The following is a 41,457-nucleotide window of genomic DNA, read 5'->3' as shown; positions in this document are numbered from 1 at the left end:
TCCGGGGCTCCGGCTTGGTCGTTGAAGGTGTGGCAACCACAGCCTCCAACCTCAGCCCCGGAGGGACAACCTCCATAGCAGCGACATCTAGGTCACCGTCTCGGCGCCGAGCACTTCGTCCACCGTCCCGTCGGCGAGGATCCGTCCGCCTTCCAGCCGGATCGCCCGCGTGCACCACTTCCGCACGATGGTCATGTCGTGCGTGGCGATGATCAGGATCTCGGCGTCGGTCACGAGCTTGGACAGGCGCGTCTCGGCCTTCTTCATGAAGTCGGAATCGCCGGCGAGGAACCATTCGTCCATCAGCAGGATGGCCGGCGTCATCGCCGTCGCCATGGCGAAGGACAGGCGCACGCTCATCCCCGCCGAATAGCCGCGGATCGGGACCTCGAAGAATTCGCCAAGGCCCGCGAAGCCGGCCACCTCATCCGCCAGCGCCCGGCCGTCCGCCTCGGTCAGGCCGCGATACAGTGCCCGCAGCACGACGTTCTCTCGCCCCGTCAGCAGGGGGTCCATCCCGGCCGCGGGGTCGATCAGGGACCCGATCTCGCCCTCGACCCGCAGCGTGCCCGCGACGGGCTCATAGACGCCGGCAATGGTGCGCAGCAGGGTGGTCTTGCCGGCCCCGTTCGGGCCCACGAGGGCGACGCGTTCCCCATTGCCGATCCGGAAGGTGAGGTCGCGCAAGGCGGCCACGACGATCCGGTTGTCCTCGTCCTTCTTCAGCCGCAAGGGCGAGGAGGCGAGGATCCGCTGCTTCAGCGACCGCGCATTGTGGTGATAGAGCGGGAACTCGATGGCGAGGTCCGCGACGTCGACGAGCGCCATGGCGTCAGACCCAGAACGCGATGCGGCCGCGGAAGCGGGCGAAGAACGTCCAGGCCAGCAGGGTCAGCAGGCCCGTCCACAGGATCGCCGTCAGCCAGACGACGATGCCGCCGGTCGTCCCCATCAGGGGCCCGCGCACCGTCTCCATCAGGGCGAAGAAGGGATTGATCGGCAGATACGGCTCCCAGTGCCCGACCATCTCCGGCTTCCAGATCACCGGGGAGACGAAGAAGGCGATCTGCATGATCGATCCGACGATCGGCGGGATGTCCCGGAACCGGGCGCAGATCATGCCAAGGAAGATGGACGCGGCGAAGCCCGCGATCCCCAGCAGGAGCAACCCCGGGATCGCCAGCACCACCGTCCAGGATGGCGTGACGCCGAACACCGCGAAGACCACGAAGATCAGCGGCAGGTTGTGCGCGGCGACCACGGCGTTGCGGAACACCACGCGCAGCGCATGGACCGTGTAGGGCAGCGGCATCTGGCGGATCACGCCCTCCGCCCCCGTCAGACTCGTCGTGGCGTCGGTGACCACCTGCGAGATCACCGCCCAGACGATCAGGCTGACGGACAGCCACGGCAGGTAGCTCGCGACATCCATCTTGAAGAGCTTGGCGTAGAGGACGCCGAGCGCGGTCAGCATCACGCCGGTCGAGATGGTCAGCCAGAAGGGACCGAGGACCGAACCGCGATAGCGATGGGTGATGTCCCCGCGCGCCAGCGCCCAGGCCAGGCGCCAGCGGGCGAAGCCGCCCTCGAGGTCCTCGCGGGCGCGTTCGCGCCGGCGCGGCGCGGCGGCGTCGAACTCGCGAACCGGATTTGCGGCGTGATGCATGGGGGCCGGCTTCTACACCCCCCTCGCCCGGGCCGAAAGGGTGGCGGCCGTTACTTGCCGCCGCGGGCGTCGACGGGCCCGCCATAGCCGCCGCCGCCATAGGCCCCCGAATAGCCGCCATACCCGGCCGGAGCCTGCCCGCCGGCGCGCGACAGGCGGATGCGGTCGGTCTGGGTGATGACCACGCGGTCGCCGACGTTCAGGCCGAGTTCGTTGGTCTGCACCACCGCCCGCGTCGAACCGTCATCGTCGCGGATGATGAATTCCATGGCATTGCCCCGGGTGACGCCCTCCTCGACGGCGGCGCCGGCGATGCCGCCGGCCAGCGCGCCGACCACGCCCGCCACGGTGCGCGCGCGCCAGTCGCCGCCGATTGTGCTGCCCACCAGGCCGCCCGCGACCGCGCCCGTCCCGGCGCCCAGCCCCGTCCGGGATCCCTGCACCGACACCGGCCGCATGCCGACGATCGTTCCATAGGAGACGTAGCCCGAGGCGCCGAGCGCCGAGCGGTCCACCGTGGAATTCGTTGCGGGGGCGCAGGCCACAAGTCCGCCGCCGAGGGCGAGGAGGACACAAATCGGCGCGAGCCGGCGCGGGTCGAGCATGTGACTGATCTCCAGAATCGGGGCCATGCGCAATCGGGAGAGCATATTCAACCGCCCCGGAATGGCCGCAATATGGTGCGTGACTTCCACCCCTGGCACCGGGGGCGGCAGCCCACCCACCACATGATGCGGTGCGGCGGAATGCTTGACCCGACCTCGGGGCCTGGCCTACGCAAGACTTCAGAGCACTGTGTATCGCCCGCTGGCGGGCCAGCCCGGAGGGGCCGGAAGGGGATCCGGCCCGTCCCGCGATGGGGCTGGCATCATGCCGGGGCCGAATGGGGACCAGGGGGAATGACCGGAACTCTCAGGGGCGGTGCCAGGGCCGTCGTGGCTGTCGCCTTGATGGCACTGCTGTCGGCCTGCGCCCAGACCGGCTCGCGCAGCGCGTCGAACGGGCCCTACTACAACCGGCCGGACAGCACGTCCCCGCCCGGACCGCCGAGCGACCCCTGGGGGCCGTGGATTCGCGACGCCTCCCGTCGTTTCGACGTGCCCGAGCTCTGGATCCGCGAGGTCATGCGCCAGGAAAGCGGCGGCCGTGCCAACGCGGTGTCGCCGGCCGGCGCGATGGGCCTGATGCAGGTGATGCCGGGGACCTACCGGGAACTGCAGGCGCGCTACAACCTCGGCCCGGACCCCTACCACCCCTACGACAGCATCCAGGCCGGCGCCGCCTATCTGCGCGAGATGTACGAGCTGTATGGGAATCCGGCCTTCCTCGCCGCCTACAACGCCGGCCCGCGCCGGCTCGAGGAATACCTCTGGGGCGGACGCGGCCTGCCGAACGAGACCCGTAACTACGTCTCCCGCATCGGCCCGCGAATCGCCAGCGCCGCCCCGAACCGCCGCGCGGCGCCCGAGGTCTATGCCGCCGCCGAGATGGGCTTCTACGTCCCGGCCGGTCCGCGCCCGGTGGGCAGCGGCACGGCCCTGGCGCTGCGCGACCAGCGCGACGCGCCGGCCCCGGTCCAGGTGGCCGCCGCGCCGCCGCCGCCGCCCGCAGCCCCGCCCGTGCAGGTCGCGAGCCTCGCCCCCGTCGCCCCGCCGGCGCCGTCGGTGGTCGGTCAGGCCCAGGCGGCGCTCACGCCCGCCTACATGCAGGGCATCGAGAACCCGACGCTGACGCCGAGCGCGCGCCTCGCGATCGCAGAGGCCGCGCGCCAGTCCGAGATCGAGCGCGCGCAGCAGCAGGCCGAGGAAGCCGCGACGGCCCGCGCCGCCGAGCGCCGCGCCCCGGCCGCCACCCCGTTCCGCGGCTTCGGCCTGGTCGGCACGGCACATGCCGGGACGCTGCCCAGCGCGCCGGTGCCGGTGCGCCAGGCCGCCCTGCCGCCGCCCGCCGCCGCGCCGACGCCCGTCGCCGCCAGCAGCGGCGGCAGCCAGTGGGGCGTTCAGGTCGGCGCCTTCGCGTCCGAGAACCTCGCGCGCACGTCGGCCAACCAGGCCCGTGACACCGTCGCCCTGATGGGTGCCCGGACCACCGTGACTCCGGTCCGGCAGGGCAGCTCGACGCTGTACCGCGCGCGGGTCACGGGGCTGAGCCGCCAGGGGGCCGAACAGGCGTGTTCCCGCCTGCGCGCCCGCGGTGCCTGCACGGTCGTCGCGCCGGGCGCCTGACAGCCACAGCACGTCGAACAGGGGCCGCGGCCGCAAGGTCGCGGCCCTTTTTCATGCGCGCCTGATTCCGCGTCCGCGCAGGGCTGGCCCCCTTGCCGCCCCGGCGCATGGCAGCCACCCTGCGCGCCGCACATCACCGGAGGAACGACCATGCCCGCCGAAGGCGGCCATCCGCGACCAACGCCGCCCGCCTCGGGCTTCGCCGCTCTCGATGCCATGGTGCGCCCGCGTTCCGTCGCCATCATCGGCGCCTCGGACGACGCGACGCGCATCGGCGGCCGGCCGATCGCCTACATGCAGCGCCAGGGCTTCGCGGGAACCATCCTGCCCGTGAACCCCAATCGCGCGACGGTGCAGGGGCTGCCCGCCTTCGCCGCGGTCACCGCGCTGCCGCAGACCCCCGACGTCGCCATCGTGGCCGTGCCGGGCGAAGCCGCGGTGCAGGCGGTGGACGATCTCGGCGCCAAGGGCTGCCGCGCGGCCATCGTCTTCACCGCCGGCTTCGCCGAGGTGGACGAGGCCGGGCAGGCCATGCAGGACCGCCTGGTGGCCGCGGCGCGCAAGCACCGGATGCGTCTGCTCGGCCCGAACTGCCTCGGCCTGTTCAACGCGGCGGTGAACTTCTACCCGATGTTCTCCCTGTCCTTCGAACAGGGCTGGCCGCTGCCGGGGAACATCGGGATCGCCTCCCAGTCCGGCGCCTACGGCACGCATGTCTTCGCGGTCTCGCGCCAGCGCGGCATCGGCACGCCGGTCTGCGTCACCACGGGCAACGAGAGCGACGTCTCGCTCGGCGAGGTCATCGGCTGGATGGCGCAGGCGCCCGAGGTCGAGGTGATCTGCGCCTATGCGGAAGGCATCCGCGAAAGCGCCCGCTTCACCGCGGCGCTGGATCTCGCGCGGCGCAACCGCAAGCCGGTCGTGCTGATGAAGGTCGGGCGGTCCGAACTGGGCGGCCATGCGGCGAAGTCGCACACCGCTTCGATCGCCGGCGACGACACCATCACCCAGGCCGTGCTCGACGAATTCGGTGTCGTGCGCGCCAACACCACGGAGCAGATGCTCGACATCGCCTATGCGGCGACGAAGCGCATCTATCCGGTGCGCAACACCATGGGCGTCATCACCGTCTCGGGCGGCGCGGGCGTGCTGATCTCGGATGCCGCGGAAGCGATGGGCGTGCCCATGCCGCCCCTGCCCGAGGCGTCGCAGGCGCATCTCAAGTCGCTGATCTCCTTCTGCGCGCCGCGCAACCCGGTGGACTGCACCGCCCAGGCGGTGAACCAGACGGAGCTGTTCCCGCAGTTCCTCGAGACCACCGCGGAAGCCGGCGGCTATGGCTCGATGCTGGTCTTCCTGACGCAGACCGGCGGGTCGACCACCATGGCGCCGAAGCTGCGGCCCTATCTGAAGCAGGCGCGGGAGACGTTCGCCGACCGGCTCTGGGTGCTCTCGGCCATCGCCTCGGCCGACAAGGTGAAGGCCTATGAGGAGGACGGGTATCTCGTCTTCGAGGACCCGACGCGCGCGGTCGCGGCGATCGAGGCGATGGGCCGCTTCGGCGCCGCCTTCGCCGCCCCGCCGGCCGAGGAGATCGTCGTCCCCGACGTGACCCTGCCGGCGACCACGCCGACCGAGGCCGAGGGCAAGCGCATCCTGGCCAAGGCCGGCGTGCCGGCGGTGCCCGAGAAGGCCTGCGTGTCGGCCGACGAAGCCGTCGCCGCGGCGGAGTCCTTCGGCTTCCCGGTGGTCGCGAAGATCCTGTCGCCCGACATCCTGCACAAGAGCGAGATCGGCGGCGTCATCCTCGACCTCGCCGACGCGGCGTCGGTGCGCGCGGCGCATGCGACGCTGCTGCAGCGTGCCGCGGAGCGCGCCCCCGGCGCGCGCATCGAGGGCGTGCTGATCGCGAAGCAGATCAAGGGCGCGGTCGAGATGGCGCTCGGCGTCGCACGCGATCCGGTCTTCGGGCCGGTGGCGATGGTCGGCCTCGGCGGCGTCTTCATCGAGATCCTGAAGGACGTCTCGTTCCGCCGCTGTCCCTTCGACGAGGCGGAGGCGGAGCGGATGATCCGCTCGCTCAAGGGCTTCCCGCTGCTCGACGGCGCGCGCGGGCGGCCGAAGGCGGATGTGAAGGCGCTCGCCGGTGCGCTCGCCGCGCTGTCCCGCTTCGCCGCCGGCGCGGGCGAGAGGCTGCTCTCGGTCGACGTGAACCCGCTGCTGGTGCTGCCCGAAGGCCAGGGCGCCTTCGCCGCGGATGCGGTGATCGAGGTGGAGGAAGGCCAGTGACGATCAACCACGACCACCTGCTCAACTACCCGATCCCGGAGATCCGCCAGACCATCCGCTGGCAGGACACGGCGCTCTACAACTTCTCCATCGGCCTCGGGCAGGACCCGATGGATGAGAAGCAGCTCGACTTCCTCTACGAGCCGCGGCTGAAGGCGATGCCGTCCATGGCCGTGGTGCTGGGCTATCCCGGCTTCTGGATTCGCAACCCGGATACGGGCGTGGACTGGACGCAGGTGCTGCATGGCGAACAGTCGGTGATCCTGCACAGGCCGCTGCCGGCCGAAGGCGAGATCATCGGCAAGTCGCGGATCAGCAGCATCGTCGACCGCGGCCCCGGCAAGGGCGCGCTGCTCTACAACGAGCGCATCGTGCTGGACGCGAAGACGGGCGAGAAGCTCGCGACGCTGGAAGGCACCACCTTCGCGCGCGGCGACGGCGGCTTCGGCGGCCCGTCCGGCCCGGTGAAGAAGCCGCATCCGGAGCCTGAGCGTGCGCCGGACATCACGGTGGACCTGGCGACGCGGCCGGAGCAGGCGATCGTCTATCGCCTCAACGGCGACCACAATCCGCTGCACATCGATCCCGCGGTCGCGGCCAAGGCCGGCTTCAAGCAGCCGATCCTGCACGGGTTGTGCACCTTCGGCGTGGTGTGCCATGCGCTGACGAAGGCGCTGTGCGGCTACGATCCCGCGCGCTTCGGGCGAATGGACCTGCGCTTCTCCTCCCCCGTCTATCCGGGCGAGACCATCCGCACCGAGATCTGGCACGAGGATGGCGGAGCGGCGTTCCGCGCGCGCGTCGTCGAGCGCGACAAGGTTGTGGTCAGCAACGGCCTGTTCCGGCACCCGGGGGCGGCATGAGCCCGGCCGAGCGCGCAGTCCGCTTCGCCGCGCTGCACGAGGGCGGTTGCTTCGCGCTGCCGAACGCCTGGGATGCGGGCAGCGCGCGCATCCTCGCCCATGCCGGCGCGGTGGCGATCGCGACGACCTCGGCGGGCATCGCCTGGCAGCTCGGGCGGCGCGACTACGCCGTCAGCCTGGCGGAATCGCTCGAGAATGCACGGGTGTTGATTGCCGCCACGACGCTGCCGGTCTCGGCGGATCTCGAGGACGGGTTCGGCCCCGCGCCCGAGGATTGCGCCGCGACGATCCGCGCCGCGGCGGATGCCGGCCTCGCCGGCTGCACCATCGAGGACACGACACGCAATCCCGCCGCGCCGATCCATGACTTCGACCACGCCGTTGCGCGCATCCGCGCCGCCGTGCAGGCCGCCCGCGGCCTGGGGCGGCCCTTCGTGCTGACCGCGCGCGCGGAGAACTTCCTCAACGGCCGGCCGGACCTCGACGACACCGTCCGCCGCCTGGTCGCTTTCGCGGAAGCCGGGGCGGATTGCCTCTATGCGCCGGCGCTGCCGGACATGGAGGCGATCCGCAAGGTGGTCGCAGCCGTCGCGCCGAAGCCGGTGAACGTCCTGATCGCCCCCCGCAGCGGGCCGGTGCCGCTCGCGACGCTGGCCGAAGCCGGCGTGCGGCGGGTGAGCGCGGGGGGCCTGCTGGCGCGCGCCGCCTATGCCCATACGCTGGACCTGGCGCGGGCGATGCTGGCGGGCGACCTGGCCCGCCTCAACGCCGGCCCTGCGGGGACTGAAGTGAGTGCCGCCATGCGCGGCCAGGGAGACTGAAGCCGGTGATCAACAAGATCGTTCAATCCATGGCGGACGCCATGGCAGGCATCAAGGATGGCTCGACCGTGCTGATCGGCGGCTTCGGCGCCGTGGGTCAGCCCGACCAGCTGATCGAGGCGTTGATCGAGCAGGGGGCGAAGGACCTCGTCTGCGTTGCGAACAACGCCGGCAACGGCCGCGTCGGCCTTGCGAAGCTGATGGAACTCGGCCGCGTGAGGAAGATCATCTGCTCCTTCCCCCGTTCCGCCGGTTCCGTGGTGTTCGAGGAGCTGTACCGCGCCGGCAAGATCGAGCTGGAGATCGTGCCGCAGGGCACGATGGCCGAGCGCATGCGCGCCGCGGGTGCGGGCGTGCCGGCCTTCTTCACCGCGACGTCGGTCGGCACGATCCTCGCGCACGGCAAGGAGGAGCGCGAGTTCAACGGCCGACGCTACGTCATGGAACACGCGCTCAAGGGCGATGTCGCGCTGGTCGAGGCCTGGGAAGGCGATCGCTGGGGCAACCTGACCTACCGGTCCTCCGGGCGGAACTTCAATCCGGTGATGGCGATGGCCGCCGACCTCACCATCGCGCAGGTCTCGCACATCCGCGAGCTGGGCGAGCTGGTGCCGGAGAACGTGCATACCCCGGGAATCTTCGTGAACCGCGTGATCCATGTGGATCGCGGCCCGGCCTGGGCTTAACCGTTAGGCGCGAGAGGAGGCGGGCATCCGGTCGCCGGAGAGGCGCAGGGCCATCGGCCCGAGCACCCGGAGGCGTGAATCGGATGTCCCAACACAGGAGAGAGCAATGCAGGGCTTCGACCGCAAGGGCATGGCCGCGCGCCTGGCGCAGGACATCCCGGAAGGCTGGATCGTCAACCTCGGCATCGGCATCCCGACCATGGTCGGCGACTACGTGCCGCTCGAACGCGAGGTGATCTTCCATTCCGAGAACGGCATCCTCGGCATGGGTCCCGCCCCTGCCGCGGACAAGGTGGACCCCTGGCTGGTGAATGCCGGCAAGCAACCGGTCACGCTGCGCCCCGGCGGGTCCTACTGCCACCATGCCGACAGCTTCGCGATGATCCGCGGCGGGCATATCGACCTCTGCGTCCTCGGCGCCTTCGAGGTCGCGGCCAATGGCGATATCGCCAACTGGGCGACCAGCGAGAACGACACGGCCCCGGCCGTGGGCGGCGCGATGGACCTCGGCGCCGGCGCGAAGCGGCTCTGGGTCATCATGGAGCACACCACCAAGGACGGCCGTCCGAAGCTGGTGGAACAGTGCGGCTATCCGCTGACGACGCCGGCCGCGGTGAAGCGCGTCTACACCAATCTCGGCGTCTTCGATGTCGTGCCCGGCAAGGGCTTCGTGGTGGTGGACCTCGCCCCCGGCCTCACGCTGGAGCAGGTGCAGTCGGTCACCGGCGCCCCGCTCCACACGCAGTGAGATCGTGCCCCGCCGGCGGCGGGGCACCCAGACAGAAAAAGGGAGGGGGCGCGGGGGAGGTTCACCTCCCCCGGTTCCTTGGAATGATGAGCCAGGCACTCGACGACAGAACCGAATCCATCCGCATGATCCGCGACAGCGCGGGTGCGGTCGCGCCGCGCGGCGGCGACACCAAGCGCGTGCGCGCGCTGCGCTTCCAGTCCCCCGGCTTCGACCGCGCCGTGTTCGCCGAGATGGGCGCGCTCGGCTGGATCGGCCTTGCCGTGGGGGAAGACGCCGGCGGCGCCGGCCTCGGCATGTCCGAGGCGGTCGCGCTGGCCGAGGAGATCGGCGCCGGCCTCGCGCCCGAGCCGCTGATCCCGGCGATGCTCTCGGCGCGGCTGCTCGCGGCCTCGGAGGACAAGGCGCTGCTCGGCCCGCTACTCGAAGGCGGGAAGGTCGTGCTGACCGCATGGCAGGAGAAGGCGGATACGCTGGCCGTACCCGGCACGCCCGACGCCCCGCGCGTCTTCGTGCCCATGGCCGCCGGCGCCGACGCGTTCCTGCTGCCGGTGCGCGAGGGCAACCGCATCGCGCTGCATGTGCTGGAAGCCGCCGGCGCCGACCTGGCGCTCGAGAAGACCATGGATGGCGGCAACCTCGGCACGCTGCGCGCCGACCTCGGCCGCGCGACGCGCGTCGCCGACGACATCGGCGCGGTCATCGAGCAGGCGCTGGACGAGGCCGCGCTGGTCACCGCCGGGCACATGCTGGGGCTCGCGGAGAAGGCCTTCGAACTGACGCTCGCCTATCTCCGCACGCGCCAGCAATTCGGCCGCATCATCGGCACCTTCCAGGCGCTGCAGCACCGCGCGGCGGACCTGAAGATCCACATCGCGCTGATCCGCGCGGCGGTCGAAAGCGCCGCGGCGACGCTCGATGCCGGGGCGACGGGCGCGGTGCGGCACGCCGCGGTATCCAAGGCCAAGCATCGCGCGATCGAAAGCGGGATGCTGGTGCTGCGCCAGTGCATCCAGCTGCATGGCGGCATCGGCTACACGGACGAATACGATGTCGGGCTCTACCTGCGGCGCGGCATGGTCATCATGAACCAGTACGGCTCGGCGAACCTGCATCGGCGCCGCTTCATGGCGCTCGCGCCGGAGGATGTGGAATGAGCGAGGCCCGCGTCCGCGAGGAGAAGGTCGGCAACGTCCTCGTCCTCACCATCGACTACCCGCAGCGCAAGAACGCCATCGCGCCCGCGGTGCGCGCGGCACTCGAGGACGCGCTGGAACGCGCCCAGGCCGATCGCGAGGTCCGCGCCATCGTCGTGACCGGCGCAGCGGGCACCTTCTGCGCCGGCGGCGACATCTCGGCGATGGATGTCGGCGATGCGCTGGCGGGACGCGAGCGCATGCGCCGCACCCACCGCCTGGTCCGCCTGATGGCGCGTGGCGGCAAGCCGCTGATCGCCGCGGTGGAGGGTTGGGCGGCCGGCGCCGGCATGGCGGTGGCCTGCGCCTGCGACACCATCGTCGCGGCCGAGGATGCCCGCTTTGTCGCCGGCTTCCACAAGATCGGGCTGATGTCCGACATGGGCCTGCCCTATTTCCTGCCGCGCCGCGTCGGCGTCGGGCGGGCGCGGCGCATCCTCTTCTATCATGAAGTGGTGAACGCGCCGGAGGGCGAGCGCATCGGCCTGGTCGACTTCGTCGCCCCGCCGGGCAAGGCGCTCGAGGTCGCGATGGAGAAGGCGCACTTCCTCGCCGCCGAGGCCTCGGGCCCGATCGAGCTCACGAAGAAGATCCTGTCGGAAGGCCTCGACGAGGCACTCGCCGACGAGCAGACCTTCCAGGGCCTGCTGTTCACCACTGCCGACTTCCAGGAAGGCCGCGCCGCCTTCCTCGAGAAGCGCAAGCCCAAGTTCGGAGGCTGAACCATGGCCGTCAGCATCGCACCGAAGGAAACGACCGACCTCAACGCCATGGAGGACGAGGCCTTCCGCCTGCACGTCCGGTCCTGGATCGAGGCGAACTATCCGGCCGAACTTCGCAATCCGCCCAAGCGCCTGCATTGGGAGGAGAACAAGCCCTGGTACTTCATGCTGGCCGAGAAGGGCTGGCTCTGCCCCGGCTGGCCGCGCCAGTTCGGCGGTCTCGGCCTGTCCCCGGCCAAGCAGATCATCTTCACCGAGGAGATCGAGCGCCACGGCTGCGCGCGCACCAACGACCACGGCATCGTCATGGTCGGCCCGCTGCTGATCAACCACGGCACGGATGAGCAGCAGGAGTACTTCCTGCCGAAGATCCTGAACGGCGAGCACATCTGGTGCCAGGGCTATTCAGAGCCGAATGCGGGGTCCGACCTCGCTGCGCTGCGCACGGAAGCGGTGCTCGACGGCGACCACTACGTCGTCAACGGCCAGAAGATCTGGACCACGCTGGCGATGGACGCCAACTGGTGCTTCCTGCTGGTCCGCACCGACAAGAACGCGAAGAAGCAGGAAGGCATCTCCTTCCTGCTGGTCGACATGGCGACGCCGGGCATCACGGTGAAGCCGATCATCAACCTCGAGTACCATGACGAGTTCTGCGAGGTGTTCTTCGACAATGTCCGCGTGCCGGCGAAGAACCTGGTGGGCACGCCGAACCGCGGCTGGGACATGGCCAAGGCGCTGCTGTCCTTCGAACGCATCTACCTCGGCTCCCCGCGGCTGTCCGCCTATGCCTTCACGCGGCTGCGCCAGCTCGCCGAACGCATGGGCGCCTGGGAGGACCCGGCCTTCCAGGAGACCTACGGCCGGCTGCGCCTCGACCTCGAGGACCTGAAGTCGCTCTACGGCGCCTTCGTGGACAAGCTGCGCCGCGGCGAAACGCTCGGCCCGGACGTGTCGATGCTGAAGGTGTTCCAGACGGAGCTGTTTCAGCGCATCACCGATACGATGCTCGACATCGCGGGCGAGAACGCCGGGCTGCTCGAGCCGATGGAAGGCAACCGCAATCTCAATCCGACGGGCCTGTACATCCAGGCGCGTCCCGCCACGATCTACGGCGGGTCGAACGAGATCCAGCGGAACATCCTGTCGAAGAATGTGCTGGGCCTGCCGGGCTAGCCGCACCGCGATCGGTGGTGCCGCCCCGCCGGGTGGCACCATCGCCTGACGCGTGCTCCGCGCGCTTCCATGGCCCGCTGGCCGGGCCTAGTACGACGCGCAAGACAACGAGGTCGAGAACGTCCATGCAGCATCCGACGACGCGCCGCCTGATCCTGGCCGGCGCCGGCAGCCTGCTCGCCGCCCCCGCCATCGCCCAGGGGTGGGAGCCGAACCGGCCGCTGCGCATCGTGGTCACCTATCCGCCCGGGGGCGTGAACGACATCGTCGCACGCATCGTGGCCGAACCGCTGTCACGTGAACTCGAACAGCCGGTGGTCGTCGAGAACCGGGCCGGCGCGGGCGGGAACATCGGCACACAGCACGTGATCCAGTCGCCCCCGGACGGCTACACGATCCTGCTCGGCACCACCGCGCTGTTCGGCGTGAACCCGATCGTCTACGCGAGTTCCGGCATCGACGCGGTGCGCGACACCACGAGCCTCGGCCTGCTCGGCCAGGTGGCGAACATCCTGTCGGTGATCCCGGGCAAGGTGGAGGCGACCGACCTGCGCAGCTTCATCGCCGAGGCGAAGCGCCGGCCGATGGTGTACGGCTCCGTGGGCAACGGCTCTTCCTCGCATCTGTCCGCAACCGTGTTCATGCAGATGGCCGGGATCGAGGCGACGCACGTGCCCTATCGCGGCTCCTCGCCGCTGGTCGCGGCAATGCTGGCGAAGGATGTCGATTTCGGCTTCGACACGTCGGCGACCTCGACGGCGCATATCCGGTCCGGCGCGTTCCGACCGCTTGCGGTGACGACGACGGTGCGCGCGAGCGCACTGCCCGAGGTGCCGACGATGCAGGAAGCGGGTTTGCCCGGCTACGACCTCGGCATATGGTTCAACCTGGCGGTGGCGAAGCGCACGCCGGCGCCGGCCGTGGCGCGGCTGCGCGAGGCGCTCGGCAAGGCGATGTCGCAGAACACGGTGGAACGGCTCAAGGCCGCCTTCGTGGATCCGATCGCCGTGCCGGTGACCGAGAACGACGCCTGGATCGCGGCGAGTGCCGGGCGCTGGCAGCAGATCACGCGGGACGCGCGCATCGCGGCGGACTGAGCGCGGGAACATCGGCGCACGACCTGGCAGTGCGGGGCGGCGCACCGAGCCGGGGCGCGGGGCGCTTACCGCCGCACCACCTGCCGATGGGGGTTTGGATGCTCTCGCCCGGCCCCGCGGTCACGGTGCCGGACGGCCCGGACACCGACAATCGCTCCTCGAGAGTGATCATCACATCGTCGACCGCATTCGCCGGCGGCGTTGTCACGCTTCCACGTCACCAAGCTCGGCGCCCTCCTGGAGCGGGTGCACGAGCGCCTGGCCGGCATGGTCATCGAGCGCTTTCCGTCTGCCGAGCCGCTCCAGGGCTGATCTCGCGGCCCTCCCAGAAGCCGCGCAATCGACCCTCAGCATCCCTCGATGCCGAGCGCAGCGGCGGCGGAACAGCGCATCGCCACCGCCCGGTCACTCAGCGTGAATATGCGGAACGTCTCTCCATTGCTGCAGGTGCCCCGGATGGACCCGTCCGGCGCCCGGTTCGCGCGATTCATGCGCGGGCAAACGTCGCTGGAGAAGTTCTCTCGGATCACTCGGAGCGCCACGACCGCCGGATCACCGGCAGGGGCAGCGGAGATCGTCGATGCGGGCTGCGCGAGCGCACCGACCGCCAGAACTGCGAGTGCGATGGCGATGGCGAGAATGAAGATCGGCATGGCGTTCTCCCCGGCTGTTCTGCGAATGGCAGTACAGCGGATCGCGCGAGCAGGGGCGACCGAAGATGCGCCGCCGAAATGTGGTTGTGACGACCCGGAAGTCGCCAGATCTCAATGGGGTCCGGTCGGCGATCGACGCGCGATGTCGCCTCATCGATGAGGAACTGGGGGCAAGGAGGCATGTGATCGATGATCGTGTCCCGGCCCTCAGGCGCTCCATCCGCTCGGTGGATCACGGTGCGCCAGCCACCACCCCGGATGTCCGACACCTCCTGGAACCGGCGGCGATACCAGAGGCTGTGGTCGGGCATCAGTTGCAGCGCATTCGTCTCAGGCCTGCGGAGGGTCCCCGGCCGCCTGGGCCGGCCGGGGCCGAGAGACATACGACTGGCGCATCTTCCCTCGCGGACCAGGGAGCCCCCTCTCTCCCAGTAGGGAAGACCCAGGCTTGGTCCACCTGCGTTCATATATGAGTCGGATCAATCGCGTAAGCGTGATGCGATGATGCATTGAACAGTTTGCTGCGCCAGGACGGAGTGCTTGCGGGGCTCGCGTGGCGTTCAGCGAGGTGTCTCGAGAATGCCATCGGTGGCCGAGATTCGCAGTGGATCAGCGATGGCGCTTGAATGCCAGTTTGCGCCCGCGTGCCCCACATCGTGTGGCGTGCTCCACGCGCCTTCGCCATGCGGCGCGGCTCGCCTGCACTGCGATATCAGGCCGGGAGGCTACTCGCGCGCCGGATCCTGAAGTTTCCGGCGCCTGGATGCGATTGGCGGTGCATGGCGGCGGAAGCAGTCATTGGCGAACCCGTCTCGGGCCGGAATTCCCTGCTAACAGGGAAAATACTGGGAAAACTCGGGCCGAGGGCCCGTTTTTGGCATCAGCATGAGCCTCAAACCCAGGGAAAATGGGCGCTACGGCCTCAAATTCCCTAGTTCGCGAACAGGGAATTTTTCGCCCTGGAACAGGGAACAACGGACCACCTATCAGGCAATCGATAGCGCCGAGGTGGGAACACCTCGCGCGCCGTGGAATTCCGGCTCGCAAGGCCGGTGGGCGCCGACGGGGTGGTGTTCATCGATGACTTCCGGCCGGGCGGCCCAACGGCTCCGGGCCACTGCACGAGCGGGCTTCCGGTCGGATACGGCGGGGGCCGATGCTGGCTACAGCCCCACAGCGAGTGCATCCAGCTTCTGCGCCGCCTCGTGAACAAGACGGCGTGCCGCAATGATCTCGGCGATGGGCATCGCAGATGTGCGGTCCGCTGCCGTCAGCACCGCAGCCAGGATCTGATCCGAGTGTGCCATCAAGGCAATGAGATGGTCCGCCCGTGGCTGGCTGTCGCCCCGAAGCCATGCCTTTACCGCACCCTCGCTGGCGCCGCTCCACCGCATCAGCCGCTTCACGGCGCCTCGTTCCCGGCGAGCCTCCCGACGCAGCGCCTCGGTCAGCAATGACGCGTGCCGAGGCCGTGCGTCCACGTCATTCTGCGAATGGTGCAGTTTTCCGCCCAATTCGGGCAGAGTTCCGCCCTTCTCCGTCCCCATGTGGCTGAAGTCCCTGCGCTAAGGTCGGCGCAGGGTGCGACATCACCGCGGCTTCGCTGGTTCCTTGCACCACGGCTGGAAGGGTGACCGCCGGCCTGCCGGCGCTCGCGACGGGGAGCCTGCGTGTGAGGTCGTCCACGGAAAGCACAGGCGATTCAGAAGGCGTCCGGCGGCGTGCGGCCGAATACGTCCGGATGTCGACCGACCACCAGCGCTACTCCACCGAGAACCAGTCGACAGCAATCCGGAAATATGCGGCGGAACGCGGCATCGAGATCGTCCGCACCTATGCCGACCACGGCAAGAGCGGCTTGAGCCTCGCTGGCCGATCCGGCCTCAAGAGCCTGATCGACGATGTTCGAGCCGGGCGGGCGGATTTCAACCTGATCCTGGTCTACGACGTCAGCCGTTGGGGACGCTTCCAGGATGCCGACGAAAGCGCCTTCTACGAGTACCAGTGCCGCAAGGCAGGGATCCAGGTCGAGTACTGCATCGATGGCTTCGAGAATGACGGCAGCCCGGTCGCCACGATCGTCAAGGGCGTCAAGCGAGCCCTCGCCGGCGAGGGCAGCCGCCTGCTGTCAGTCCGGGTCTTTGCCGGGCAGGGCCGGCTGATCGAGCTTGGGTTCCGCCAGGGCGGTCCGGCCGGGTTCGGATTGCGCCGCCATCTGCTGGATGGTGCCGGGAACCGCAAGGCACCGCTGGCCCGCGGCGAGCACAAGAGCCTTCAAACGGACCGCGTGATCCTCGTGCCGGGGCCTCCCGAGGAGGTGGATGCGGTCCGCTGGATCTATCGCAGCTTCGTCGAGGAGGGGCGCAGCGAGAACGAGATCGCCGCGTTGCTGAACGCCCAGGGCATCAGCACGGATCTGGGGCGGCCCTGGACGCGCGGCACCGTCCACCAGATCCTCATCAACGAGAAGTATGTCGGCGACAATGTCTGGAACCGCGTCTCGTGCAAGCTGCAGGGCGCGCGGGTGCGAAATCGCCCGGACATGTGGATACGGCGGGACGGCGCCTTCGAGCCTCTCGTCGACCATATGCTGTTCGAGGCAGCGCAGATCATCATTCGAGAACGATCAAGACGCCTCACGGATGAGGAGATGCTTGAGGTTCTGCGGACTATCCTCGCAAATCGCGGCTACCTGTCGGGCCTCGTCATCGACGAAGTGGACGGAGCCCCCTCCAGTTCGGCCTACCGGTCCCGCTTCGGAAGCCTCCTGCGGGCATACCAGCTCGTCGGCTTCTCGCCGGACCGCGACTACCGGTATGTCGAGGTCAACCGTGCGTTGCGCAGGCTCCATCCGGAGATCGTCGCTCAGGCAATGGCGGGGATCCGGGATGTCGGAGGAGCCGTCGAGCAGGATCCGGCCACAGACCTTCTGACCGTAAATGGCGAGTTCACGGTATCCATCGTTCTCGCGCGCTGCCAGGAGACGCCTTCGGGGACGGTGCGCTGGCACATCCGCCTCGATACGGGCCTCGCACCGGACATCACCGTCGCGGTCCGCATGGCACCCGGCAATGCGAGTATCCGCGACTACTACCTCCTGCCTCGCCGCGATGCGACGCTGGGTCGGCTGCGCATCGGAGAGACGAACGACCTTCTGCTCGAGGCCTTCCGCTTCGATACATTGGAAGCGCTCGCCGATCTGGCGCGGCGCGTGAGCATCATGGAGGCTGCCTGATGCCTGCCCCCGCCGCCGCGAAGGTGCAATCTATCCCGATCGCAAAGATCGATGTGATCAATCCGCGAGCCCGAAACCGGAAGGTATTTCGGGAGGTGCTCGAGAGCATCGCGGCTGTCGGTCTGAAGCGCCCGATCACCGTCGCCTTGCGGCAAGGTCCGCAGGGCCTCCGGTACGATCTCATCTGTGGCCAGGGTCGCCTCGAAGCCTTCCGGGAACTTGGCCAGACGGAGATCCCGGCCGTGGTGGTGGACGCCGAGACCGAAGATTGCCTCGTGATGAGCCTGGTCGAGAATGTGGCCCGGCGTCAGCATCAGGCCATCGACCTGCTGCACGATATCGACGGCATGCGGCGGCGCGGCCATTCGGATCCCGAGATCGCCCGTAAGACTGGGCTCTCGCTGGAGTACGTCCGTGGCGTTCTTCGGCTCCTCACGGGCGGCGAGACGCGCCTCCTGAGGGCGGTGGAAGCCGGACAGATGCCGGTCAGCGTCGCCGTTGAGATCGCGGAGGCAGAGGACGCGAATGTCCAGCGCGTGCTGCACGAAGCCTATGAGAAGAAGCTGCTGCGCGGCCACAACCTGATGTCCGCGAAACGTCTGATCGAGGTGCGCCGCAGCCAGGGCCCGCGGGTGAAAGCCAACGAACGTCGTCGGCTGCGACCGCTGTCGGTGGACTCCCTGCTGCGGACCTATCGGCAGGACGTGGATAAGAAGCGCATGATCGTGCGTGATGCGACGAACACGCGGGGCATGCTGTTGTTCGTGGTGGAGGCGCTGCGGGCCCTTCGAGCCGATGAGGGCTTCGTGAATCTGCTGCGCGCCGAAGGCCTCTATACGATGCCGGCCAAACTTGCCGAACGCGTTGGTCCCGCGCCCGGGGAGGCATGAGATGGTCGCCGAGCACAAGCCGCCGCGCATCAAGAGTGCGTTCGAGGCCACCAGCATCCAGGTTCCTCTGGAGCGGATCCGCCCGCTGCGCCCGGTCTCCGGTAAGACGCGGAGATCGACGAAGTATGCGCAGATCGCTGCCTCAGTGGCCGAGGTGGGCCTGATCGAGCCGCCGATCGTGGTGCGCCATCCGTCGGAGCCGGACGCCTACCTACTACTTGATGGGCATCTCCGGGTCGAGATCTTGCGCGATCGGGGCGCTGTCGATGTCCTCTGCCTCGTCGCGACTGACGACGAGGCATTCACCTACAATAAGCGCATCAGCCGCCTCGCCGCGGTGCAGGAGCACCGCATGATCTTGCAGGCGGTCGACCGGAACGTTCCTGAAGAGCGCTTGGCCCGTGCACTCAACATCGACATCAGCACGCTGCGCCAAAAGAAGCGTGCCCTTCAAGGCATCTGTCCGGAGGCCGTCGAGATCCTGAAGGACAAGCCGATCTCGCTGAGCGTGTTCTCCATTCTGCGGCGCATGATGCCGCTGCGACAGATGGAAGCTGCCGAGATGATGGTGGGCATGAACCGCTACTCGAAGGGCTACGTCCAGGCGTTGCTGGTCGCGACACCGGAAGACCAGCTGGTGCAGGACGGCAAGCCGAAGGCGCCGAAGGCCCTGACCCGCGAGCAGGTGGTTTTGATGGAGCGCGAGACGGCGCGGCTCGACCGGGAGATCAAGGTCGCCGAGCAATCTTACGGCCCGGACCATCTGCGGATGGTGCTTGCGCGAACCTATCTGACCAAGCTCGTTGCGAATGCGCGGGTCGAGCGCTGGCTCCAGCAGCACCAGCCGGAGATGCTCACTGAGTTCCGCAAGCTCGTGGATGGCCAGACGGCCGTGGCGTAGTGCCGGCGCGGCCGGGTGGGGCTGGCCACTGAGATGGAGACCAGGAGGACCCTCCAAGCGCGGGGACCGCCGGAGACGCCGCACGGTGGGGCGGATCGAGGGCGGTGGTGGGGATGGCGGCGGACCCGCTGGCGCCCATCGGGCCAGCCACCATAGGGCTGGCCGACTGGATAGAGCGCGCCCGTAGTGTTCACTGCCGCCACGGGCGCGGCTATCCGCTCTTGCTGCCGCTTCTGCATCATCCAAAGCATCGCCACGTCTTGAAGCCGCGGAGGCACTGCGCGCAGATCGACCCTGCCTGAGGCGGGACTGACCGCGATCAACATGGGCTGCATCGCCACGCTGCTGCGGAGCTACGTGCTGAACGTGGGTTAGGCCCCGCTCGGGCAGGTCCATCACGTCCCATGGGGGGCAGTACTGTTTCGGGTGCATGTCCAGAACTGCGCTGTGTGTTCGAGCGAGCGCTGCCATCGAGAGCTGTCGCATGCCCCCCCCCTAGCCATCACCCACTAACCGGTGGGCGGGATGGCGCGCAGTGATTGCTACGCTGATCAAGGTGCACCTTCTTCACTAAGCGATCGTTAATCTCCTCCGTGAAGGCCAGCCAGCCGTAAGCGTCAGGACGACGGGTCATGGGCGGGCGGTTATTGTTAGATCAGCTCGACCTTTGCGCTTCAGATCCACCCGAAGGCAGTCTCAGTGAAGCGTTGAGTCCACAATTCACTGTTTCCGAACAGACGCTCGTTGACGACAGCCCGCTTCAGGTAGTGACCGACGGGAAACTCATCGGTGATGGCAATGGCGCCATGCAGTTGGACTGCTTCCTCGCAGACTTTGCGAGCCATATCTCCAACCTGCGACTTGGCCGCAGCAATTGCGAGGAAGCGCTCAGTGGGATCCGCCGCTCCGAACGCTTGCGTTGCCCTCCAGCCCAACGCGTCGGCTTCCTCACATGCGATGTGCATGTCGGCGACGCGGTGCCGAAGTGCCTGGAACGCCGCCAACGGCTGTCCGAATTGACGGCGCGCGCGAAGGTGATCGGCCGTTGCCGCCAGAGCCGCTTTCATCACGCCGACCGACTCAGCAACGCATCCCAGGGCACCGGCCAAGCGGGAGACCTCAAGCAGTGTATCGGCGTCGGCGCCGATCGCAACCAGCTCATCCGGGCCGACCCGGGCGCCAGAGATGCGAACTTCGCCAGCCTTTCGCCCGTCGATCAGACGGTACGGACGGATCGTAACGGCAGCCTCGTCGGCGCGGATGAGCAGCACAACGCGCTGATTGTCGCAGGTTGCGCTGACGAGGAGGTGATCCGCGGTCGGCGCACCGAGGACGACTGCCTTGTGGCCATGCACTCTCCAGCCGCCATTCTGAGGCGTCGCCACGGCCGAAGGCGCGTCGGGGTGGTCTCGGCCTGGTTCGTCATGCGCGAGGGCCAACTGGGCCCGCCCTGCGGCCAGCTCCGGCAGCAGGCGGTCCCGGACGTCGGCTCGGCCGTACGCGACGAGCGACCAGCCACAGATGGCCACACTGGAGAGATAGGGTTCCAAGACCAGGTGCGCGCCCAGTTGTTGGAGCAGCATCCAACTCTCGGCGGGGCCGCCTCCGGCTCCCCCACGATCCTCCGGCAGGGACAGTCCCAGCCAGCCAAGCTCGGCAAAGCGATGCCATAGGGTGCGATCGTGACGTCCGTTGTCCTGCAGGTCGGCGCGCCTTCGGGTGAAGCCATACTCATGCGACAGGAACTCGTGGGCGGCCTCCTCGATCGCGAGGAGGTCTGCCCCGGGGCGGGATGGTAGGCTCATCGGCCGAGGACCTGCTGCGCGATCAAGTTTCGCATGATCTCGCTGGTGCCCGCGGAGATCGAGGCCTTGCGCCAGAACAGATAGAATGGCGTGACCGTCGCGGCATCCTCTGGGCCGATTGGCGTCTCATCCTGCCAGCCGTCCTGCATCACGTCTGGAAGAAGGGGCAGCCCATACAACCCAAGGGCTTCGCTCATGAGCCAGGAGAGCTCCTGCTGGAGCTCCGTCCCGCGGACCTTGATCAGGGACGCGCCGGAAGCGTTGGCCGGGTCGGGTGAGTCCAAGGCCCGCAGCACCAGGGTTTCCAAGGCCCGGAACCGGATGGCCGCGCGGGCTATACGGATACGCAACCCCGGCTGCGCGCCGGGGCCTGCCTGCACGATGCGGATCAGGCGATCCAGCATCGCGCGGGCACGACCGACATCGGCATTGAGAATCCTCTCGTGGCCGACGGTCGACTTGAGAAGGCCCCAGCCTTGGTCCTCAAGGCCGACGCGGTCCGACACGGGTACCCGGACGTCGTCGAAGTAGACCTGGTTGAGGACATGCATGCCATCCAGCGATGGTAGTGGTCTGACGGAGACACCGGGACGCCGCATGTCCACGAGCAGGATGGTGATGCCAAACTGCCGACGGTCGCCGCTCGCGGTCCTCGCGAGCAGCATGCAGCGATCCGCCCATTGGGCGAACGTCGTCCAGATCTTCGTCCCGTTGATGACATATTCATCGCCGACGCGTTCTGCGTGGCATCTGAGGCTCGCGAGATCGGAGCCTGCCTCCGGCTCTGACCAACCCTGGCACCAGATCTCGCTCCCATCGAGGATGCGCGGCAGGTACCTGGCGCGCTGTTCATCGGTGCCATGGGCGATGAGCAGCGGCCCGACGATCGTCAGCGCCATCGGGATGACGGATGGCGCACCTGCGCGCGCACTCTCCTCGTCGAAGATGTGCCGCTGTAGGATCGTCCATCCTGCGCCGCCGTAGTCGCGGGGCCAGCCGGGCGCGACCCAACCCCGCTCATGCAGAACTCGGTGCCAGAACATCAGTTCGTCGCGCGACAGCGTATGACCAGCCTTCGCTCGCGCCGCCAGCGCACGAGGCAAGGCGCTCGTCAGGAAGCCCCTCACCTCGGCGCGAAAGCCGTCCAATTCGTCTGCCGCCGGAACGCCGCCCATCAGACCTCGACCCGCTAGGGTGTGCGATCGTGCGGCAGGGCTGTCGGGACGCCAAGCCACGCGACATTGCATTCACAGATGTGAATGCCTAGCCTCGGCGGCATCGCGCCTCCACGACGGAACATCGGGTGATGCCGAAGAAGCGGATTGCTGCCGCGCCGGTGAAGTCGGCGAAGCGCGTGCTCGAGGTCTTCGAGCTCTTCGACAAACTTCGTCGGCCGGCCAGCGTCACGGATGTGGCGACATATCTGGGCTACCCCGCCTCGAGCGCCGCCGTTCTCCTGCGGTCGCTGGTCGACCTGGGCTACATGAAGCAGGATGCGCGGGGGCGGCGATACGCGCCGACGCCGCGGATCGCCTTGCTCGGGGAGTGGGTGGGCATGGCCACCTGGGGCGAGGGCGGCATCAGCGACCTGATGAAGCACGTCCACGCCGCGACCGGTCAGGTCACCATCCTGGCCGGCCGTCTGGGTCTCGATGTCCAGTACATGGCCATCATCGAACCCGATAGCGGCGACATGACCTACATGCCCGGGGCACGTCGCCCCCTGTTCCATACGGCGGCCGGCATTGCGGTGGTTGCGAGCTATGCCGACGCCGTCATCGGGCAACTCGTCAGGCACTTCAACGCGCTCCATCCGCCCGAGAAGCGGGTTGGCCTTCCGTCGATCATGCGGGCCGTCGAGGAGACCCGCCGCCGCGGCTACGCAAAGGTCGTGGACAAGGTCCGGGTGGGCCGCGGGTCGGTGGCGATGTTGCTGCCCCTAGATCCCCTGCAGGATCGCCCCATCGCGCTGAGCGTAAGCGCGGACACCGACATCCTCCGGAGGGAGGATGCCACCTTCATCGCTGCGATGCGGGAGGGGCTCGAAGGCTGCTGGGGCGCCGGCAAGCTCAGCCGGTGGACGCGAACAGCTTCAGCGCGGCCTGGCGGTCGATCTTCATCGTCCCCGTCCGGGGCAGGGAAGGCACGATGAGAAAGCGGGCGGGCACCTGATAGGCCAGGAGCCGGCCGCGGCTGAAGGCGGCGAGATCCTCCACCGATGGCGGCAGGACACCGGGTCGGCACTCAAGGATCGCAACCGGGACCTGGCCAAGGCGATCATCCGCCAGGCCCAGGACGGCCGCGTCGGCGATGGCGGGATGTCCGCGCAGGGCATCGGCCACCCGGCCGGCGAGCACCTTGAAGCCCCCGCGATTAATGGCGTCGTCAGCCCGCCCATGCAAAGTCAGGAACCCTTCGCGGTCGAGGACGGCAAGGTCCGTGGTGCGTGTCCAACCCGGTCCGAGGCGGTCAGCCTGAACCTCCAGGATGCCGAGCTCGCCGGGGCCGACCACGGTCCCATCCATCGAGTCAACGATCTGCAAGCGGACACCAGGCCTGGCTCGCCCTACCGAGCCGCTGCGGTCTGGCTTTCCAGCCACGTCATCGGGGGACAGCGACGTCACGATGCCGCAGAACTCCGTGGCGCCGTAGTGGCTCAGCACGGGGATGGAGAACCGCTGCTCGAAGCGTGCCCTCACGCTGTCTCCGAGCGGCGCGGATCCGGTCCGCAACGCCCGGGCCGAGGAGAGGTGCGTGGGATCGATATCCGCATCCAGGACCATCTGGATAGCGGCCGGGGGCAGCCAGAGCCAGGACGGGCGGAGACTTCGGACCGCCTCCCCCCATTCGGCCGCCCTGAAGCGCTCCAGGAGCAGCGCGGGTCGCCCCTCGGCGGCGAGGAGCATCAGCAGGTACATGCCGCTGATGTTGGCGAGCGGCTGAAAGAGGATCGAGGGCGAGATCTGCCCGGGCTGCTCGCATTCCCCGAGCATCGCCGTCAGATCCGCCATGGCGGACAGGGTGGCCATGCGGCCGAGGGTCAGGCGCTTTGGCGTCCCTGTCGTCCCGCTGGTCAGCATCACGACCAGCGCGTCGCGGTCCCGCGGTTGTGACGGCCATTCGGAAGGCACGGGTGTCACGATAGAAAATCGCGGCGGCCCGTGCTCGACGAGGGTCACCCCGAGCGCACCAGTCTTCCGCAGCGCCTCGGCGACCGCGTCCGATCCGAGGTCGTCCGCACTTCCGAGTACGACTAGGACGCCGAGCCTGACGATGTCAGCGGCCATGCCATCGGGCGACTGAATGGAGGAGATGACGACCGCAGGGCGACCGGTCGCCATCAGTCCAAGGATGGTGCCTGCTTGGCCCGGCCGGTTTCGCGCGATGACTGCGACGGGGGCGTGCGGCGAATAGGCAACGGATGCGAGAGTGTCGTCGATGTGCGTCGCGTTCTCGCTGACCCACTGCCAGTCATACCAGGTATCGCCGAAGCCGAGGGCCGGGCGTGCCGGATCCTGCGTCCAGCGGCTGCGCATCGTCTGCGCGAGGCCATCCGTTTCCATGAGCGGGGACTGTCGGCATCGCTGCACGCAGCGTCAATGCATCGTCCTGGTCAGGGCAGTGCATTCACGGATGTGAATAGGCCGGACCAGTCCTTGGCCGGCTCGGCACGCCGATGCAAAGCTCTTCGCCAAGCAGAGGAAATGGAGCGCATGGCGCAAACCGGCGCCTGGGTGTGCAGCGACAATCGGGCAAGTCCCAAGGGCGTCGGCGCTGGGCATGGCATCGATGCAAGCCCGTTCAATCCGTCGCTCCCTGCTCCCGACTACGTATGCGCAACCGCCATGAAACGTGATTGCCCAATAACACGGACGGCGGCCCGTCGACGTGTGGGCGGGACGACCGCGATCTAAGGGAGGCAACAATGGTGGAACGACGGTCTCTACTGGCTGCGGCAGGATTAAGTTGTCTTCCCGTCGTCCGGAAGCAGGCCTCGGCGCAGGAACGCTATCCGACCCGTCCGTTGCGCATCGTCGTCCCCTTCGCGGCGGGTGGAGCGACCGACCTATTCGCGCGGAAGTTCGCCGATCGGGCAACGTCCGGCTTCGGTCAGCCGATCGTCATCGAGAACCGTGGCGGAGCGGGTGGCATCCTGGGATCCTCAGAAGTCGCGCGGGCCGCGCCCGACGGCTACACGGCATTGTTCGGCACGGCTTCGACCCACGGCGTGAACCCCACGATGATGGTCCGGCCGGCCTATGATGCGATACGCGACTACGCGCATGTCGCGATCGTCGGCACCGCGCCCCTGGTGGTCGCCGTCCATCCGAGCGTCCCGGCAAACAATCTGCGCGAGATGGTCGAGCTCGTTCGCACGAGGCCTGGTCACTATTCGTATGCGACCGCCGGCGTCGGCACGATCACCCAGCTCGCCTTCGAGTGGCTGAAGCAGACGCAGAACCTGGACATCACCCATGTCGCATACCGCGGGAGCAACCCTGCGCTGATGGATGTGCTCGCAGGTACCATACCCTTGTTCCTCGAGACATTCGGGCCGCTGATCGACCACCACCGGACCGGCCGCATTCGGATCATCGCCGTCCTGAGCGCGCGGCGGTCCACGAGCTTCCCGGAGATTCTGACGGGTGAGGAGGTCGGCTTTCCGGGCGCGGAGTTCGGCACCTTCAATGTCCTGAGCCTGCCTGCGGGCGCGCCTGCAGGGATAGTCAATTCCCTGAATCGGACGGCCATGGCCACGATGAAGGACGAGGCCCTGCAGCGGGACCTTCGGAGCCTCGCCATTGAGCCGGTCACCGATTCAACGCCGGAGTCGGCGGCCGCCTATGTGCAGGCGGAAATCCAGAAATGGGCGCCGCTGGTGCGGGCGAGTGGCGCCCAGATCGAGTAGCCAGGCGAGGGGATCGCCGGCTCCGGGCGCTTCAAGCGGCGCTGATCCCCCTGTCCACGTCAGAGGTGAGAGCCGCCGTCGACCAGTATCGTTGAACCAGCCGTCAGGCGGAGGTACGTGACCGCGGCCAAAACGGCCATTGCCACCTCATCCGGTTGGCAGATTGCCTTCAACGGGCTCTGTGCGATGTGCCGCAGAAAGCCTTCCTGGGTACGCCCCGGGGATGAAGTCGGTGTCGACCCCGGCTGGCGCGATCCCCATGATCCTGATCTGTGGTGCGAGAACCAGTGCCAGCGACTTCCCCATCGTATCGAGCGCTGCTTTGGAGCCTGCATAGGGCACGCTGCTGCCCTCGCCCTTGAGCGCGGCAAACGAGGAAATGTTGACGACGACTGCGTCACCGCTGAGCCGCAACAGCGGCAGGAATGCCCGGATGACCGCGAAGGGATCACGTACATTGGTGATGAGGATGCGATCGAAGGTCTCATCGTCCATGCCCTCGAGATCGCCATGCGGAACAGCTCGCGTCATTCCCGCCGAGTCCACCAGGACATCCACACGTTCGAGGCGATGCTCGATCTCGCTTGCCGCGGCGCGGATCGCGGCACTGTCGGTCGCCGGAAGGAACATCGGTAGGTACCCGGTCCCAGGAAGCTGCGACGCCAACGCCTTAGCCCGTTCCTTCCCGGTATGTACCCAATGACGATACGCGCGCCTTGTTCTGCGAGCCATTGCGCCGTGGCCGCGCCGATCCCGCTGTTCCCCCTGTGATGGCGGCGACCCGGCCCGACAGGGCGCAGCCACCAAGGTCTCCCGGCCGCAGATCGCTCATGGGTGCCTCTCCCAATCCCTCGACGAACGATTCCATTCCGTTGCGGACGGGCGCACCAGCTTTCTCGCCATCCCGGACCGGGAAACACGCCTCGGCAGTCCACGAGGGTACGGTCTGCTAGCCGCGTAGCGGCTCACTCGGGCCGAACACCGGCGACGCGAATGACCTCTGCCCATCGCGTGCGCTCGCGCGCCATCAGCGCCTCGTATTCCTCAGGAGTGCTGCCGACCGCGACCGCACCTAGCTGTCTCAGTCGGGCGATGATCTCCGGATCCCTGAGCGTCTGCTGAACACCGCGGCTGACTGTCTCAATGATCGCTGCCGGGGTCCGGGTCGGAGCGACCAACCCAAACCAAGAGGTGACCACCAGGTCCGGGAAGCCGGCCTCGACCACCGATGGAACGTCCGGCAAGGCCTCGGAGCGGCGCGCGCTGGTCACCGCGAGTGCTCGTACGGTACCCGCCTGGACCTGCGGCATCGCCGTCGTGATGTTGTCGTTGGTCATGTCCACTTCGCCGGCGATGAGCGCCGTCTGCATGGGAGCGCTGCCGCGGTACTGCACGTGAGTTATGTCGAGCCGGTAGCGTGCCTTCAGAAGCTCCATGAACATGAAGATCGTGCTCGCCGTACCTGCTGATCCGTACGTCAGCCGCCCCGGATTGGCTCGGGCGTAGCTGATGAGCTCAGCAAAGGACCGTACAGGAGAGCGGTTCGGAACCAGGACGACGTTCGGCAACTCGGCGACGAGGGAGATGGCCTTGAAGTCCGTAGCCGCATTGAATCCGGGGTTCACATACAGCGCATTACTGAGGGCATTGCTGCCGATCTGCCCCATGAGCAGGGTGTAGCCGTCCGGCTCCGCCCGCGCAGCCGTCGTCGCGCCGATGTTCCCCGAGGCGCCGGCGCGGTTGTCGACGACGAAGCTCTGTCCAAGGCGCTGCGAAAGACCCTGGGCGGCAACGCGTGCCAGGAAGTCAGCACCTCCGCCGGGCGGATAGCCGACGATGATTCGAACAGGCCGGTCGGGATATCGCGACTGTGCTTGCGCATTACCTAAAGTCCAGCGTGCTGCAGCAGCGGCTGAAACAGCCAGGATGGCTCGGCGCATCTGATTTCTCCCCATCCGCCCGCGTCCTTCGATGTAAACGCGGCTGGCAGGACGCCACTGTGGGATGATGTCCAAGCCAACGTTTCCGCGGAAAGCCGAAATCCAAAGCATTTCCGCAATGCGGAATTCCTTGACGTCCAAGCCGGTCTCAAGCGCCTTCGCACCCTATGATCCCCCTCAGCTCATGCCGTAGGGAGCGAGGCCGATGTCCTATGAGACCATTCTGTACGACGTGGGCAACGACGGCGTCGCGACGATCACGCTCAATCGTCCGGACCGGCTGAATGCCTTCAACAGAATGATGGGGGCGGAGTTCCGCGATGTCTGGGCTACCGTCAAGGCGGACCATGGCGTCCGCGCCGTCGTACTGCGGGCATCGGACTGCCCTGCCTTCTGCACGGGGGTCGATGTCAAGGAAGGGGGATGGACGCGTCCGGAGGACGGCCCTTGGGACGCCACGGACCCCGGCGAGGTCCTCGGGCCCAAGAGTAATCACGTCTGGAAGCCAGTTATCCTCGCCACGCACGGCATGGTCGCCGGGGGCGCCTTCTACTGGTTGAACGAGGCTGACATCATTCTCTGCTCCGAGGACGCCCAATTCTTCGACCCGCACGTCACCTTCGGCATGGTCGCGGCGTGCGAGCCCATCGGCGCCCTGGCTCGCATGCCGCTGGGAGAGGTCATCCGAATGACCTTGCTGGGGAACGATGAGCGAATGTCGGCACAGACGGCCCTGCGCATCAGTCTGGTCACCGAGGTCACCCCGACGCGCGAGGAGTTGTGGAAGCGGGCACACGAGATCGCCTCAGCCATTGCGGCGAAGCCTGCCGCGGCGATCCAAGGCAGCGTGCGCGCGATCTGGGAGGCGCTCGACATGCCCCGCCATGCGGCCATGACCAATGCTCTGAAGTACACCCAGCTCGGCAATCCCATCGGCCGAGCCGAGGTCGATCGATGGAGCGCCCCAAAGGCGACGTGGCGCCTACGCTAGGGCTAGAGGTCGGTATCGCCGCCCAGCAGTTCCTTGGCGACTACATGGTGCATGATTTCGGCGGTGCCGTCGGCGATGTTGATCTTGCGCATGGCGATGTAGGCCTCGGAGAGACTCATCTCGTTGGTCAGACCCATGGCGCCGTGCGTCTGCATGGCCCGGTCCACCGCCTGCATCGCGATCTTGCAGCAATAGGCCTTGGCCATCGACAGTTCCTTGTGCGCACGCAGGCCCCTATCCAACAGTTGCACGACGTTCAGCGCCATCAGATGAGCTGCATGGATCTGCATCGCTGACTCGGCGAGAGGAAACATGATCCCCTGGCGATCCGAAAGCTTCCGACCGAACGTCTCGCGCACCTTGGCATGCTCCAGGGCGAGCTCGAGGGCCCAACGCGCGGTGCCAACGGCGCGGGCGATGTTGAACACGCGCCCCAGCCCCACCCCGAGCATCGCCGCCTTGAATCCCTGGTCGAGATCGCCGATGAGCTGATGCTCACCGACCTCCACCTCGTCGAAGGTGAGAACGGCTTCGTCGCCATGTGACTGGCCGAACATCATGATGACCCGCCCGACGCTGAAGCCCGGACTGTTCGTGGGAACCAGGAAGCAGCTGATGCCGCCCTTCCGAACGGCCGCCCGTTCGGGATCGGTGACCGCGAAGACGCAGACGTAGTCCGCATACGGGCTGTTGGTCGTCCAGATCTTGGTCCCCGAGATCCGCCAGCCATTGCCGTCGCGCACCGCCCGAGTCTTGATCATCGCGGCATCGGAGCCCGCACCGGGCTCCGAGAGCGCGAAGCAGATCGTGGTGCGCCCTGACATCAGGCCAGGCAGAATCCCCTCGCGCATACGAGCCGTCATCTTGTGGAGGAGCGGGCTCGGCCCCTTGGCCCAATGACTGACGATCTGGTGTCCGAGCGTGTAGCGGTAGCCGCATTCGTGGAAGATCCGCTCGAACGCGGCGAAGTATGCGGTGAGACCCATGCCGGCCCCGCCCAGATCCTCCGGCGTCGCCAGGGCGTAGAAGCCCGCCTCGGCCGCCCTGGCCCGCACCTCCAGCAACAACTGCCGCATCGCCGGCGTGTGGAGGCCGCGATGGTCGTAGGCGAGGTGCGGATCCTCAAACAGCGAGCGGTTCCGCTCGTGCCGCGGGATGACCTCCGCACGGATGAAGCCGGTGACGGCCTCGCGGAGCGCAGAGATTTCCTCCGGATACTCATAGGCAATGGCAGGCATGGTCAGCTGCTCCGGGGACTATGGGATCTCAGGCAACGCGGCTCGCATTCGCGTCGCGCAGCGCGGCGATCAGGGCCCGTCTCGCGTCGCTGCCCAGCTGTGCGAGGACCTGGGCGCGCTTCATGTAGAGCTGCGCATGGCATTCCGCGGTGAAGCCCAGGCCGCCGTGGACCTGGATGTTGACAGCAGCGTTCCGCAGTGCGGCGTCGCGGGCGATCAGGAGGGTCTGCGCCGGCCCCTCGGCCTCGCCAATGCTGTCCCGCTCGGCGCATGTGGCGAAGGCGAGCTGAGCGCCAGCGGCCTCGCAGCGAACGGCCATGTCGGCACAGTGGTGCTTCACGGCTTGGAAGGCGCCGATGGGCTGACCGAATTGTTCGCGGTCCTTGGCGTAGGCGACAGCCATGTCGCGCGCCGCCTCCGCGGCGCCAACCTGCAGCGCGGCGAGCAGGAGGTCGGCGCGGCGTTGGACTGATGCTGTCCGCGTGGTCGCCGGATCCGCTCGCGGGGCATCGACCTGCGCAAGCGTCAGTGTCCCATCGAAGGGATCGACATCCTCCGGCGCACCGAGTTCGGACGGTTCGATCAGCCTGACGCCGAATGGCGTGAGCAGCAGGAGAAGGTCTTCGGGCTGTGCATCCAGCAACAGCAGCTTCGGTGGCCGAGAGGCAGGCAACGGCAGGGCGAAGGCGGCCCGCCGTTCGCCGCGGAGCAGGCCATTGAGCAGGCCATGGTCTTCGAGCTCACGAGCCATATGGGCGGCCAGTACCGAGGCGAGCAGCGATGGCGTGACCAAGGCGCGGCCGCAGGCCCGGAACAGCAGCGTCTCCTCGGCGAGACTGAGACCTACGCCGCCCGCCCCTTCGGGAATGCCGAGACCAAGCCATCCAAGGTCTGCGATGCGCTGCCACTGATCGCCATCCCGGTTGCGCTCCTCGCCGCCGCGCAGGCGGTCGATGGGAAACTCCGTGGCGATGAAGGCGGCGAAGCTCTCCTCGATCTGGCGTTGTTCGGGATCAGGGAGAAGATCGACCATATCGCTCGCTCTCGTCTCGACGCCGCCAGTATAGGGATCGACCCGACGGTCACGCCGAGGGATCGCTCGGTTTTTCCGCATCGTGGAATTTCTTTGCCTTTGGTCTTCCGTGCCGAGTGGAACGCGGCGGAAGATGCGCGACACCGCTGCGCACGGCGTGCGCCTCGCGCGGCGACGACACATCGAACGGGCGCCATGGACCTCCGATTCAGCGCAGCTGAGAACGCCTTCCGCGACGAGGTGAGGGAATGGCTTTTCGCCAATCGACCCAAGGAAACGCGGCCGACCGACGGTCTACCGATGCGCGCGTTCGACCTCGACTGGCAGCGGCGGCAGTATGACGGCGGTTGGGCCGGGCTGGCTTGGCCAAAGGAGCATGGGGGATGCGGGGCGTCGCTGGTCGAGCAACTGATCTGGTACGAGGAATGCGCGCGCGCCAATGCGCCGCTGCAGGGGTGCCTGACCGTCGCCTTGAATCACGGTGGTCCAACGCTGATCGCTCGTGGCAGCGAAGCGCAGAAGGCTTTCCACCTGCCGCAGATCCTGCGCGGCGAGGTCGTCTGGTGCCAGGGATTCTCGGAACCCGGGAGCGGCTCGGATCTGGCCAGCCTGCGAACCCGAGCGGAGGTCGACGGCGACGATCTTGTCGTCAACGGGCAGAAGGTCTGGACGAGCCATGCGCATCTCGCGCGCTGGCAGGAACTGCTGGTGCGCACCGACCCGGCTGCCCCGAAGCACCGGGGGCTGACCTGGGTGATCTGCGATATGACCGCGCCGGGCATCACCGTGCGGCCGATCCGCACTCTGGCCGGTCACCACCATTTCTGCGAGGTGTTCTACGACAACGTCCGCATCCCGCTCGCGAACGTGGTTGGCGCACTCAATGAGGGCTGGCGGGTTGCCATGTCCACACTCTCGTTTGAACGCGGCACCGGCTATGTCGCGAAGCAGTTGGATCTCGCGCGCGCGATCGAGGAACTGATCTCGCTGGCACGGGAACTACCAGGACGGGGGGGCACGGCACTCCTCGGAGACGACGAGGTCGCCGGCGACCTGGCTGAACTGAAGGCCGAAGTCGCGGCGCTGCGATCCATGACCTATGCCCAGATCTCCCGCTGTCAGCGCGAGGCAGTCCCGGGTCCCGAGGGCGCAATCGTCGCCCTGTACTACGGAGAGCTGTCGCAGCGCGTACATCGGATGGCCATGCGGGTTCTCGGCCCCCAGGGCCTGATGCGTGGTGGCGCCTCAGAGGATCTGGTTGGCGCTTTTCTCCATGTCTTCCACGAGACCATCGCCGGCGGCACGTCGGAGATCCGGCGCAACATCATCGGCGAGCGCGTGCTCGGACTGCCCCGCGTCGGCGCCGGCTAACAGATGGCCCATGGGCGGATGAGCAATCCGCCTATCGATAACGAGGCCAAGGCATGAGGAGATGTCGATGTTCACACCCGGCTTCCGTGCCAGGCTCGCCAGGCGGTCCTTCCTGGCTGCCACCGGCATGACCGCCTTCGTCATGCGCGCGCAGGCGCAGGATTACCCGAACCGCCCTATCCGCATCATCGTTCCCTTCCCCGCCGGCGGCTCGGCGGACGCGGTCGGGCGCCTGGTCGCAGAGATCATCGGCCGGCAGCTGAACGTTCAGGCCATCGTGGACAATCGCGCCGGTGGTGGCGGGGTGATCGGTACGCGCGCCGCGCTGGAGAGCCGCCCCGACGGCTACACGCTGGTGCTGAGCACACCGTCCACCTTCTCGATCCTGCCGACGCTGCGCGAGGCGCTCCTTTCGATGGAGACCGTCCGCTCCTTCACCCCCGTTGGCATGGTCGGCCGGGGACCTTTCGCCCTCGCAGTATCGCCGCAATCGCCGTTGCGGACCGTTGGGGATCTGATTGCCGCGGCTCGTGCCCAGCCGGGCACGATCAGCTACGGGACGGCAGGGATCGGCACGACCCCGCACCTCGTGATGGAACTGCTGCGCCAGATCACGGGGGCCGAGCTGGCGCACATTCCCTTCCGCGGGGGCGGGCCAGCGGTGACGGCTCTCCTCGCCGGGCAGCTGCAGATGGTTTCGGCATTCCTCTCGGAGGTCGCGCCCTTCGCCGCCGACGATCGCCTGCGGCTGCTCGCGATCACCAGTGATGCCCGCCAAGCGAGCTTCCCAGCCGTTCCGACCCTGCGTGAAGGCGGGGTGGATCTGTCCGTCTACGCATGGTTCGGGATCCACGGCCCGGCAGATCTTCCGGCACCGATCGTGGAGAAGCTCCACGCGGCCATCAATGCCGGCCTCGGTGATCCGGCGGTGCGCCAGCGCCTGGCCGCTGTCGGGATCGAGCCGACGCCGGTCACGCGCGACGCGTTCATCGCATCAGTGTCGCGCGAGGTCGAGCTCTACAGCCGCCTGCGCGGCCGCGTCGCGCTAGATTAGCACGGCAGGAGGCGAAGACGGGGCATGTACGAGACCTATTCGGCGCTGCGGATCGAGCGGAAGGGGCGCCTGCTCACGCTCACGATGGACCGCCCCCCCCGGAACGCGAGCAACGCGGCGATGCACCGGGAATTGTCCATGGTCTTTCGCGACATCGCGAGGGATCCCGAGACTGACGTGGTGATGCTGACCGGCGCCGGCGACAGCTTCTGCGCTGGCGGCGACCTGAACGAGATGAGGACGAGGCTGGACCAGCCCGAACTTTGGGTGGCCGCCATGAGGGAAGCGCGGGAGATCGTGCTTGGCATGATCGACCTCGACAAGCCTGTCATCGCGCGCGTCAACGGACCGGCGATCGGGCTTGGCTGCACGCTCGCCCTGCTCTGCGACTTCATTGTCGCGGTCGAGACGGCGCGCATAGCGGACCCGCACGTTCGGATCGGTCTGGCCGCAGGCGATGGCGGCGCCCTGGTCTGGCCGATGAGCATCGGCTTCCCGCGTGCCAAGGAGTTCCTCCTCACGGGCGATGCGATTGCGGCAAAGGACGCGGCCGCCATGGGCCTGATCAACCGCGCCGTTCCTGCCGACGAACTCGATGCCACAGCCTTCGGCTTCGCGGAGCGGATGCTGAACGGCTCGCAAGCGGCCATTCGCAGCACCAAGCGCGCCATCAACCTCCTGGTGCAACAGGCATTGCGGCCGCTCGTCGACGCCCAGCTCGGCCTGGAAACTCTGACTTTCCTCGGCGCCGACCACCGGGCTGGCGTCAAGGCGATGCTCGAGCGCAAGGAGCCCGACTTCAGTGGCGATCGGGCTGGTACGAGCCCAAGCTGACTACCGCGACCGGCCATTGGCTGGCACGATGCTGCGAACCGCCAAGGCACCAAGGCCTCGCGGAGCCACGGAACGTGGCGGGAGGGACAACCAATGTCGGCCACTGCCGCCTCGAGGGGCGGCCGCCCCCATGCGCGGGATACCGTTCAAAGCATCGGCCGTGCCGTCGACCTGCTGCGCCTGATCGCCACCCGCGGGGCGCGCGGGGCCCGCATTTCGGACCTGGTTGCCTGGTCCGGGCTGGCGGCGCCGACCGCCCATCGCATCCTGAAGTCCCTCCAGGCTGAGGGGCTGGTGACCCATACCGCCTCGCATGAGTACCGGATTGGACCGCTGGCCTACGAACTCGGTCTGGCGGCAGCGGTCCGACCCGATCCCGCCGACCTCTGTGCGCCTGTGTTGGAGGACCTCGCGCAACGCACAGGACACCCGACCCACCTGTTGGTCCCGAGCGGCCTTGAGGTGGTCTGCGTTCAACGTGCAGTGCCCGCGTCGTATCAAGTGCGACCGTCTGCCAGTGAGGCGATGCGACGTCGCGGTGGCGAGGCGGCGGCCCCTCGCTGGGTTGGTGGTGTGGGCGTCCGCCGACCGATCGGTGTCGCTGCAGGAGGGCAGGCCATTCTCTCGGAAATGCCAGACGCTGAGGTGGAGCAGATCCTGGCAGCCAACACCGATGCCTACCGGCGGTACTTTACCGGACCGAACGAGGTGCGCGTTGCGGTCGAGCGCACCAGGCAAATGGGCTATGCAGTCACGGCGAGCGGAACGCCGCGCTTCGTCCATCTCGGCGTTGCAGTGCACGACAGCGAGGGAAAAGCCGTAGCGGCGCTGAAGATCCTTCGACCGGCCAGTGGAACTCGGACAGGCGCGACGGATCGCCTGTTGCCATCGCTCCATCGAGCAGCATCGGACCTCCAGCGGCTCTCACCGTTCCTGCCGTGGCCGTCGCCATGAAGCTCTCGGCTCCTGGTAGGCGTTGGATGTTGCCGTACGCCGGCAAGGCACGGATCGTCGCCGCGACGGCGCAACTCACGCAGTGGAGCTGCGCTGGCAGGTCAAGCCGCAGCGCTCGAGCCGGCGACTGTACTGGCCCGCGTCGTGCCGCGCCCGCGAGCGAGGTCAAGTTCGAAGTACGGTGCTGCGCTCGATCCGGCCCTCGGCGGAAGGATCGTGCCTCGGATGTGCGTGCGCATCCTGCTGACGAAGACCCGGATGCCACGGCCATAGACGGGCTAGATGGGTTCGCTTCGGCACGTGTTGCGCGAAGCTGCTCGATGCCATTCGGAATGCTGCGTAATTCACTCCCTTCCGGCGCCTTGAATCCGTTATCGAGGTGCCCCTATATCTGCCCTGCCTGAGGCGGACTGAGCGCGCGCAGCATGGGCTGCATCGCGACGCTGCTGTAGGGGCGGACCGCCGGACATGGGTTCGGCCCCGCTCGAGAAGGTCCATCGCAATCCCATGGGGGACAGCGTGGTTCTCGGATCCACATCCGGAGCTGCGCCCACATGTTCGTGCCAGCTCCGCCCCTTGAGAGCTGTCCCATGCCCCTCACCATCACCGACCAACCGGTGGACGCGCTGACCCCGCGCACCACCAACCCCCGCACCCACTCCAAGGCGCAGATCGCCCAGATCGCCGCCTCCATCCAGCGCTTCGGCTTCACCAATCCGATCCTGGTCGATGAGGCCAATGGCATCATCGCTGGCCACGGCCGTGTGGCGGCCGCCCGCAAGCTCGGCCGGACCACCGTGCCGACCATCCGCCTCGCCGCGATGAGCGAGGCCGAGATCCGCGCCTATGTCATCGCCGACAACCGCCTCGCCGAGCAGGCCGGCTGGGATCGGCACCTGCTCGGTCTCGAGCTGCAGTACCTCACCGACCTCGACATCGATCTCGACGTCACGCTCACCGGCTTCAGCCTGCCTGAGATCGATGTCCTGATCGGGGAGCTGTCGCTGGTTCCCGACACCGGCAAGCCCGATCCGGCCGACGCGGTCCTTGCCATGCCAGCAGGCCCCGCCATCACCCAGTCCGGCGATGTGTGGACCATCGGCCCGCACCGCCTAATTTGTGGCGATGCCACTATCGCCGAAACCTACCAGCGCCTGCTCGGCACGCGCCGCGCGCAGATGGTCTTCACCGACCCGCCCTATGACGTGCCGATCGATGGCCATGTCTGCGGCCTCGGCGGGGTCAAGCATCGCAAATTCGCCATGGCCGCCGGAGAGATGACGGAGGCCGCCTTTACCGACTTCCTCACCACCGTGTTCCGCCACCTCGCCGCGTTCAGCAAGGATGGCGCCCTGCACTTCCAGTGCATGGATTGGCGCCACATCGGCGAGATCATGACCGCCGGCCGGGCCGCGTATACCGAGCTCAAGAATCTGTGCGTCTGGACCAAGACCAATGGCGGCATGGGATCGCTGTACCGCTCCCAGCATGAGCTGGTCTTCGTGTTCAAGGCCGGCAAGGCACCGCACATCAACAATGTCGAACTCGGCAAACACGGCCGCTACCGCACCAATGTCTGGTCCTATGCCGGGGTGAACAGCTTCGGCGGCCAGCGCGACGATCTCGCCTTGCACCCCACTGTCAAACCTGTGGCCATGGTCGCGGACGCCATCCGCGATTGCTCGCATCGCAAGGGCATTGTGCTCGACGCCTTCGCCGGGTCCGGCACCACGCTGGTGGCGGCGGCACAGACCGGCCGGCGCGGCTACGGCATCGAGCTCGATCCCCTCTATTGCGATGTCATCCTGCGCCGCGTGCAGGACGCCTGCGCCGCGGAGGCGGTGCTGGAGGGCACCGGCCAAACCTTCGCGGCGGTCAGCGCCGTACGGCAGGCGGAGGCCCTGACGGCCCCAGCGCAGGCCGTGGCGGCCGAGGGCGTGGCGGCATGAGCAAGGCCCCCACCACCCCGGCGGAGGACGAGGCGGTCGGCTACGGCCGGCCGCCGCGCCATACGCGCTTCAAACCCGGCCAATCCGGCAATCCCCGCGGCCGCCCCAAGCAGAGCGGCACCGTGAAGGTCGATATGGAGGCGCTGCTCTATGCGCCGGTCGCCGTGACGCGCGACTGCGGTCCGCAGATGATGTCACGTCTCGAGGTCACCTACCGCCGGATCCTCGCGAAGGCCTTGAGGGGCGATACGCGCTCGATCGCCCATATGCTGAAGGCGTTCGAGAAGCACGACATCATCGAGCTCCCGAAGGTTCAGCAGGGCGGCGTGGTCAACCTGCCCGATGATCTTCCCCCAAGGCTGGCGGGCACCTTGTTGGAAAACTACGGGCGGCCACCCTGGACCAAGCGGCAGATCGCACGGTTTCGGCCCGAGTATGAAAGGACCCGCGACGAGAGGGAGCGCGAATACGACATGCGCTGGTTCGGCCGATGAGGGCGCGCAACGCAGATCCCGCCCGGCGGGGCGGCCGGCCGAAGGGGGCGGAGAACGGCAAGACCATCCTGCAGCGCATCGCGCAGGAGCGGCACCCCGTCGTTGAAGCTGACCGGCGGCTTCGCCCGACGACGGTGGATCTGCTGCTGCGGATCTTGATGCGAAACGCCATGTCCGGCGATCTGGCCGCGGTCAGGCTGCTCGACCAGTTCCGGGAACGCTACCAGCCCGTCAGCGATGGCGGGGGCTATCTGGTCATGCACGGCTATCCCGGCACGAAAGAGGAATGGCTGGCAGACGTGAAGGCGTACCAGGACAAGCTTTGGCGGGGAACCGACTGATAGGCCAGGATCCAGCCGGCGTCCCGGCAACCCTGAGGCGGCCCGGCCAGGCGATCGGAGGCGAGGCCGCCACATCCGGCGCCCCGCCCTCCATGCCCGCAGCAGCGGCCTACCGGGTGCGGTCCATCAGCCAGCCGAACAGCCCGCCCTTGATGGCGGCGTTGGCGAGGGCGGTGCCGGTCCACAGATGCCGCCGCGGCCTCTCTGGCAGGCGCTCGCAGTGCGCCAGCCGGGCTATGGCAGACAAAGAAGAACCGGTCGCAGCTACCATCCCGACTGTAGCGGTCGAGATAGTCATCGAGGTCGCTTGGCGGCGTGCCGGTCTTGACCTGCACCCAGGCGGTCTCCCCCGTCGCGGGATGATCGAGCAGCAGGTCGACATCGGGCAGCAGAACGCCAGCGCGATGCCGTCACCCGCCGTCGATCAGAGTTGCAGCCGAATCCCGAGCCGCCCAATCACGCCGCCCCACAGCCGCGAATGCTCGTCGATCATCTGTGCGAGCGCCTCCGGCGTTGAGGATCGCGCGGTGAATCCAGTCGCCTCGATGCGACTGCGGATGTCCGGCATGGCCAGCGCCGCGGCCACGGCGCGCTGCAGCCGGGCCACGACGGCGGCGGGCGTGCCGGACGGCGCCGCGACGCCGAACCAGGAATTGGCGTCGAGCCCCTGATAGCCCTGCTCGGCGAAAGTCGGCACGTCTGGCGCCACCGGGCTGCGCGCCGTATCCGCGACCGCGACGATGCGGATGCGGCCGGCCTTGTGCTGCTCGATCAGGGCGCCGCTGATATTGGCGGGCATCATCTGGATCTCGCCGGTGTTGAGTGCAGTCAGGGCCGGCGCCTCGCCGCGATAGACGATCGCTTCGGCCTCGATGCCCGTCGCCGCCAGCACCATCGCGGCAAACAGATGCGCGCCGGTGCCGGGGCCGTAGGAATGATAGTTGAGCTGCCCCGGCCGCTGCCGCGCATAATCCACGAATTCGTGCAGGGTGCGCGCGGGAACCGTCGGCGAGATCGCGATGATCCACGGCGCCACCGCGACCAGCGACACCGGCTGGAAGTCCGACACCTTGTAGGGCAGGTCCTGATAAAGGTGCGGATTGGTCGTCAACGCCGAGGTCGAGGCGAAGAGCAGCGTGTATCCATCCTTTGCGGCCTGGGCGACGGCCATGGCGCCAATCACTGTCGCGCCGCCGGGCCGGTTCTCCACCACTACGGGCTGACCGAGATCGCGGGACATGCCTTCGGCCAGGAGGCGCGCCGTGACGTCGCTGCTGCCGCCGGCGGGGAAGGAGACGACCAGCGTGATGGGACGCGTCGGGAAAGCGGGCGCCTGGGCGCGCGCCGCCGGGGCGAGCGGCGCGAGCAGCGCAGCTAGGGCCAGGCGGCGGTTGGCCTCGATCGGGAATGTCATCGGCTTCTCCGTGATCCTTGTCAGATCGTCAGCGCGGAATTGATGAGCGGCTTGAGTTCGAAGGGCCGCAGCACCTGGGTGACGAAGCGCTCGACGAGCGGCTCGTAGGCCCGCCACAGGCGGCGCAGCGTGTGGTGGGGATCGGGCTCGAAATCGACGCGCAGATCGACGAGCGGCCAGGAATGGCGGTCCACGATGAGCAGCGACGCAGCCATCACCGGCTGGGTTTCCCCGCCTTCCGCGATGCCGGCATCGAGCGCGGCGAGCAGGCGTTCGGCGAAGGTCTGGCCATGCGCGGCCTCATAGGCGTCCACCATGGCCTTCGGCACGTCGCCGGTCGCGAGGAAGTTCCCCACCGAGACGCAGCGATTGCCCACATGGCCTGCATTGATCGATTCGATCTGCGGGCCGTTGAAGAAGGCCGTCCGCCCGTCCCGGTCCAGGGCGGCGAATTGCCGCTGCCCCGGATACTCGCTGCCGGCGACGAGGAGATTCACCGTCTCTTGAGCGCCATAGCCGCGGGCGAGGAAGTCGAGACCCAGCGGACCGGCGCGCGTATCGGTTCGATGCTGCGTCAGCACGGCGCCCACCCCGGCACGCGCCCAGGGGCATCGGTTGCCCACGGCGATGCTGGAACTGGCCGAGACGATCCCGAACATCCCCGATTCCGGATCCTGAGCTGCTAGGGAGAAGGTCATTGCGCCCTCTTCGGTGGATACAGCGTAATTGTAGCGCTACAATTGACACAATCAAGCGGGATAGGCGAGCCCTGCCCGCGTCTTTCGCATCGTGCTAACCGCATCCGCCAATGACCCACGGCCCCGGCCAGACCCGACGCACCATCCGCATGAGCGACGTCGCGCGCGAGGCCGGCGTGTCCCCCATGAGCGTCTCCAACGCCTTCAAGCGTCCCGAAATCGTTCAGCCGGAAACGCGCGAGCGCATCCTCACCGCAGCACGCCGCCTGGGCTATGTGCCCAACGGTGTCGCGGGGACCCTCGCCTCAGGGCGCAGCAGGATGGTCGCCGCGCTGGTGCCGTCCATCCGCAATTCGAGCTTCGCACGCACCGTCCAGGGCCTGAGTGACCAGCTTGCCGAGCAGGGCTACCAGCTTCTGCTCGCCGTGGCCGACACGGCGGAACGCGAGCGCCAAGCCATCGAATCCGTTCTCGGCCGGCGGCCGGACGGCATCATCCTCACCGGCAACGAGCACCATCCGGATACCATCCGCCTGCTGCGGCAGTCGGGTGTCCCGCTCGTCGAGACCTGGATCCTGAGCGGCCCCATCCTCGACATGGCCGTCGGCTTCGACCTGAACGAAGCGGCGCAGGCCATGGGACGTCTGCTGGTCTCCCGCGGCTACCGCCATATTGGCTTCGCGGGCTACGCGCCGGCCGAGCGCAGCCGCTTCCTGGAGCGCCAGCGGGGCTTCCAGGCGGCGCTGCGCGAGGCTGGGCTGCGCGACGATCTGCTGTTCTACGCCGAGGAGACAGCCGGCTTTGCCGGTGGACGCCTCGCGATGGCGGTGCTTCGCGCGCAGGAACCCCGGCTGGACGCGCTGTTCTGCGTGACCGACATCTTCGCTGTCGGCGCCTTGTTCGAATGCCAGCGCCAGGGTCTTGTCGTGCCGCGGGATTTCGCCGTTGCCGGGTATGGCGACTTCGAGATCGCCGCCGAAGTCGTACCAGGTCTGACGACGGTGCGTACGCGCGGCTACGAGATCGGGCGCGCCGCCGCACACCTGATCGTCGAGCGTGCCGAGGGCGGCATACCCGCACCACGCATCGACGTCGGCTTCGAGGTCATCATCCGCGGCAGCATCTGATCAGGTCCTCGCTTCGAGGACCGTCGCCTTTGCCGTGTGCAGCCATTAGAGCATGATCGCATCTTTTTGAGTCGTGGGGGATTCCGGCACGGGCGTCTGATGTGATTCAAGCTGCTGGCTGGGCAGGAGGCCAGCAG

At 67.9% G+C, this 41,457-nt stretch carries 38 protein-coding genes; 24 read left to right on the top strand and 14 right to left on the bottom strand.

Features of this window, described 5'->3' with window-relative positions; translation table 11 throughout:
* Positions 1 to 87: 87 nt before the first annotated feature.
* Genes GWK16_RS24705 through GWK16_RS24695 form a run of 3 tightly spaced genes read right to left on the bottom strand, consistent with a single transcriptional unit; the run spans position 88 to position 2,298 of the window.
* Complete coding sequence (locus GWK16_RS24705) at positions 88 to 828, bottom strand: ABC transporter ATP-binding protein (protein WP_170056644.1); 741 nt, start codon at positions 826 to 828, stop codon at positions 88 to 90.
* A gap of 4 nt (positions 829 to 832) precedes the next feature.
* Positions 833 to 1,666 carry an ABC transporter permease gene (locus GWK16_RS24700; RefSeq protein WP_170056643.1) on the bottom strand — a complete coding sequence of 278 codons (834 nt, stop codon included), beginning with the start codon at positions 1,664 to 1,666 and terminating at the stop codon, positions 833 to 835.
* A 50-nt stretch (positions 1,667 to 1,716) separates the two neighbouring features.
* Positions 1,717 to 2,298, bottom strand: a complete 582-nt coding sequence (locus tag GWK16_RS24695; protein ID WP_248291619.1) for an outer membrane lipoprotein — start codon at positions 2,296 to 2,298, stop codon at positions 1,717 to 1,719.
* Between the two features lie 318 nt (positions 2,299 to 2,616).
* Between GWK16_RS24695 and GWK16_RS24690 the strand changes: the two genes are divergently transcribed.
* From GWK16_RS24690 to GWK16_RS24645, 10 genes are all read left to right on the top strand, one after another.
* Positions 2,617 to 3,891 (top strand): lytic transglycosylase domain-containing protein, encoded by a 1,275-nt coding sequence (locus tag GWK16_RS24690; RefSeq protein WP_170056642.1) that lies wholly within the window; start codon positions 2,617 to 2,619, stop codon positions 3,889 to 3,891.
* A gap of 150 nt (positions 3,892 to 4,041) precedes the next feature.
* The gene (locus tag GWK16_RS24685; protein ID WP_211187718.1) at positions 4,042 to 6,180 is read left to right on the top strand and encodes an acetate--CoA ligase family protein; all 2,139 of its coding nucleotides are present in this window, start codon (positions 4,042 to 4,044) and stop codon (positions 6,178 to 6,180) included.
* Complete coding sequence (locus GWK16_RS24680) at positions 6,177 to 7,043, top strand: MaoC/PaaZ C-terminal domain-containing protein (protein WP_170056641.1); 867 nt, start codon at positions 6,177 to 6,179, stop codon at positions 7,041 to 7,043. The genes GWK16_RS24685 and GWK16_RS24680 overlap by 4 nt, the downstream gene beginning before the upstream one ends.
* Complete coding sequence (locus tag GWK16_RS24675) at positions 7,040 to 7,864, top strand: isocitrate lyase/PEP mutase family protein (RefSeq protein WP_170056640.1); 825 nt, start codon at positions 7,040 to 7,042, stop codon at positions 7,862 to 7,864. The genes GWK16_RS24680 and GWK16_RS24675 overlap by 4 nt, the downstream gene beginning before the upstream one ends.
* Before the next feature lie 5 nt (positions 7,865 to 7,869).
* Complete coding sequence (locus GWK16_RS24670; RefSeq protein WP_170056639.1) at positions 7,870 to 8,550, top strand: 3-oxoacid CoA-transferase subunit A; 681 nt, start codon at positions 7,870 to 7,872, stop codon at positions 8,548 to 8,550.
* A gap of 106 nt (positions 8,551 to 8,656) precedes the next feature.
* Positions 8,657 to 9,298 (top strand): 3-oxoacid CoA-transferase subunit B, encoded by a 642-nt coding sequence (locus GWK16_RS24665; RefSeq protein ID WP_170056638.1) that lies wholly within the window; start codon positions 8,657 to 8,659, stop codon positions 9,296 to 9,298.
* Positions 9,299 to 9,381: 83 nt separating this feature from the next.
* A complete protein-coding gene (locus GWK16_RS24660; RefSeq protein WP_170056637.1) occupies positions 9,382 to 10,455 on the top strand; it encodes an acyl-CoA dehydrogenase family protein in 1,074 nt (357 codons plus the stop codon).
* Positions 10,452 to 11,216 carry an enoyl-CoA hydratase/isomerase family protein gene (locus GWK16_RS24655; RefSeq protein ID WP_170056636.1) on the top strand — a complete coding sequence of 255 codons (765 nt, stop codon included), beginning with the start codon at positions 10,452 to 10,454 and terminating at the stop codon, positions 11,214 to 11,216. Before GWK16_RS24660 ends, GWK16_RS24655 begins: the two co-directional genes overlap by 4 nt.
* Before the next feature lie 3 nt (positions 11,217 to 11,219).
* The gene (locus GWK16_RS24650) at positions 11,220 to 12,392 is read left to right on the top strand and encodes an acyl-CoA dehydrogenase family protein (protein WP_170056635.1); all 1,173 of its coding nucleotides are present in this window, start codon (positions 11,220 to 11,222) and stop codon (positions 12,390 to 12,392) included.
* Between the two features lie 125 nt (positions 12,393 to 12,517).
* Entirely contained in the window at positions 12,518 to 13,489 is a 972-nt protein-coding gene (locus tag GWK16_RS24645) for a Bug family tripartite tricarboxylate transporter substrate binding protein (RefSeq protein WP_170056634.1), read from the top strand.
* Between the two features lie 347 nt (positions 13,490 to 13,836).
* Here the strand turns inward: GWK16_RS24645 and GWK16_RS24640 are convergent, their stop codons facing one another.
* Together GWK16_RS24640 and GWK16_RS24635 are read right to left on the bottom strand one after the other, a co-directional pair.
* Positions 13,837 to 14,142, bottom strand: a complete 306-nt coding sequence (locus GWK16_RS24640; RefSeq protein WP_170056633.1) for a hypothetical protein — start codon at positions 14,140 to 14,142, stop codon at positions 13,837 to 13,839.
* A 1,163-nt stretch (positions 14,143 to 15,305) separates the two neighbouring features.
* A complete protein-coding gene (locus tag GWK16_RS24635; RefSeq protein ID WP_170056632.1) occupies positions 15,306 to 15,689 on the bottom strand; it encodes a hypothetical protein in 384 nt (127 codons plus the stop codon).
* Between the two features lie 83 nt (positions 15,690 to 15,772).
* Here GWK16_RS24635 and GWK16_RS24630 point away from each other — a divergent pair, with 83 nt between their 5' ends.
* Genes GWK16_RS24630 through GWK16_RS24620 form a run of 3 tightly spaced genes read left to right on the top strand, consistent with a single transcriptional unit; the run spans position 15,773 to position 19,168 of the window.
* Complete coding sequence (locus GWK16_RS24630) at positions 15,773 to 17,377, top strand: recombinase family protein (protein WP_338144562.1); 1,605 nt, start codon at positions 15,773 to 15,775, stop codon at positions 17,375 to 17,377.
* On the top strand, positions 17,377 to 18,267 hold the full coding sequence (locus tag GWK16_RS24625) for a plasmid partitioning protein RepB C-terminal domain-containing protein (RefSeq protein WP_170056631.1): 891 nt from the start codon (positions 17,377 to 17,379) through the stop codon (positions 18,265 to 18,267). The genes GWK16_RS24630 and GWK16_RS24625 overlap by 1 nt, the downstream gene beginning before the upstream one ends.
* Position 18,268: 1 nt before the next feature.
* Entirely contained in the window at positions 18,269 to 19,168 is a 900-nt protein-coding gene (locus GWK16_RS24620) for a plasmid partitioning protein RepB C-terminal domain-containing protein (protein ID WP_137126616.1), read from the top strand.
* 674 nt (positions 19,169 to 19,842) lie between these two features.
* On the opposite strand, the gene GWK16_RS24615 is transcribed toward GWK16_RS24620, so the two are convergent.
* Both GWK16_RS24615 and GWK16_RS24610 read right to left on the bottom strand, forming a co-directional pair.
* Positions 19,843 to 20,973 carry an acyl-CoA dehydrogenase family protein gene (locus GWK16_RS24615; protein WP_170056630.1) on the bottom strand — a complete coding sequence of 377 codons (1,131 nt, stop codon included), beginning with the start codon at positions 20,971 to 20,973 and terminating at the stop codon, positions 19,843 to 19,845.
* Positions 20,970 to 22,148: an acyl-CoA dehydrogenase family protein gene (locus GWK16_RS24610; protein ID WP_170056629.1), complete on the bottom strand. Its 1,179-nt coding sequence runs from the start codon at positions 22,146 to 22,148 to the stop codon at positions 20,970 to 20,972. Before GWK16_RS24610 ends, GWK16_RS24615 begins: the two co-directional genes overlap by 4 nt.
* Before the next feature lie 131 nt (positions 22,149 to 22,279).
* Here GWK16_RS24610 and GWK16_RS24605 point away from each other — a divergent pair, with 131 nt between their 5' ends.
* Entirely contained in the window at positions 22,280 to 23,125 is an 846-nt protein-coding gene (locus tag GWK16_RS24605; RefSeq protein WP_170056628.1) for an IclR family transcriptional regulator, read from the top strand.
* Here the strand turns inward: GWK16_RS24605 and GWK16_RS24600 are convergent.
* Positions 23,043 to 24,536, bottom strand: coding sequence for a class I adenylate-forming enzyme family protein (locus GWK16_RS24600; RefSeq protein WP_170056627.1), 1,494 nt, complete (start codon positions 24,534 to 24,536; stop codon positions 23,043 to 23,045). The genes GWK16_RS24605 and GWK16_RS24600 overlap by 83 nt on opposite strands.
* Before the next feature lie 461 nt (positions 24,537 to 24,997).
* Here GWK16_RS24600 and GWK16_RS24595 point away from each other — a divergent pair, with 461 nt between their 5' ends.
* On the top strand, positions 24,998 to 25,882 hold the full coding sequence (locus tag GWK16_RS24595) for a Bug family tripartite tricarboxylate transporter substrate binding protein (RefSeq protein ID WP_170056626.1): 885 nt from the start codon (positions 24,998 to 25,000) through the stop codon (positions 25,880 to 25,882).
* A gap of 147 nt (positions 25,883 to 26,029) precedes the next feature.
* Here GWK16_RS24595 and GWK16_RS24590 read toward each other — a convergent pair whose 3' ends face one another.
* Both GWK16_RS24590 and GWK16_RS24585 read right to left on the bottom strand, forming a co-directional pair.
* Complete coding sequence (locus GWK16_RS24590) at positions 26,030 to 26,614, bottom strand: SDR family NAD(P)-dependent oxidoreductase (protein WP_248291617.1); 585 nt, start codon at positions 26,612 to 26,614, stop codon at positions 26,030 to 26,032.
* 233 nt (positions 26,615 to 26,847) lie between these two features.
* Positions 26,848 to 27,963 carry a Bug family tripartite tricarboxylate transporter substrate binding protein gene (locus GWK16_RS24585; RefSeq protein ID WP_170056624.1) on the bottom strand — a complete coding sequence of 372 codons (1,116 nt, stop codon included), beginning with the start codon at positions 27,961 to 27,963 and terminating at the stop codon, positions 26,848 to 26,850.
* A 64-nt stretch (positions 27,964 to 28,027) separates the two neighbouring features.
* Here GWK16_RS24585 and GWK16_RS24580 point away from each other — a divergent pair, with 64 nt between their 5' ends.
* On the top strand, positions 28,028 to 28,813 hold the full coding sequence (locus GWK16_RS24580) for an enoyl-CoA hydratase/isomerase family protein (RefSeq protein WP_170056623.1): 786 nt from the start codon (positions 28,028 to 28,030) through the stop codon (positions 28,811 to 28,813).
* A gap of 2 nt (positions 28,814 to 28,815) precedes the next feature.
* On the opposite strand, the gene GWK16_RS24575 is transcribed toward GWK16_RS24580, so the two are convergent.
* On the bottom strand, positions 28,816 to 30,051 hold the full coding sequence (locus tag GWK16_RS24575; protein WP_170056622.1) for an acyl-CoA dehydrogenase family protein: 1,236 nt from the start codon (positions 30,049 to 30,051) through the stop codon (positions 28,816 to 28,818).
* 28 nt (positions 30,052 to 30,079) lie between these two features.
* Positions 30,080 to 31,084 carry an acyl-CoA dehydrogenase family protein gene (locus GWK16_RS24570; RefSeq protein WP_170056621.1) on the bottom strand — a complete coding sequence of 335 codons (1,005 nt, stop codon included), beginning with the start codon at positions 31,082 to 31,084 and terminating at the stop codon, positions 30,080 to 30,082.
* Positions 31,085 to 31,279: 195 nt separating this feature from the next.
* On the opposite strand from GWK16_RS24570, the gene GWK16_RS24565 reads away from it, so the two are divergent.
* From GWK16_RS24565 to GWK16_RS24535, 7 genes are all read left to right on the top strand, one after another.
* A complete protein-coding gene (locus GWK16_RS24565; RefSeq protein ID WP_170056620.1) occupies positions 31,280 to 32,455 on the top strand; it encodes an acyl-CoA dehydrogenase family protein in 1,176 nt (391 codons plus the stop codon).
* Positions 32,456 to 32,522: 67 nt separating this feature from the next.
* Positions 32,523 to 33,509, top strand: coding sequence for a Bug family tripartite tricarboxylate transporter substrate binding protein (locus GWK16_RS24560; protein ID WP_170056619.1), 987 nt, complete (start codon positions 32,523 to 32,525; stop codon positions 33,507 to 33,509).
* A 24-nt stretch (positions 33,510 to 33,533) separates the two neighbouring features.
* Positions 33,534 to 34,343 (top strand): enoyl-CoA hydratase-related protein, encoded by an 810-nt coding sequence (locus tag GWK16_RS24555; protein WP_170056618.1) that lies wholly within the window; start codon positions 33,534 to 33,536, stop codon positions 34,341 to 34,343.
* A 93-nt stretch (positions 34,344 to 34,436) separates the two neighbouring features.
* Positions 34,437 to 35,297, top strand: a complete 861-nt coding sequence (locus GWK16_RS24550; RefSeq protein ID WP_170056617.1) for an IclR family transcriptional regulator — start codon at positions 34,437 to 34,439, stop codon at positions 35,295 to 35,297.
* A 590-nt stretch (positions 35,298 to 35,887) separates the two neighbouring features.
* Positions 35,888 to 37,246 (top strand): site-specific DNA-methyltransferase, encoded by a 1,359-nt coding sequence (locus GWK16_RS24545; RefSeq protein ID WP_170056616.1) that lies wholly within the window; start codon positions 35,888 to 35,890, stop codon positions 37,244 to 37,246.
* On the top strand, positions 37,243 to 37,740 hold the full coding sequence (locus GWK16_RS24540; protein ID WP_170056615.1) for a DUF5681 domain-containing protein: 498 nt from the start codon (positions 37,243 to 37,245) through the stop codon (positions 37,738 to 37,740). Before GWK16_RS24545 ends, GWK16_RS24540 begins: the two co-directional genes overlap by 4 nt.
* Positions 37,737 to 38,081 carry a DUF5681 domain-containing protein gene (locus GWK16_RS24535; RefSeq protein WP_170056614.1) on the top strand — a complete coding sequence of 115 codons (345 nt, stop codon included), beginning with the start codon at positions 37,737 to 37,739 and terminating at the stop codon, positions 38,079 to 38,081. Before GWK16_RS24540 ends, GWK16_RS24535 begins: the two co-directional genes overlap by 4 nt.
* Positions 38,082 to 38,505: 424 nt before the next feature.
* On the opposite strand, the gene GWK16_RS24530 is transcribed toward GWK16_RS24535, so the two are convergent.
* Both GWK16_RS24530 and GWK16_RS24525 read right to left on the bottom strand, forming a co-directional pair.
* On the bottom strand, positions 38,506 to 39,495 hold the full coding sequence (locus GWK16_RS24530) for a Bug family tripartite tricarboxylate transporter substrate binding protein (RefSeq protein WP_170056613.1): 990 nt from the start codon (positions 39,493 to 39,495) through the stop codon (positions 38,506 to 38,508).
* A gap of 20 nt (positions 39,496 to 39,515) precedes the next feature.
* Positions 39,516 to 40,193, bottom strand: a complete 678-nt coding sequence (locus GWK16_RS24525; protein ID WP_170056612.1) for a DUF1028 domain-containing protein — start codon at positions 40,191 to 40,193, stop codon at positions 39,516 to 39,518.
* Positions 40,194 to 40,342: 149 nt separating this feature from the next.
* Here GWK16_RS24525 and GWK16_RS24520 point away from each other — a divergent pair, with 149 nt between their 5' ends.
* On the top strand, positions 40,343 to 41,320 hold the full coding sequence (locus tag GWK16_RS24520; RefSeq protein WP_170056611.1) for a LacI family DNA-binding transcriptional regulator: 978 nt from the start codon (positions 40,343 to 40,345) through the stop codon (positions 41,318 to 41,320).
* The last annotated feature ends 137 nt before the right edge of the window (positions 41,321 to 41,457 follow it).

Source organism: Neoroseomonas marina, assembly GCF_012927745.1.
In the GTDB taxonomy this organism is placed as follows: domain Bacteria; phylum Pseudomonadota; class Alphaproteobacteria; order Acetobacterales; family Acetobacteraceae; genus Neoroseomonas; species Neoroseomonas marina.
The sequence above is the reverse complement of the archived record's forward strand: the minus strand, read 5'-3'. Positions and strand labels throughout refer to the sequence as shown.

Bases quoted from the DNA above. Each gene is read 5' to 3' on its own strand.
- GWK16_RS24540 (WP_170056615.1), top strand. From the start codon at position 37,243: ATGAGCAAGGCCCCCACCACCCCGGCGGAGGACGAGGCGGTCGGCTAC.
- GWK16_RS24615 (WP_170056630.1), bottom strand. From the start codon at position 20,973: ATGAGCCTACCATCCCGCCCCGGGGCAGACCTCCTCGCGATCGAGGAG.
- GWK16_RS24655 (WP_170056636.1), top strand. From the start codon at position 10,452: ATGAGCGAGGCCCGCGTCCGCGAGGAGAAGGTCGGCAACGTCCTCGTC.
- GWK16_RS24605 (WP_170056628.1), top strand. From the start codon at position 22,280: ATGCCGAAGAAGCGGATTGCTGCCGCGCCGGTGAAGTCGGCGAAGCGC.
- GWK16_RS24620 (WP_137126616.1), top strand. From the start codon at position 18,269: ATGGTCGCCGAGCACAAGCCGCCGCGCATCAAGAGTGCGTTCGAGGCC.
- GWK16_RS24600 (WP_170056627.1), bottom strand. From the start codon at position 24,536: ATGGAAACGGATGGCCTCGCGCAGACGATGCGCAGCCGCTGGACGCAG.
- GWK16_RS24690 (WP_170056642.1), top strand. From the start codon at position 2,617: ATGGCACTGCTGTCGGCCTGCGCCCAGACCGGCTCGCGCAGCGCGTCG.
- GWK16_RS24685 (WP_211187718.1), top strand. From the start codon at position 4,042: ATGCCCGCCGAAGGCGGCCATCCGCGACCAACGCCGCCCGCCTCGGGC.
- GWK16_RS24550 (WP_170056617.1), top strand. From the start codon at position 34,437: ATGTCGGCCACTGCCGCCTCGAGGGGCGGCCGCCCCCATGCGCGGGAT.
- GWK16_RS24555 (WP_170056618.1), top strand. From the start codon at position 33,534: ATGTACGAGACCTATTCGGCGCTGCGGATCGAGCGGAAGGGGCGCCTG.
- GWK16_RS24535 (WP_170056614.1), top strand. From the start codon at position 37,737: ATGAGGGCGCGCAACGCAGATCCCGCCCGGCGGGGCGGCCGGCCGAAG.
- GWK16_RS24590 (WP_248291617.1), bottom strand. From the start codon at position 26,614: ATGGCTCGCAGAACAAGGCGCGCGTATCGTCATTGGGTACATACCGGG.
- GWK16_RS24575 (WP_170056622.1), bottom strand. From the start codon at position 30,051: ATGCCTGCCATTGCCTATGAGTATCCGGAGGAAATCTCTGCGCTCCGC.
- GWK16_RS24640 (WP_170056633.1), bottom strand. From the start codon at position 14,142: ATGCCGATCTTCATTCTCGCCATCGCCATCGCACTCGCAGTTCTGGCG.
- GWK16_RS24675 (WP_170056640.1), top strand. From the start codon at position 7,040: ATGAGCCCGGCCGAGCGCGCAGTCCGCTTCGCCGCGCTGCACGAGGGC.
- GWK16_RS24610 (WP_170056629.1), bottom strand. From the start codon at position 22,148: ATGGGCGGCGTTCCGGCGGCAGACGAATTGGACGGCTTTCGCGCCGAG.
- GWK16_RS24625 (WP_170056631.1), top strand. From the start codon at position 17,377: ATGCCTGCCCCCGCCGCCGCGAAGGTGCAATCTATCCCGATCGCAAAG.
- GWK16_RS24650 (WP_170056635.1), top strand. From the start codon at position 11,220: ATGGCCGTCAGCATCGCACCGAAGGAAACGACCGACCTCAACGCCATG.
- GWK16_RS24565 (WP_170056620.1), top strand. From the start codon at position 31,280: ATGGACCTCCGATTCAGCGCAGCTGAGAACGCCTTCCGCGACGAGGTG.
- GWK16_RS24520 (WP_170056611.1), top strand. From the start codon at position 40,343: ATGAGCGACGTCGCGCGCGAGGCCGGCGTGTCCCCCATGAGCGTCTCC.
- GWK16_RS24525 (WP_170056612.1), bottom strand. From the start codon at position 40,193: ATGACCTTCTCCCTAGCAGCTCAGGATCCGGAATCGGGGATGTTCGGG.
- GWK16_RS24695 (WP_248291619.1), bottom strand. From the start codon at position 2,298: ATGGCCCCGATTCTGGAGATCAGTCACATGCTCGACCCGCGCCGGCTC.
- GWK16_RS24665 (WP_170056638.1), top strand. From the start codon at position 8,657: ATGCAGGGCTTCGACCGCAAGGGCATGGCCGCGCGCCTGGCGCAGGAC.
- GWK16_RS24660 (WP_170056637.1), top strand. From the start codon at position 9,382: ATGATGAGCCAGGCACTCGACGACAGAACCGAATCCATCCGCATGATC.
- GWK16_RS24580 (WP_170056623.1), top strand. From the start codon at position 28,028: ATGTCCTATGAGACCATTCTGTACGACGTGGGCAACGACGGCGTCGCG.
- GWK16_RS24560 (WP_170056619.1), top strand. From the start codon at position 32,523: ATGTTCACACCCGGCTTCCGTGCCAGGCTCGCCAGGCGGTCCTTCCTG.
- GWK16_RS24700 (WP_170056643.1), bottom strand. From the start codon at position 1,666: ATGCATCACGCCGCAAATCCGGTTCGCGAGTTCGACGCCGCCGCGCCG.
- GWK16_RS24545 (WP_170056616.1), top strand. From the start codon at position 35,888: ATGCCCCTCACCATCACCGACCAACCGGTGGACGCGCTGACCCCGCGC.
- GWK16_RS24570 (WP_170056621.1), bottom strand. From the start codon at position 31,084: ATGGTCGATCTTCTCCCTGATCCCGAACAACGCCAGATCGAGGAGAGC.
- GWK16_RS24530 (WP_170056613.1), bottom strand. From the start codon at position 39,495: ATGACATTCCCGATCGAGGCCAACCGCCGCCTGGCCCTAGCTGCGCTG.
- GWK16_RS24635 (WP_170056632.1), bottom strand. From the start codon at position 15,689: ATGGGGACGGAGAAGGGCGGAACTCTGCCCGAATTGGGCGGAAAACTG.
- GWK16_RS24645 (WP_170056634.1), top strand. From the start codon at position 12,518: ATGCAGCATCCGACGACGCGCCGCCTGATCCTGGCCGGCGCCGGCAGC.
- GWK16_RS24705 (WP_170056644.1), bottom strand. From the start codon at position 828: ATGGCGCTCGTCGACGTCGCGGACCTCGCCATCGAGTTCCCGCTCTAT.